The following is a 41794-nucleotide window of genomic DNA, read 5'->3' as shown; positions in this document are numbered from 1 at the left end:
ACACTCAGGCGATGATGCGCAACCTTGGTGGCCGCATCACGCGGCCCTGCGGACTTCCTTGATGGTGACGGTCCCATGGTTCGGTCCTCCTTCCCAAAAATAGCATGGAAAGAAGATTAAGAGGACAAACCGTGAAATGGTTTAATTCCGACAAGGGCTTCGGCTTCATCGCGCCTGACAACGGCGGCGGCGATGCCTTCGTCCACATCAGCGCGGTCGAGCGCTCGGGGCTCAGTGGCCTGCAGGACGGCCAGAAGGTCTCCTATGAACTCGTCGCCGATCGCAAGAGCGGCAAGATGTCGGCTGAGAACCTCACCACCATCGCCTGACGATCTTTCTCGCGGCGCGCCAGCGCCGCGAGACCCGGATCGGCTCGGCACCAACTTGGACAGGGATGTCCTTGTGAACCCTTTCCCCGATCCGACGGATGCAGCGCTGCGAATCGCTCGCTGCCTTGCACTTTGTCGTATGCAGATGCCCCCGCCGCGCCGTGTCCGACATGGCGCCGGACCGGCGCACGGAGACGAACATGTCCAAACGACAAGGCAATCGCGAAGTCCGCAAGCCGAAGGCTGAAAAGCCGAAGGCTCTGGCCGCCGAGCCGACGTTCGGGAACTTGGGGAAGGGCTCCCTGGAGCCGCTCAAGCCGATGAAGAAGAAGAAGTCCTAGCGCAGCGCCCGCCTTGGGGCCCCATTCGGCCGCTTTCGACATCGCAGGGTGAAGTTGCCTACGCCTCGCAGGAGAGCTTCGATCCGGCTTCGACGAGCCGCAGCGAACTCGCCCGGGCGTGAATTCGCTGCGGACCTTGGCGTCGACCCGGCGAGCGCGAAGGCATGGCGTGTCGATATCGATCCCTGCAACAGTCCAGCCGATGCGAGAGGACACCGCCATGATCAACTCCCGAATGACGCGCGAGCGCGCCGAGAGCAATTTCCATCCGAAGAGCGAGCGCAGCGAAAAGGGTTCGGCGGTGCGCACGATCCAGGCCAGCCGGCTTCTCGTTCAAGCCAAGTCGGCGAAACTGAAAGAGCTTCGCTTGGCGCGAGACGCGACGATCATCGTCGCGCCAGCCAAGCCTGCCAAGCCTGCCAAGAGCCGGCGTACCAAGCAGGGCGCGTGACCGCCCCTGAATGAAGGAGCCGTTCGGGCGGACCTCCACGCCCGCGACCCCGGCCCGATCTGTCTTCGACCGTCACTGACGAACCGGAGCCGCCTTCGACGGAACTTCGGCCTCGAGCCCGCATCGTGGGAAGGCCGCCGTCTTGATTCCCGAGGCATATGGCGAAACCGATCCCTTGCCGACGGGGGAGCGCTTTTGCCGCCCCGAAGCGACCCTTCTACCGCTCGGCAAGGCCCGTCTCGGCGCCGACGGCCCAGCGCCAGCCATCTATGCCGCCGCTATCGCCATGGGCGCGGCGCTCTTCCTGCGTATCCCGTGCGAAGCGACGGGTAGGCGGCGAAACGTCGGTGACGCCATTTGAGCCCTGCATGCCGACCGATGATCGACGGCGCAATTCGGCATCTGAAGCGAAAGGCGAAGCCCTCGCCAGGAAAAGACAGCGGTTCGGCTGCCCGTCAGCTCGATGCGCAGGCCGCGGCGCCGATCCGGGCCGAACCACCCACGCCCTTCAGCCGGGCCTCGACATAGCGGTCGATCGCCCGCTTGGCCTCCTCCCGAAGGCTTTCCGTCGCCATCAGGATCTCGTTGGAGCGCAGGAAGTCGAGGACACCATAGGCGGAGACGGCGGGGCGGAAGAGCAGGTCGGGCGGCGAGATCTTCACCTTGATGTCGATGATCGACTGCATCGTCAGCTGCGAGGCACCGATCATCGCCTTGATCGGGGTCGGCATGTGCTCGACATCGCCTTCCGGCCCGCCATTGACGTCCACCGCGACGGTGAAGTCGGCGACGCCCTTCAGCCGGTCGAAGGGAAGCGGGTTGTAGATCCCGCCATCCACGAGAATCCGCCCGTCGCGCCGGACCGGGCGGAAGATCGCAGGGATCGCCGCCGAGGCGGCGATGGCGCTGCGCAAATCGCCGCTGTGGAGCTCGAGCTCCGTTCGCGCGTAGAAATCCGTCGCCATGACCCCGAGCGGGATCTTCAGCTCCGCGAAAGTCAGCGGCACGTCCGGCGGCATGAAGGCCATGATCACCCGCCGGGCGTTGAGCTGGCCGATGCGAAAGCCGCCGTCGCTCAGGAACTCCTGCAAGGACACCGGCCGGGTCTGCCACAGCCGGCCGATGACGATCCGCGGCGAGGTGAAACAGTCGAGCATGTAGGCGCGGATGTCGCGGGCGGGCATGCCGCTCGCATAGCCGGCGCCGATGATCGCGCCGATCGACGAGCCGATGATGCGCACCGGCCTGATGCCGAGATCGTCGAGCGCCTGGAGAACATGGATGTGGGCGAGGCCCCTCGCCCCGCCGCCGCCGAGAGCAAGGCCGAGCCGCATGGCGGACCCGGTCAACTCGCCGCCGGGCCGACCGTGACGACGGTGGGCGAAACGTCGAGCAGCTTCTTCGCCGCCGCCTTGACGTCGTCGAGCGTGACGGCGTCGATCAGCGCCTGGCGCTCGTCGATATAGTCCTTGCCGAGATCGTCCAGTTGGATGCCGACGAGGGTCTGCGCGACGGCCAGAGACGAGTCGAGATTGCGCACCGCATAGGAGCCCTTCAGATAGGCCTTGGCCTTTTCGAGCTCCTGTTCGCTCGGGCCTTCCTCGGCCATGCGCTGCAGCTCCTCGCGGATGATCCCGACGGTCTGCGGCGCGGCATCCGCGCGGGTCGCCGTTCCGATCCCGAGGAGTGCCCCGTGATCGTAGCTGGCAAGATAGGAGTAGGCGCCATAGGCGAGACCGCGCTTCTCCCGGATCTCCTCATAGAGCCGCGACGTGAAGGAACCGCCGCCGAGGATGTGGTTCATCAGATAGGCCGCGAAGAAATCGTCGTCCGAGCGCATGACGCCGGGCATGGCAACGCGGATATTCGTCTGCGGCACGGCAAGGTCGAAGTTGACGGTCTTGCCCAGCACCGGCTCCGCCATCGGCACGGTCTTCAGGTCGGCCTTCTCGGGGAGAGACCCGAATACCTGATCGAGCCGCTTCTTCAGCGCCTCGGGCGTGATGTCGCCCACCACCCCGACGACGAGATCGTCCTTGGCGAAGACGCGGGCGCGGAACTGCTCGAGATCGTCCGCGGTGATCGCGGCGAGGCTTTCCGCCGCGCCCTCGTCCGGCCTGGAATAGGGATGACCCGCAAAGACCGTCTCGCGGAACACCTTCGAGGCGATCTTCTCGGGATCGTTGCGATCGGCAAGGATGCCGGTGACGATCTGGCCGCGGATGCGGTTCACCGGCTCTTCGTCGAAACGGGGCTCGGTGAGCGCCAGATGCAGGAGATCGAAGGCCTCGTCCTCGAAGTCGGTGATCGTGCGGAACGAGCCGGTGAGGTTGTCGTAGCCCGTCTCGAAGCTCATCGACACGCCGAGATCGTCGAGCTTGGCCTGGAAGTCGGCGCTCTTGATGTCACCGGCGCCCTCGTCGAGAAGCCCGGTGAGAAGGTTCGAAAGACCCTCCTTGCCGTCAGGATCCTGAGTGGAGCCGCCGCCCTTGAAGGCGAAGTTCACCGCGATCAGCGGATTGGAATGGTCCTCGACGAGGAGCGCCTTGATGCCGCCCGGGCTGGTGACTTCCTGGATGTCGACGGCTTCCGCCGGCCCGGCGGCAAAGCCGAGAAGGCCGAAGGAGGCCGCCGCAGCGAGGCTCTTGAAGCCGAAAGAGAGAGCTTTCATGGTCATTGGCTGTCTTTCGTGAAATCGCTTACGAGCGGGACTCGGCGGCCGCGGGCTCGGCCGCATCGGCGCCGCTTGCGGCAGGCTTCGCCCCGCCGGTCGCGGCATCGGCGGCCATCGGCGCCTTCGGCTTCAGATAGCCGGTGACCGAGCGCTCGGGCGTCAGATATTTGCGCGCGGCCGCGTTGACGTCGGCGACGGTGACCGCTTCGATCCGTTCCGGCCAGGTCTCCACGTCCTTCAGCGTACGCCCGGTCGAGAGCGCCGCGCCGACGCGGCGGGCCATGGCCGTCTGGCTGTCGCGCAGATAGATCATGTTCTTGCGCACCCGGTTCTTCGCCCGTTCGAGCTCGGCCTCGGTAACGCCGTCCTCGCGAACCTTGGCGATCTCGGCATCGATCGCCGTCTCGATGTCGGCAAGGCTCGCCTCGCCGCGCGGCATGCCATAGACGCCGAACTGGCCTTCCTTCAGCGCTGTGCCGGCATAATAGGCCCCGGTACCGGCGGCGATGCCCTTCTCGACCACCAGCGAGCGATAGAGCCGGCTCGTGGTGCCGCCGCCGAGGATGTCGGAAAGAACGTCGAGCGCCTCGGCTTCGCCGGGCTCGGCGATCGTCTCGCCCGGCACCAGATAGACCCGCTGCATCGAGGGCTGCGTCACCTTCTCGTCGACGAGGGTGACCGTGCGGGCGGCCAGCGGCTCAGGCTCCAGCGCACGATCCCGATTGCCGGGATCGGCCCGCTGCTCGACCTTGCCGAAGGTCGCTTCGGCGAGATCCTTCACCTCGGCGGCCGTCACGTCGCCGGCGACGAGCAGCGTCGCGTTGTTGGGCGTGTAGTATTTGTCGTAGAAGGCGATGGCGTCGTCGCGCGAAAGCTGCTCCATCTCCGAGCGCCAGCCGATGACCGGAATGCCGTAGGGGCTGTTCTGGAACAAGGCCGCCCCCACGGCCTCCTGGAGTTGCGCGCCGGGATCGTTGTCGACCCGCATCCGCCGCTCCTCGAGGATGACGTTGCGCTCGGGCTTCACGACCTCGTCCGTCAGGACGAGATTGGCCATGCGGTCGGCTTCGTAGCCCATCACCATCTTCAGCGCCGAAGCGGGAACCTGCTGGTAGTAGCCGGTATAGTCGTCGGTGGTGAAGGCGTTCTCCTGGCCGCCGATGTCGGCGACGGCGCGGGAGAACTCGCCCTCCGGATGGGTCTTGGTGCCCTTGAACATCAGATGTTCGAGGAAGTGGGCGATGCCGCTCTCGCCCGGCGCCTCGTCGGCGGCGCCGACGTGGTAATAGACCATCTGGGTGACGACCGGCGCCCGGTGATCGGGCAGCACCACGACCTGCATGCCGTTGTCGAGGGTGAATTCGGTGATCCGTTCTTCCACCGTCTCATGATCGGCGGGCGTCCCGGCGATCGTGTCGGATTTCCGGGTGGAAGGGGCGCCGGCCTTCGCCGCGCTCGCCGGGTCGGTCTTCGTCGCGGTCTCGGCGCCGGCTCCAAAGACCGGGCCGAAGGCGAGAATGCCGGCGAGGGCGGTGGCCGAAACGGCGCGCATGACCTTTGTCATCTGGTCGTCAATCCTCGTCTTCGTGGTGTCGATTTGCGGGCGACTATGCCGGAGCCGGCATTCGCTGACCACTTACGGTTTGGTTAGAACGTGCGCCCGATCCCCGTGAACCGTGCACTTGCCCGTGATATGAGGGGTGAGCATGGCGAGTTTATGGGCCGGCCAGCCGGAGGAAGCGGAGGATCGTCGCGCCCATCGCGCGTTCGTCCACGCGGTCGAACCCCGTCGGCGGATCGAAGGCGGCGCTCGCCGCCTCCTCGACCACCGCCAGCGCCCCCGGCTTCAGCCAGCCGCCGTCGCGCGCCGAGACGAGCGCCTTCTCGCCGAGGCCCTTGCCATAGGGCGGATCGGCGAAGACCATGTCGAAGGGTTCCATCGTCCCCGGCACGCCGAGCTTCGTCGCATCGCGGCGGAAGATCTTCGCCCGGCCGTTCAGGCCGAAGGCCTCCATGTTGGCCCTGACGATCCCCCGCGCCTCGGCGTCCTCCTCGACGAAGAGGCAGAAGCGCGCGCCCCTCGACAGAGCTTCCAGGCCGAGCGCCCCGGTGCCAGAAAAGAGATCGAGGATACGGGCATCGACGAGGTCGAACGCCTCGCCATGGGCGAGGATGTTGAACAGCGTCTCGCGGTTGCGATCGGTGGTCGGCCGGATCCCGTCGCTCTTCGGCTCGGCGAGTTTGCGGCCCTTGAACTCTCCGCCGACGATGCGCATCCGGCCCTAGTCCTTCCTGGGGCGTTTCGGACCGAAGCCGCCGGCGGAGCCACCCTTCGGCTTGGCGCCCGTCCGCCGCTTGCCCATACGCTGGGTCGGATCGACGGCACGCGGCTTGTCTGCCCGCTCGGCCTTGGCCTCTTCGCCGGCCGCCTTCTTCGGGCCCATGGGCCGCCCGCCGGGGGCGATCCAGACGTTCGAAAGCCGCCTTCCGGCCGAGACCGGCCGCATCGGGCGCTCGTCCGTCTCGCCGCCGGGCTTACCCGCGCCGAATTTCCTGTCGCCGAACTTGCGGTCGCCGAACGCCTTGTCGCCGAACCCGCCGCGGGCCGGCTTGTCGCCGTCGAAGCGCTTCGGCCCGCGGGCATCGCCGCGGCTGCCCTCCCTGGAGCGCGGCCCCGCCCCGCCGTCACGGCCATCGCCGCGCCCGCGCTGGGGCTTGTCGCCGAACGGCTTGCCGGCGGCGTCCGGCCTGGCACGGCGATCTGCACCTTCCGAACGGGCCGGACGCGGGGCACCCTGAGCCCGGGCGGGACGATCCTCGCCCCTGTCGCGGCCCGGCCTGCCGGCTCGGGTATCGAGCCGGCCGAGCGCGTCCTCGCGCTGCTCCTCGCGCTGGCGCTTCTTGTTGGGTGCGGTCTCGCTGCGGGGCCGCTTCGCCTCGCCGTCCTTGGCCCGCGGCGTCCTCGCCGCCTCGACCGGCTTGTTGGAGAAGGGATTGACGATCGGCGCGTCGAAATCGGCGCCGGCCTCCTCGATCAGGCGCGGCCCGAGCTGGTCGCGCAGCGTCTTGCCGTGGATCTCGCGCACCGCGCCTTCGGCCAGATCAGCCAGCTGGAACGGCCCGTAGGACAGGCGGATCAAGCGGTTGACGTCGAGGCCGAGATGACCGAGCACGCGCTTGACCTCGCGGTTCTTGCCCTCGCGCAGGCCGAGCGTCAGCCAGACGTTCGAACCCTGCTCGCGATCGAGCGTCGCCTCGATGGCGCCGTAGAAGACCCCGTCGATGGCGATGCCCGCGCGCAATTCGTCGAGCTTGGCCTGATCGATCGTGCCGTGGGCGCGGACCCGGTAGCGCCGCAGCCAACCGGTGGCGGGCAACTCCAGCACGCGGGCGAGGCCGCCGTCGTTGGTCAGAAGCAGGAGGCCTTCGGTGTTGATGTCGAGGCGACCGATGGTGAGAACGCGAGGCATCTCCGCCGGCAACTTGTCGAAGACGGTCTGACGCCCTTCCGGATCCTTGTTGGTGGTGACGAGGCCGGCCGGCTTGTGGAACAGCCACAGGCGCGTGCGCTCGATCGTCGGCAGCACCTCGCCGTCGATGGTGATCCTGTCCTTCGGTCCGACGTCGAGGGCCGGCGTTTCCAGCACCTTGCCGTTCACCGACACGCGGCCCTCGGCGATCATCGCCTCGGCATCGCGGCGCGAGGCGACGCCGGCGCGGGCAAGGCGCCGGGCGATCCGCATGGTGAGCGCGGCCTCGCCCGCGGCGTCCGCTGGCACGGCCGCTTCTCCGCCGTCGCGGCGCGGGCGTTTGTCGAAGCGCTCGGCCTTACCCGCGCCGGCGTGCCTTTCGGCGCCATCCGACTGGCCGGCGCGGGCGGGACGCTCCTTGCGAAAACCGCCCTTCGCGCCGTCCTTGCCGCCCGCCCACCGATCGTTGCGACGTTCGGCGCCGAGCGGGCGGGCCTTGCGCTCGCCGCCCTCGCCTTCACCGGCCGGAGCCGCATCGTGGCTGCGACGACCGTAGCTCTTCGGCCTGCCGGGCTTGCCATCCTCCGTCCTGGCGCCGCCATGGGAGACCATTCCCCGACTTTTCGGGGTGAAGGGCTTGCCGCCCTCGCCGCGCGCACGGAATGGCCGGCCCTCGCCGCCCGGCTTCGCGTCGCCGCCGGCGCCCTCGCGCTTGCCGGCGAAAGGCTTGCGCGGCTTGTCGCCAAAGGCGCGCGGCTCGCCCGATCCTGCAGGGCGGGCGGCACGCCGGGGCCTGTCGCCCCTGTCACCGCCTGCAGGTCCCCGACCCTTACCGCCGCCGGCCGGCGCTCCGGCACCCCGTTTCGGGCCGCCTTTGCCCGGCTTGCCGCCTTCGCCCGTCTTGTCGTCGTCGCTCATCGTCATGCTTTCAAATGTCACGCGCCGTCGACGGGCCTTGGCCCGGACGCTCGCTCAAATTGCCGATCCGATTGGCCGGTCGCTCGCCCGCAGGCGAAATGCGCCTGCACGCCACGGCATTCACCCGCCCTTCGAGCTTTGCTCCGCCCCTTGCCGGGGAGGCACTGCCGCGATGCGGCTTCCGTCATCCATTGCGAGTGCTATAGCAAGGCTTGCACCGCCGAGTAAGACCGATCAGCCGATGACCCGCCGCAATTTCATGGACCTTGCCCTCGAACAGGCCGATCGCGCGGCAAGGCGCGGCGAGGTGCCGGTCGGCGCGGTGATCGTCCGGGACGACGCGGTGATCGCGGCGGCGGGCAACGAGACGATCGCGCGGGCCGATCCGACCGCCCATGCCGAGATCGTCGCGATCCGCCTCGCCTGCGGCGCGCTGGGCGACCAGCGGCTGACGGGCTGCGATCTCTACGTGACTCTGGAGCCCTGCGCCATGTGCGCGGCGGCGATCTCCTTCGCGCGGATCCGCCGGCTCTATTTCGGGGCCTTTGACGAAAAAGGCGGCGCCGTCGAAAACGGGCCGCGCTTCTATTCGCAACAGACCTGCCACCATGCGCCGGAGGTCTATTCCGGCATCGGCGAGGTGGCGAGCACCGCACTTCTGCGCCGCTTCTTCGCCGAGCGACGCTGATCGCTCGACCCGTTCCTCTCGCCGGGAAGACAGGCGTCCGTCAGAACGGCAGGAGATCGCCGAGCTTGTCGAGGACCCCGGGACCGTTACCCCGCAGGCGCCGCTGCTTGACTTCCTCGTCCTCGCCGGGATCGCCGACCGGCGCCGTCGCGGCCGGCTCGCGATATTTGATGGGTGGCTCGGAAAGATAGCGCCGCTGGGTCGGGCTGCCCTGCTTCTGTTCCGCAAGCCGCTGCTTGATCAACTCGCTGCGGCCCTTCATTTCCTGGGGAGACAGAACCCCAGAACTATTGCGCTTCCCGCTGAAGTCGTAGCCGTCGCCGCTGGTCCGGTCGAGATAGCCCTGCGTCACGCCTTCCTTGCGCTTGGTGGTAAATTCGGCCGGCAGCGGGCCGTCGCCCTGATAGGCCGCGGCCTGGATGCGCGCCGAGCGCTCTTCCGGCGATTCCGGCCAGTTGGGATCGCCCGTCGTGTTGCGGGCAACTTGCGGCTGCGGCAGGACGCTCGTGTCTTCCGGCTTCACCAGTTCGGGGCGGGGCGTATAGGCGATCTTCTTCGAGCTGTCGTCCGAGCCGCCGATGCCGCCGATCGAGACGAAATTGTTCATGTCGTCGAAGAGCGTCTCGCCCTGCGACTTGCCGGTTCCGTAGGTCGGGCCGAGGCAGCCGCCGAGCGACAGGCACCCGAGCACCAATATGGCTGCGGCAACCCCCTTGCGGGCGGTGTTCGGCATCATGACGATACGTCCCCCTCATGCGGTCGGCAGGCCGTCATTGGCCATGCCGCTTCGAGCCCCTCGACGTCGACGCCGTGACAAAGGACCGGTCGCTCGACCGACATCCCTCTCTTATGTGCGGCGCTGACGCTCTTTTTGCGTTCGACGCCGACGCTCGCGCGTCACATTCGCCCGCCGCCGGACCATTCCCCCTAAGAACGTGCCCGGCTCCAGTTGCATAAGCGGAACCCGGCCAGAGGCCAAGCCCGTTTGTGCGACACTGGCCCGAATGGCACCCAAATCCGGCGAATTCCAGGCATGACCCTGGGGAATCGCCGAAAAATCGCGGCAGAAGACGCCGTCGTCCTGGCGCAGGCGCCGAAACCACGTCAGGCGGCGAGACGGCCTGCTGCCTTGAGTTCCCGCAGCGCCTCGGCGTCGCGGGCGGAGACGTCCGGATAGTCCGGATCCGAGCCGACGTCGCCGGTGATCTTCCAGGAGCGGGCGCATTTCAGCCCCTCCGCCCTGGCGAAGACGACGGCGACGCCGGGCGTATCGGCAAGGGTGAAGGCATCCGCCGGCGCCGCGTCACCCGAGATCTCGATGCCGGAGGTGATGCAGATCTCCGCGAAGTCGGAGGCGGCGACCAGCGCGCGGGTTTCGGCGTCGGCGACATGCACCGTCGGCCAGGCTTCCAGCGAAGAGCCGATCACCTTGTCGCGGCGCTTTTCCTCAAGCGCGCCCATGACGACGCGGCGCACCTTGCGGATCGTCTGCCAGCGTGCCGCCAGCGCCTCGTCGCGCCAGGCCGGATCGACGGCGCGGAACTGTTCGAGATGCACCGACTGGGCCTCGGGATAACGCTGCAGCCAGGCCTCTTCCATGGTGAAGGGCAGCATCGGAGCGAGCCAGGTGACGAGATGGTCGAACAGTGTCCGCACCACCTGCAGCGCCGCCTTGCGCTTCACCGACGAGAGCGGATCGCAATAGAGCGCGTCCTTGCGGACATCGAAGTAGAAAGCCGAAAGCTCCACGACCACGAAGTCGGTGAGCGCCCGGGCGATGCGCTTGAAGTCGAAGGCGTCGTAGCCCTTGCGCACGACGTCATCCAGTTCGGCGATCCGGTGCAGCATCAGCCGCTCGAGCTCGGGCATCTCGGAATAGGGGACCGTCCCGCCCTCGTCATGGGAGAGCGTGCCCAGCATCCAGCGGATGGTGTTCCTCAGCTTGCGATAGCTGTCGACATTGGTCTGCAGGATCGTCTTGCCGAGGCGCAGGTCCTCCGAATAGTCGGAACTGACCACCCAGAGGCGAAGAATGTCGGCGCCGGACTGCTTGATCACCTCCTGGGGCGTGACGACGTTGCCGAGCGACTTCGACATCTTGCGCCCCTCCTCGTCCATGACGAAGCCATGGGTGAGGACGGCGTCGTAGGGCGCCCGGCCGCGGGTGCCGCAGCTTTCCAGAAGCGAGGAGTGGAACCAGCCGCGATGCTGGTCGGAGCCTTCGAGATAAAGGTCGGCCGGCCATTTCAGGTCGGGACGCTTTTCCAGACAGAACGCGTGGGTCGAGCCGGAATCGAACCAAACGTCGAGAATGTCGCGGACCATGGTCCACTTCGTCCCGTCGTGCTCGTTGCCGAGGAAGCGTTCCTTGGCGCCTGCCGCGAACCAGGCGTCGGCGCCCTCCTCGCGGAAGGCCTCGAGGATGCGCTCGTTGACCGCCTCGTCCTTGAGGACGTTGCCGTTCTCGTCGGCAAAGACGCAGATCGGCACGCCCCAGGCCCGCTGGCGCGACAACACCCAGTCCGGCCGGTCGGCGATCATGCCGCGCAGGCGATTCTGGCCGGAGGCAGGCACGAAGCGGGTGTCGTCGATGGCGGCGAGGGCGCGGGAGCGGAGAGTATCTGAGTTGCTCTCGCTCACGCTGTCGCCGCTTGCGCGGCTGCGCTCCGCGGGGGCGGCCTGACCGGCCGGAGGCTGCGAGCCGCCCTCGCCCTTCGAGGCCGCCTGCGGCGGCACCTCAGGATGAGGGCTACGGGTGGCGCCCGCCGCCTGACCGTTTGCGGAGGCCGAAGCCCCAGCACCACCGTCAGAAGCTGTGACGCTGGCACCCCCAGCGAAGGCCGCAACACCAGCACGGGAAGCCGCAACGCCAGCACCCTCATCCTGAGGTGCGGAGCGGAGTGGAGCCTCGAAGGACGAGGGTGCGCCCTCCAGAGAGACACCCAGCCCGTACCCACCCAGATCCCGGTCCATATGGACGAACCACTGGGGGGTATTGCGGAAGATCACCGGCTTCTTGGAGCGCCAGGAATGGGGATAGGAGTGCTTCAGCCGGCCGCGGGCGAGGAGGTTGCCGGCGGCGATCAGGGCATCGATGACGCGTTTGTTGGCGTCGCCCTTCTTGCCCTTGTCGTCGATGACGCGGGCCGCCCCCTCGGGCGCGTCCGGCCCGAAGCCCGGCGCGTCCTTGGTGTAGAAGCCGTCGTCGTCGACGGTGAAGGGGATGGTGGTGTCGATGCCGCGTGCTTCGAGATCGCGACGCATCTCCATCCATGCGTCGAAGTCCTCGCGGCCGTGGCCGGGCGCGGTGTGGACGAAGCCTGTGCCGGCATCGTCGGTGACGTGGTCGCCGGCGATGAGGGGAACGGGGAAGGTGTAGCCTAGGTCGCGAAGGGGGTGGCCGACGACAAGTCCATCAAGAACGCCAACAGGAACGTCAACAACGCGGCGCCACCCGCCCTCCGGCACACGCGCCTTGACGAAGACGTCTGCGGCCAGCGCATCGGCGAGGATCAACCTGTCGCCCTGATTGGCCCAGCGAGGGGTGTCGGCGTCTTCGGGCGTAGTAACTTCATAGAGACCGTAGGCGATGCGCGGCGAGAAGGCGATCGCGCGGTTGCCGGGGATGGTCCAGGGGGTTGTCGTCCAGATTACAACAGAGGCGTCGATGAGGCTCGTCGGGTACTGCCCTTCAGGCGCTGCGCCACTCTCCTCACGGACCGGAAACTTCACCCACACCGTGTCCGACTCGTAGTCGTGATACTCGACCTCGGCCTCCGCCAGCGCCGTCCGCTCCACCACCGACCACATCACCGGCTTGGAGCCGCGATAGAGCTGGCCGCTCATCGCGAATTTCAACAACTCGCCGGCGATCACCGACTCGGCCGCAAAGTTCATCGTCAGATAGGGGTTCTTGAAGTCGCCCTCGACGCCGAGGCGGCGGAACTCTTCCGTCTGCACACCCACCCAGTGAGCGGCGAAGTCGCGGCATTCCTTGCGGAATTCGTTGACCTCGATCTCGTCCTTGTTCTTGCCCTTGGCCCGGTAGGCTTCCTCGATCTTCCACTCGATCGGCAGGCCGTGACAGTCCCAGCCGGGGACGTAGTTGGCGTCGTAGCCGCGCATCTGGAAGGAGCGGTTGATGACGTCCTTGAGGATCTTGTTGAGCGCATGGCCGATGTGGAGATTGCCGTTGGCATAGGGCGGGCCGTCGTGGAGGACGTATTTCGGCCGGCCTTCGGAAGCCTGGCGCAGCTTGCCGTAGAGGTCCATCTGGTCCCACTTCGTCAGCCATTCCGGCTCGGCCTTGGGCAGGCCGGCGCGCATCGGGAACTCCGTCTGCGGCAGGAAGAGGGTCTTGGCGTAGTCGACGGTCGCGGCGGTCTCGGCACCCTCGGTCGTCTTCGTCTCGTCGGTCATGATGTGGGTCAACCCTTTGGCGGCCGCGAAGGATCGAGCGGCGGCGGGAGGAAATTCGGCTGTGACAAGCGACGCTTCCCGGTCCCTCCGCGAGCCGGTCAGGCTGGCTGGAAGGCCGGGCGGCTAATTCGAGAGCCGATCGGGAATGCGCGCCGTGCAAACATGTGGCCGGCTTTAGCAACTTCGGGCGGCGATGAAAAGAATAGGGTCGGGCCAAACGAATAGCCCGGTCATGGCCCTCGGCAGGGACGATCCTTCCCCTAGCTTGATTGGCATCCCTTGTTCGGCGCGGGGAGAAACGCGGAAAACTGCGATCCTCCAGCGCCGCCTGCCGGAAAGCGAAAGTCCATGCCGGCCCTGTTTCGTTTTCTCGTTCGCCATGCCATCGTCGGCTTCTCGGGAGCGGCACTTCTCGTCGTCGCGCTGGTCGCGACCGATACGGCCGGTTTCGGCCGGGTGATCAGGGAGTCCGACAGCGGACTTCTCGCCGCCTGTCTCGTCGTCTATTTCCTTGGCCTGACCTTTTCCAGCGTCCAGATCGGCATTGCGCTGATGACCGGACAGGCGACCCCCGACGACGAGCGGCCGGTCAGAAGGCGATCGCCCGATCGAGATCGCTGAGGCTCGTGGCGCCGGAGAGCATCGCCCGGGCATTCTCCGAATCCCGATCCATCTGGGCGATCAGCGCTTCGGCGCCATCGAACTTCTCCTCGCCGCGCAGGAAGCCGAAGATCGAGACCACGATCGCTTCGCCGTAGAGATCGCCGGAGAAGTCGAACAGGAAGGTCTCGAACAGCGCCGCGCCATTGTCGAAGGTGGGGCGGCGGCCGAAGCTCGCGACGCCGTCGATCAACGTGCCGTCGGCCCGGCGCAGGCGGACGGCGTAGATGCCGAACTTCAGGATCGTCTCGGGCATCAGGAGGATGTTCGCAGTCGGATAGCCCAGCGTCCGGCCGAGGCGCTGGCCATCCTGCACCTGACCGCCGATGGTCCAGCGATAACCGAGCATCTCGGCCGCGCGGGCCGCCTCCCCGGCTTCCAGGAGCGCGCGAATGCGACTCGAGGAGATCGTCTCGCCGGCCGCATCCTGCAGCGCCGGAACGAGCGTCACGCCGAAACCTGAGCGCTCGCCGGACGAAACCAGCGTCTGCGGCGTTCCGCCCCGCTTGCGGCCGTAGTGGAAGTCGAAGCCGGCGACGACGTGCGCTGCGCCCAGACGCTCGACGATCACGGTGCGGACGAAATCCTCCGGCTCCATGCCGGCGAAGTCCTTGTCGAACTCCTGCTCGACCACCGCGTCGAAGCCGAGCGCCCCGAGCAGCCGCGCGCGGATCGGCGCCGGCGTCAGCCGCGGCACCGGATGCGCGGGGTCGAAGACGGTCCGCGGATGCGGCTCGAAGGTCAGGCAGATCAGCGGCCTTCGTTCGGCCCGGGCGATGTCGCGCGCCGTGCCGAGCACCGCCTGATGGCCGCGATGGACCCCGTCGAAATTGCCGATCGCGACCACCCCGCCGCGCAGTTCCGCCGGTAGCTGATCCCCGCCGAGCCGTGCGATGGTCGGTCCGCCGCTCATCCGAGCGCCGCCATGAAATATTCGGCCGAAAGGCCCTTCGCGGCGAGAACCTTGCCGACTTCCGCCGGATCTTCCGGGCGATCGCCGAAATCCTTGCCGTGGATGCCGCCGGTGATCAGGAGAACGTCGAGACCTGCATCGTTGGCGCCCTTGATGTCGGTCGCAAGCCCGTCGCCGATGGCGAGAATGCGGCTCTGATCGCTTGTTCCGGCGAGCCGGTGGGCCTCGACATAGATTGGCGGATAGGGCTTGCCGGCCATCGAGACGGTGCCGCCGGCCTCTTCATAGGCCTTGGCGATGGCGCCGCCGCAATAGATCAGCCTTTCGCCGCGATGGACGACGATGTCGGGATTGGCGCAGATCATCGGCAGGTCGTTCTGCCGGAAGGCGGCGATGAGGTCGCGGTAGTCGTCCGGCGTCTCGTTTTCGTCGTCGAAGAGGCCCGTGGTGATGACCGATTTCGCCGTCGCCGGATCGCTCACCCGTTCGACGTCGAGACCTTCGAAGAGGTCGACGTCGCGGGCCGGGCCGATGTGGAAGAGTGGGCCTTCGGCCCGGCCGATCAGGGCTCGGGTGACGTCGCCGGAGGTGACGATCGCATCATAGGCCTCGCGCGAAAAGCCGAAACTGTCGAGCTGGGCCATCACGCCCGGCGCCTGGCGCGGCGCGTTGGTGATGAGCACGACCCTCGCCCCGCCGGCACGGGCGGCGGTAAGGGCGCGCTCGGCCGCGACATGCTTGACGAGGCCGTCGTGCACCACCCCCCAGATGTCGCAGAAGATGGCGTCGTAGCCGCCGGCGATCTCGGACAGCTCGCCGATCCGGCGCGGTGCGGCGAGGGGTGCTTTCTGCATTAACTGTTCCCGGTGAATTGGCGCTTCGGGCTTGAAACTCGCACCGAGCCGATAGAGATGGGGGGGCACCGGGTCAAGCGGAGCCCGGCGGCTCGACGAGCCGTGTGGACCGGCTCGGCGCCCCGTCCCGCCTGCGACGGGACTGACTGCCTGCGACGGGACTGGCCCACTTCGCCGATCTCGCGGCCCTTGCAGCCGGGGCAAGGAAGAAAATTCCACCGCCGGTTCTTGACTTCCCACCTTCCAAATCGCTATCTGCCGGCTGTTAGCACTCCCCACAGGTGAGTGCTAGAATTTCTCGAGCCGGATGCCTGGAAGAGGCGCCCGGCACATCGTCCAACGAAGGGTTCAAACGAACATGGCAGCTGTGAACTTCCGTCCCCTGCACGACCGCGTCGTGGTTCGCCGGGTGGAGTCCGAAGCCAAGACCGCTGGCGGCATCATCATTCCGGACACCGCGAAGGAAAAGCCCCAGGAAGGCGAGATCGTCGCCGTCGGCTCCGGCGCACGCGACGAGTCCGGCAAGGTCGTCCCGCTCGACGTCAAGGCGGGTGATCGCGTCCTCTTCGGTAAGTGGTCCGGCACCGAGGTCAAGCTCAACGGCGAAGACCTCCTGATCATGAAAGAGTCCGACATCATGGGCGTCGTCGCCGCTTAAGGGCGCAACGACCTCTCGGTCTCTTTGATCAACGATACGATGAAACTTCAAACGGCGCCGGCCTTCAAAGGCGCGCCCGGGAGAAAATCAACATGGCAGCTAAAGACGTAAAATTCGGCCGCGACGCTCGTGAACGCATGCTGCGCGGCGTCGACATCCTCGCCGACGCGGTGAAGGTGACCCTCGGCCCGAAGGGTCGTAACGTCGTCATCGACAAGTCCTTCGGCGCTCCGCGCATCACCAAGGACGGCGTCACCGTCGCCAAGGAAATCGAACTCGAGGACAAGTTCGAGAACATGGGCGCCCAGATGGTGCGCGAAGTGGCCTCGAAGACCAACGACAAGGCCGGTGACGGCACGACCACCGCGACGGTTCTCGCCCAGGCCATCGTCCGCGAGGGTGCCAAGGCGGTTGCCGCCGGCATGAACCCGATGGACGTCAAGCGCGGCATCGACGCGGCCGTCCTCAAGGTCGTCGAAGCGCTCGGCTCGGCCGCCCGCTCGATCGACACCTCGGACGAAGTCGCCCAGGTCGGCACCATCTCCGCCAATGGCGAGAAGGAAATCGGCGACATGATCGCCGCCGCCATGCAGAAGGTCGGCAACGAGGGTGTCATCACCGTCGAGGAAGCCAAGACCGCCGAGACCGAGCTCGAAGTCGTCGAAGGCATGCAGTTCGACCGCGGCTACCTGTCGCCCTACTTCGTGACCAACGCCGAGAAGATGGTCGCCGAGCTCGAGGATTGCTACATCCTCCTGCACGAGAAGAAGCTCTCCAACCTTCAGGCACTGCTGCCGGTTCTCGAGGCTGTCGTCCAGTCGTCGAAGCCGCTGGTCATCATCGCCGAGGACGTCGAGGGCGAGGCTCTCGCCACGCTCGTCGTCAACAAGCTGCGTGGCGGCCTGAAGATCGCCGCCGTCAAGGCGCCGGGCTTCGGCGATCGCCGCAAGGCCATGCTCGAGGACATCGCGATCCTCACGGGCGGCACGGTCATCTCGGAAGACGTCGGCATCAAGCTCGAGAACGTCACCCTCGACATGCTCGGCCGCTCCAAGAAGGTCTCGATCACCAAGGAAAACACCACCATCGTCGATGGTGCCGGTGAAAGCGAGCAGATCAAGGCCCGCGTCGGTCAGATCAAGGCGCAGATCGAGGAGACCACCTCGGACTACGACAAGGAGAAGCTCCAGGAGCGTCTCGCCAAGCTCGCCGGTGGCGTCGCTGTCATCCGCGTCGGCGGTGCGACCGAGGTCGAGGTCAAGGAGAAGAAGGACCGCGTCGACGACGCCCTCAACGCGACCCGCGCGGCCGTCGAAGAAGGCATCGTCCCGGGTGGCGGCGTCGCTCTCCTGCGCGCTTCCAACGCCGTCGACCTCAAGGGTGCGAACTCCGACCAGGACGCCGGCATCGCCATCGTCCGCCGGGCGCTGCAGGCTCCGATCCGTCAGATCGTGCAGAACGCCGGTGCCGAGGGTTCGATTATCGTCGGCAAGATCCTCGAGAACTCCTCGCTCTCCTTCGGCTACAACGCCGCGACGGGCGAGTATGGCGACATGATCCAGATGGGCATCGTCGATCCGGTCAAGGTCGTCCGCTCGGCCCTGCAGGACGCGGCTTCGGTCGCTGGTCTCCTGGTCACCACCGAGGCGATGATCTCGGAGGCTCCGAAGAAGGAGTCGGCCGGCGGCGGCGGCATGCCCGGCGGCATGGGCGGCATGGGTGGAATGGGCGGCATGGACTTCTAAGAAGTCCGGCCGACGCTTCCCAAGAAGCAGTCGATCAGGGGCGGTCCTTCGGGGCCGCCCTTTTTGCGTTGTGAGGGTCTCGAAGCGCTCGACGCCGTTTCGGGCCCGCAGGGTCGGGCGGCGCCTCCGACGTTGTCGCGGCGTCGGCGAACCGGAACGGGCGCAACGGCACGGATCAGAGGGTAAGACGGTGCTTGGACCGTGACGGTGGGCAGCGACGCGAGACGCAATTCATTCATCGAACTTGCCTGAAGGCATGCGTCGAGTCGACTTTTCGCCCGTTCGTCAACGCTTCCCTCATGAGTTTCCGATCGAATGTTCCGCATCGTCAGTGGGGACAGGTCATGCAGTCTTTCTTCAGCTTCCATGGCCGGATCGGCCGGACCACCTACTGGCTGGCCGTCTTCACCGCCTTTGTCCTGTTCCTCGGCGGCGCGGCGATGATCGCCCTTGCAGGGAGCAACATGGCCGGCACGCTCTCCGCGGTCGCCGGCGTCGTCCTGGTGGCTGCGGGCGCCTGGATTTCCTGGGCGACCACCGTCACCCGGTTGCACGACACGGACCACTCGGGTTTCCTCGCTCTGGTCATCCTCGTCCCGCTCGGCAGCCTGGGGCTGATGGCGTATTGCGGCTTGGCCGCAGGGACACCGGGGATGAACGACTACGGTGCGCCGCCCCGGCTCGGAGGCTCCGGCTATCTCGACGAGGCCATGGCCGCCTTCGAGGAGCCGGACGGCGAACGTCGCAGCGCCTCCGTCATGCGCAAGGCGGCGGCACAGGCGACTGCGAGCGCCCCGGCAACCATGGACACGCCGCCTCGCGCAGCAGTCAGGCAGAACGGGCCAGTCCACCCTGGCGGAAGCGCCGGGCGCCCGAGCTTCGGACGGCGCAGCCTGTCGACGGCCTGAGCCTTTCCCGTCCCCCATCTTCGATCGGGGGCGCTGTGGAGATCGGCGGATGCCCTGCGACCGGCTCTGCCCCGACGCCGCGCGACAAATGTCTGATTTTGCAGGGAACGAGCCGAACGCTCCAGCGTTTTAGGTCCATAGCTGCCAAACAGTCCGGCAGCATGATCGGAGCAACGACGATGGTCGACAAGAACGAAATCAAGGGCGGCGCCAAGGAAGTCGGCGGCAAGATCAAGGAAGCTGCAGGCAGCGCCACCGGCAACCGCGACATGGAAGCCGAAGGCAAGGTGGATCAGGCCGAGGGCAAGACCCAGAAGAACTACGGCAAGGTCAAAGACGCCGTGAAGGATCAGACGAACTCGCACTGATCCTTCGACCCCGGGCCCGAACGGCTCGGGACACTGCCCATTGATCGAACCCCTGGCTTTCGCCGGGGGTTTTTCATTTCAGGCCATCTCTTTCTCCGGGCGAGCGTCCCGACAGATGGCACCGGCGCGTTCGCCGTGACGGCGGCAATCACGCCGCGAACGACCGTTCGGCCAGCCAAGGACATAAGAGGTCTCATCCTGAGGCCACTCCCAGGCATTCCCGCCTTGCGCCGGCATTTTCGGCGGCGTAAGCCGACCTCATGCTGTCACAACGCGCGCGTTACGCCATTCGGGCCATGTTCAACGTCGCGCCGCGGGCCGAACCGGTCTCTGCGGCACGGATTGCGGCCGAGGAGGCGATCCCGCGGAAATTCCTCGAAGCCATTCTCGCCGATTTGAAGAAGGCCGGTCTGGTCGAGAGCAGCCGCGGCGCCCTCGGCGGCTATCGCCTCGCCAGGCCTGGCGACGAGATCAGCTTCGCCGACGTGCTGCGCGTCGTCGACGGTCCTCTCGCCCTGGCGCCCTGCGCCAGCCGCACCGCCTACCGTCAGTGCGATGACTGCCGCGACGTCGAAACCTGCGAAACCCGAAGGACCCTGCTCGCGGTACGTGATGCCACCGCGGCGATTCTCGAGGGACGACATTTCGGGCCGTCGGGCGACGAACGGCCGGCCGCGTGTGCGATGCCGCCGCAGGACGCCCGCGTCGACAGCTGAACATCACGCGCCGCTCGTAAAAAAATGGAACCACGGTCTGCGGCGGACCGGCATTTTGGAATTTTAATTCCTACCGATCTGATAGGAATTCAATAAGCTTCCTCCGTCATCACGTTTCGGGAGCCCAGCATGAACGACTTCCTGCTTTTCTTTCTCGTCGGAGGGCTGGCGCAACTCGTCGACGGCGCCCTCGGCATGGCCTATGGCGTCGTCTCCTCCACGGTGCTTCTGTCCTTCGGGGTTGCGCCGGCAGCTGCCTCGGCCTCGGTCCACGCGGCCGAACTCTTCACCACCGCGGCCTCGGGCACCGCCCACGCCATTCATCGCAACATCGACTGGAAGCTGTTCTGGCGGCTCGTGCCGTTCGGGATCGTCGGCGGCGTCGCCGGCACCTATGTCCTGACGAGCTTTCCAGGCGACATCGTGAAACCCTATGTCGCCGCCTATCTGGCAATCATCGGCGTCTATCTGATGATCCGCTCCTTCCGGAAGATCCCGAGCCGCCCAGTCCCCGCCGCGATCGCCCCGCCCCTGGCGCTCACCGGTGGGTTTCTCGACTCCGTCGGCGGCGGCGGCTGGGGTCCGGTGGTGACGACGGGGCTGCTCGGAGCCGGCGGCGCGCCCCGCTACGTGATCGGCACGGTCAACACCGCCGAATTTCTCGTCACGCTGTCGGTCTCGCTCACCTTCCTCATCGCCCTCCTGACCGGCCATTGGGAGGAGGCGGGAGATCTGAGCGAACACGGCCTGGCCGTGCTCGGGCTGATCGTCGGCGGCGTCTTCGCCGCGCCGCTGGCGAGCTTCGTCGTCAAGCGCCTGGCCGAGACGACGCTACTCCGCCTCGTCGGCGGGTTGATCCTCACCCTCGCCGTGGTGCAGATTGTCCAGCTGATCCGCTGAAGCGATCGGGAGCGCCCTTGCCGGCCAAGGCTGCGGCGGTTTGGCAGCGTCGCCGCCGGCCGTCGCAATCCCGTCACTTGCGAATACCGTTCAATCGGTTAGTTTGGAGCCGGTCAAAACTTCGCGCCATGTGACACCACGCCGGCCATCGGCCGCGGCGGCCTGCGCGGCGAAGTTCGAAAAAAATCGGCGATGCGGAGGCCAATGTGGTCAACTTCACCCTGAACGGCCGGGAAACGACGTTTGACGGCGATCCGGACACGCCTCTTCTGTGGGTGATCCGCGATGCCGAACGACTCACCGGCACGAAATACGGCTGCGGCATCGCCCAGTGCGGCGCCTGCACCGTGCATGTCGACGGCATGACGGCGCGCTCCTGCATCACGCCGATTTCCGCTCTCGAAGGATCGAGCGTCACCACCATCGAGGCGATCGACGGCCCGGAGGCAAAGGCCGTCCAGGCCGCCTGGAGCGCCATCGACGTGCCGCAATGTGGCTACTGCCAGTCCGGCCAGATCATGTCGGCGGTGTCGCTCCTGCAGTTCAATCCGGCGCCGAGCGACGACGACATCGACGGGGCGATGGTCGGCAACATTTGCCGCTGTGCCACCTACAAGCGCATCCGACAGGCGATCCACGACGCCGCCAAGACGCTGGAGGGCTGAAGCCATGGGCATCGAGACCATCCGTCCCTCCCGCCGCGCCTTCCTCGCCGGAACCGGCCTCGTCATCGGCATGACGCTGGTCGGCCGGCAGGCCGGCGCCGATCTCCTTCAGGGCGTGCCGCAGGATGCCGGCGGGCAGCAGGCCGCCCTCAACGCCTTCGTGCGCGTCGCCCCCGACGGCACGGTGACCGTTCTCTCCAAACATCTCGAAATGGGCCAGGGCCCCTATACGGGCCTGACGACGATCGTCGCCGAAGAACTCGACGCCGACTGGTCGCAGATGCGCGCCGCCGCCGCCCCGGCCGACGACGACGTCTACAAGAACCTCGCCTTCGGCCTGCAGGGCACCGGCGGTTCGACCTCGATCGCCAATTCCTACGAGCAGCTGCGCAAGGCCGGCGCCACGGCCAAGGCGATGCTCGTCGCCGCCGCGGCGAAGGACTGGGGCGTCGCGGCCGGGGAGATCAGCGTCGAGAAGGGACGCATCCGTCATCAGGGCTCCGGCAAGGAAGCGGGCTTCGGCGACTTCGCCGAGAAGGCCGCGCAGATGGAGCCGCCCGCAGAGGTCCAGCTGAAGGACCCCAAGGACTTCGTGCTGATCGGCCAGGACCGGCACAAGCTCGACACCGACGAGAAGACCAACGGCAAGGCAATCTTCACCCTCGACGTCCTCGCCGACGACATGCTGATCGCCATGGTCGCCCATTCGGCCCATTTCGGCGCCACGGTGAAGAGCTTCGACGACAGCCAAGCCCGAAGCATTCCTGGCGTCGTCGACGTCAAGCAGGTGCCGCAGGGCGTCGCGGTCTATGCGGAGAATACCTTCGCAGCACTGAAGGGCCGGGCGGCGCTCAGGATCGAGTGGGACCTTTCCAAGGCCGAGACCCGCTCGAGCGAGCAGATCTACGACGACTACCGCGCGGCGATGAAGGGCGATTCCTTCGAGGCGACCAACCGCGGCGACGTCGACCAGGCCCTGACCACCGAGGGCATCACCTCGATGGACACGGAGATCGTCTTCCCCTTCCTCGCCCATGCGCCGATGGAGCCCCTCGACGCCGTCCTGATGCAGCGGGACGACGGCTCGATCGACTGCTACAACGGTTCGCAGTTTCCCGGCCAGGACAAGGCGGCGATCGCCGACGTCTGCGGCGTCGATGCGTCGAAGGTGAGGATCAACGTCCAGCTCGCCGGCGGCTCCTTCGGCCGCAGGGCGCAGTTCGGCTCGCCCTACATGCGCGAGGCCGCGGCCGTCTTCAAAGCCTCGGGCATGAAGCGCCCGGTCAAACACATGTGGACCCGCGAGGACGACATTCGCGGCGGCTTCTACCGGCCGATCTACGTCCATTCGATCCGCGGCGCCGTGGACAAGGACGGCAACATCGCCGGCTGGGACCACACCATCGTCGGCCAGTCGATCATGAACAAGGACGAGCTCGACGACACCACCGTCGAGGGCACCGCCGACATGCCCTACGCCATCTCCAATCTTCGGGTCGTCGCCCATCAGCCGAAGCTCGGCGTGCCGGTGCTGTGGTGGCGCTCGGTCGGCCACACCCACACGGCCTTCGCGGTCGAGACCTTCATCGACCGGCTGCTCGAACAGGGTGGCAAGGACCCGGTGGAGGGGCGGCTGGCGCTCCTGCAGGATTCGCCCCGCCATGTCGGCGTCCTGCAGAAGGTTGCGGAGATCGCCGACTGGGGCGCGCCGCTCGCCGACGGTCGCCAGCGGGGCGTCGCCGTCCACAAGAGCTTCGACACCTATGTCGCCGAAATCGCCGAGGTGTCGCTCGGCGAGGGCGGCCTGCCGAGAGTCCACAAGGTCTGGTGTGCGGTCGACTGCGGCGTCGCGGTCAATCCCAACATCATCCACGCCCAGATGGAGGGCGGCATCGGCTACGGCCTCGGGGCGATCCTCTTCGATTCGATCGATCTGGGGGACGGCGGCGCGGTCCGGCAGTCGAATTTCAACGACTACCGATCGCTGCGGATCAACGAGATGCCCGAGGTCGAGGTGGCGATCATCCAATCGAGCGAGGCGCCGACCGGCGTGGGCGAGCCCGGCGTGCCGCCGATCGGCCCGGCGGTCGCCAATGCCTGGCGACGACTGACCGGCCGGCCGGTGCAGCAGCTGCCGTTGACCAGCGGGCTGGTTGCCTGAGAACGAAGATTTCGGCGCGCGGCGCGGCATCGCGCGCCGCCGTCTCGGTCCTGCCGCCCGGCCGGACGGAGAAGCGGTGCACGGGGACAAGACTAGGATCACAATGAGTAACGCAACAAGGCTCGTGCGAGCGCTCGTCATCGCCTCGGGTCTCGCTCTACCGACGGCAGCCCTCGCCCAGGACCGCGCGCCCGAAGCGCCGGCGCCCTCGACGCCCGCTCTGCCGGCGTCGGACCAGAACGACCAGAAGACATTGAAGCCCGTCTCTGCGTTCGACGGCATCCAGGACGAGACGGAGCGGTCGATCGCCATTTTCCAGGAGACCGGCAAGGTCCTCCTACACCCGCGCTGCGTCAACTGCCATCCGGCAGGCGACCGGCCGCTGCAGGGCATGGACATGCATCTGCACCAGCCGCCGGTTCAGCGCGGCGAGGCCAATTTCGGCCTCCCCGGCATGATGTGCAACACCTGCCACGGCCCGAAGAACGTCCCGGTCGTCGCGCAGAGCGAGGACATCAGGTCGATTCCGGGCAATCCGAACTGGCATCTCGCCCCGATCGAGATGGCCTGGCAGGGCCGCACCCTCGGCGACATCTGCAGGCAGATCAAGGATCAGGATCGCAACGGCGGCAAGACGCTCGCCGAACTCGTCGAACACATGGCCAAGGACGACCTCGTCGGCTGGGGCTGGCATCCCGGCAAGGGCCGCGAGCCCGTGCCCGGCACCCAGAAGCAGTTCGGCGAACTCTACGAGGCCTGGGCCGCCACCGGCGCCCATTGCCCCCAGAGCTGAGAGGACGCTGACGCGTCCCCTGAGCACTCCGAGGCATGCGATGAAGAGCCGGAGGGCTGGCAAGAATTGCGATGCGGAACCAGGCATCGTCGCCGGTGACGCCCGGCACAAGCCGATCGCAGGAGCGAGCGGGCTGGCGCGCCACTCTCACGAATGCGCCATCCAACGGGTGACGGCAGACGCGCCGTCTCGGCACGGACCGGCGAAACATCCTGTCGCGCGCTCACCCGGGCGGGGTGGGACCGCAATTTAGGCTCCTCGAGCATCGAATCTTAAACTCTCGCTGCAAGGGTTTCCGCAGTGACTGCGAGATTTGCATGGGAGCGGAGCGATGCCGCTGAACAGATGGAGGGCGGCGACCCGCAAGTTTTGCATCCGGCCACTTCTCAATCGGTTTTCTTCCGCCCAGCGAGGCAATTTCGGAATCATCACGGGGCTTGCCGCGCTTCCGGTCATCCTTTGCATGGGCGGGGCCGTGGACTACTCGAACGCGCTGCGCGAGAAAGCCATGGTGCAGAGCGCGGCAGACACCGCCGTGCTGGCGGCCGCCAAGTACACGGGCGACGACGAAGTCGAACGCAAACGCCGCGCCGACATGCTGTTCAACGCCAACGTCGGCGATGACATCGACGTCACGTCGCGAAAATTGTCCCATACGGACAAGCGGTTCGTCTACACGGCCAAGCTGACCTATCCAACCGCATTTCTAGGCCTGATGCACGTCAACGAACTGAACATGGAAGTCACGGCGGTCTCGCAGTATTCCGACATCCCGCTGGACATCGCCCTCGTTCTCGACACCACCGGCTCGATGGATGACGCGAACAAGATGGTCGAGCTGAAGAAATCGGTGAAGCTCTTCCTCGATCAGTTCGACGACATGGACGAGGTGCAGGTCGGCATGGTGCCGTTCAACAATCAGGTCAAGCTCGCCAATGTCGACATGACGATGGTCGCGACGGCCGTCGACTGCAGCTATATGCCCGAGGTCGACCGTGCTTATTGCGACGCCACGAAAGCCGGCTTCATCCCCGGCACCCAGGGCGTCTTCTATCTCGGCTATGTCAACAGCGCCCGCAACTACATCGCCTATGTCTATCGGGCATCCAGCGGATGGGGCGACCAGATCGTCGTCCAGCGCGACACCTATTCCTGCAGCGACCGGTATTATCAGTGGTGCTCGAAGTCGACCGCCGTCATCTACAACCGCGCGTCCGGCAACACGAAGGTGGGCGGGGCATGGTCGGGCTGCGTGATGGACCGCGCTCAGCCCTATGACACGCGGCCAGACGCGCCCAACCCGAGCAATATCGACACGCTCTACCCGCGCGACGTCAGCTGCACCAGCAATTCTCTGCAGCCGGTGCAGCCGCTGACGTCAAACCTGGACGTCATCCGCACGGCGGTGTCGGGCATGCAGCCGATCGGCGGCACCAACGTGACCATCGGCGTCCAATGGGGCATGGAAGTGTTGACGGCAACCGCTCCGATGACCGGTGCCAACCCCGACGAAGGCGCCCACAAGATCATGATCGTCCTGACCGACGGCACCAACACGGTGAATCGCTGGAACGGCAATGGCCGTGACGAATCGCCGGAGGTCAATGCCCGCAACAAGCTGGCCTGCTCGAGTGCCAAGGCGATGAAGAACGCCGACGGATCGGCGCTCGAACTTTACACGATCCGGCTAATCGACGGCAACGAGGCGCTGCTGAAGGAATGCGCCACAGACAGCGCTCATTACTATTCGGTGACCTCCGCAAGCCAGCTCCAGAAGGTCTTCGCCGACATCGCCGAGCGCGTGAAACGCATCCGCATCGTCAGCTGAAACCGAAAGTCGCCGGGCTATCCCCGCATATGGATACTGGCCCGGCGACGTGACGGCTCGTGCGAAGCTGCCTATACGACCCCGTACACCACCGCCCCACCCCACCGCGCATGTCGAAGCAGCCCGGCAGGGTTGGCTCGATGTCGAGAGGGGCGGGCTGCCTCAGCCCGCGATCAGCCGGCGCGCCTGTTCGATCCAACGCTCCCGGCCGATCCGCCCCGGAAAGCCGAGTTCCTGTTCGAGCCAGACGATTTCCGACGGCGCCAGGCCGGCGATCTGATCGAAATGATAAAGGCCACGCTCGAAGAGCAGCCTTTCGATCGCTGTGCCGATGCCTTCGATGCAGGTGAGATCGTCGGGGTTGCCGTGCCGCGGCGCCGGCAGCCCCTGGGGCACGCTGGCTCCCACCGGCGGCCCGTCGGTGGACCAAGCCGCAGCACCGTCTTCCTGAGCGATGGTGGCTAGCGGCGCCTGCGCCCCGGCTGTGCGAAACGCCCCGGCCCCCGGCTCTGCTTCCACGACCTTCGCGGCCGGCGGCGCGTCGTCGACGAGGCTTTCCTTGTCGAGGATGCCGTCGGGTTCGATCCGCGGGCCACCCTGCGGCTTCACCACCTTCTTGCTGAGATGGCGATAGTCGAGGGTGCGGAAATCGCGGTCGAACTTTTCGGCCTTGTGCTTTTCGGCCAAGGGATCTGGCGGCAGCCGCCTTTCGTCCTTTGCCGGCGTCGGCCCGTCCGGATGGGAGAAGGCGAGCTTTGCCCGGCGTTCGGCGTGGATCGTCCGTGGCTTCTCGGGCGCCGCCGGCGCCGTTTCGGTGCCGGGCGCGAGCGTCGGCATCATGTCGGGAACGCGTTCGTCGCTGCGCCCGTGCACCACCTCCGCCGAAACCATGCTGCCGCCGAAGGTCGCGAATTGCGCCTGCTGCATCGGTGCCGGCGCATGACGCCGTCCCGTGTCGGACACCGGGTGCCAGGACGAATGCTCGCGCTGCCGGCGCTGCCGCTCGCGTTCACGGGCGGCCTCGTCGCTCGAGAGCTTCGAATAGTCGAGGGTACGAAAGTCGCGGTCGAAGGCGCTCGCCTTGTGCTTTTCCTCAAGCGGATCGGCGATCCGGCGCGACGGCGTCGCCTCCTGCCGGCCCTTCAGCCGGTCGCTACACTCCCTCGACGCGGCCAGCGGATGGTCCGTATCGAGTTCGGCCCCGCTCGCGGCGGTCTTGGCATCGTCTGCTCTCATGGTTGCTGTCCCGTCGTCGCTGCTTTGTGTCCCGGAAGCGAGTCCGTCATGAGAAGGAGGCTCCTCGACTGCGGCGGATTTCCGGGCCCGCCCGGCGACTCGCGCGATTCGCTCCGCCAATATGTCGGCATCCGCCTGATCGCGCAGCCGGTTCTTCGCCACCGCATCCGAATTCGGCCGGCTCTCCGAGTGGTCGTCGGCCATCGGCCGCTTGCGCCGAAACGCAAGGGCCATCGCAGTGCCCGCGATCAGTAGAAACAGCCGTCCAGTCTTGGACCACACACGTGACCTCCCGAGGAGCGAAACCTCTGACACTGAAGCTAGTTTGCTGCGGCCATGCAGACAACCGGTGAGGCGCGGAAAAGCGACCGCTGGCCGATATGCCCGCCGCCCACGCATGTGGCATTGCGCCACGCGTTCGAATGGGCGTCACGAGCGAGCATCGGTCCGGTTTGGCCCGTGGCGTCGGCCTCAGGCGAATTCGTTCGCAACCCGGTGCAGGATGCTGTGGCGCCGGGCCAGCGCCTCGATGTCGCGCGAGTAGCCGCCGCCGATCACCGCCGCGACGGCGACGCCGCGCTCGCGGAAGTAGCCGACGACCCGGCGGTCGCGCTCGGCAAGGCCGGCGTCGGTCAGGGCCAGCCGCCCCAGCCGGTCGTCGCGATGGGGATCGACGCCGGCATTGTAGAAGACGAGGTCCGGCCGCGACCGTGCGCTTGCGGCATCGAGCGCTTCGCTCAGCGCCGAGAGATAGGCCTCGTCCCCGAGCCCGTCGGCGAGGCCGACGTCGAGATCCGACCGGGCCTTGTCGGCGGGATAGTTTCGCTCGGCATGGATCGACAGGGTGAAGACGCGGGGCTCCGCGGCAAAGATCCTCGCCGTCCCATCGCCTTGATGGACGTCGCAATCGACGACGAGAATCCGGGAAGCGTCGCCGTCGGCGAGGAGGACGCAAGCGGCGACGGCGACGTCGTTGAAGACGGAAAAGCCCGCCCCGCCGTCGCGGCCGGCGTGGTGGCTGCCGCCGGCCGTGTTGCAGGCGAGCCCCTCGGCAAGGGCAAGTCGCGCGGCAAGCACCGTGCCGCCTGTCGCACAGCGCGAGCGCATCGCCACCTTCTCGTCGACCGAAAAGCCGATCGCCTTTTCGATCGCCGGCGGCACGGCGGAAAACAGCACCTGATCGACATAGCGCGGATCGTGGGCAAGCCGCAGCCACCCCGGCAGCGCCGGGGCCGGAACGTGATAGCCGGCAGGGCCGACCACGCCGTCCTCGACCAGAATTTCGGCGAGCCGGCTGAATTTCGACATCGGGAACCGGTGGCGTGGGTCGAAATTCGCGTCGAAGGCGGGGTGATGGATGAACGGAACGGCCATGGCGCCCCATAGATAGGAAAGCAAGACGCCAGCCGAAGAGCGGCAATTCGCCCGATGCCGAGCTTGTGCCGAATCGGCCGGGCTGCCACTCACCTCCGGCACGAATATCGAGCGCAGCAGACGAGAGTCGCCACCGGCACGGCCAGGGGTTCGGGGCGAAGACAGATGGGAACGAGGGTGACGAGATTGCAGCCCGATCCGGAAGACGACGTGGGGCGGGAGACACTCGAGGTGAGCCACCGCCGGGTTCTCGCCATCACCCTGCCGATGACCCTCGCCTTTCTGACGACGCCGATCCTCGGCATGACCGACATCGCGGTGATCGGCCGGGTCGGCGACGCCGAGATGCTCGGCGGCCTCGTCGTCGGCGCGCTGATCTTCGACTTCGTCTTCGCCGTCTGCAATTTTTTGCGGGCAGGAACCACCGGCCTCACGGCCCAGGCCGAGGGCGCGGGGCGCCCGCGCGAGACGGAAGCCGTCTTCCTGCGGGCGGCGGTCCTCTCGGTCGGCATCGGCGCCGCGCTCATCCTCGCCGAGCCGCTGGTCATGGCGGCCGGGCTCCTCGCCATCGATCCCGGCCCGGCCGTCGCCGAAGCCGCCTCGACCTACGTCTTCGTGCGCATGTTCTCGGCGCCCTTCGCGTTCCTGAACTATGCCATTCTCGGCTCGGTTCTCGGCCGCGGCAGGAGCGGCCTCGCCTTGATGCTGCAGATCATCCTCAACGGCACCAACATCGCGCTGTCCATCCTCTTCGGACTGGTCTTCGGCTGGGGCATTCCGGGCGTAGCCTTTGGCACGGTCTGCGGCGAAGCCGCCGGGTGCGCGGCAGGGCTTGCCGTGATCGCCAGCCTTCGATCCGGCCGCCTGCCCCGCCCCGCGGAGATCTTCGAACGGACCGGCTTTCGCCAGATGCTCGGCGTCAACCGCGACATCATGATCCGCTCCTTCTGCCTGCTGGCCGGCTTCCTCCTGTTCACCCGGCTGAGCGCCACCTTCGGCCCGGTGACGCTGGCCGCGAACGGACTTTTAATGAACGTCTTCGCGACGGGATCGCATTTCCTAGACGGTGTCGCGACGGCCAGCGAACAACTCGCCGGAATGGCCGTCGGGGCACGGCAGCGGCTGGCCTTCGACCGAACGGTCCGCCTGACCTGCCTCTGGGGCGTCGGCGTCGGCCTCGGCCTCGCCGCGATCGTCTTCTTCTGCGGCGAAGCGCTGATCGACTTCCTGACGACCGACCCGCAGGTGCGGGCCGCCGCGCGGGCGTTCCTCGCCTTCGCGGCGTTGACGCCGCTGGTCGGCGCCCTCGCCTTCGTCATGGACGGGATCTTCATCGGCGCGACATGGTCGCGGGCGATGCGCGACATGATGGTGATCTCCCTGGCCATCTTCGTCGCGCTCGGCTACGGCCTGACGCCGTATTTCGGCAATTCCGGGCTGTGGCTGGCCTTCGAGATCCTGCTCGGCCTCAGAGGCTTCACGCTGCTGGCGATCCTGCCCTCGCAGCGGCGGCGGACCTTTGCGGCCTCGGCGGCCTGAACCGCCCTGCACGTCCCATCGCACGGTGTTAGGCAGGAGCCGAAAGACGTCTGGAACTCCTTTCGTCACGCCGTGGCCGGACACTCACCGGCCGCGGCGATGAGGTGGCGGGACGCCGACGCGGCGCCTGCCGCTGTCGGCAAAGCGAGGGCCCGAGCTTGCACCGCTCGGCGGGGTTACGCTCGCCGTCCTTGCCATCCCCCCTCGCCCCCCATAATTTGCGCTGAATCCTTCCCCACCCAAGGCAGCTGCAAAACGATGACCCTGCGCCTCAACTCCGTTCTCGACGCCATCGGCAACACGCCGCTGATCCGGCTCGCCCGGGCCTCGGAGGAGACCGGCTGCGAGATCTACGGCAAGGCCGAATTCCTCAATCCCGGACAGTCGGTGAAGGATCGCGCCGGCCTGTTCATCATCCGCGACGCCGAGGAGAAGGGACTGCTGGAGCCCGGCGGGCTGATCGTCGAGGGCACGGCGGGCAATACCGGCATCGGCCTGTCCCTCGTTGCCAAGGCGCTCGGTTATCAGACGGTCATCGTCATCCCCGAGACCCAGAGCCAGGAGAAGAAGGACGCGCTGCGGCTGATGGGCGCCGAGCTGGTCGAGGTGCCGGCGGTTCCCTACAAGAACCCCAACAACTACGTGAAGCTCTCCGGCCGCCTCGCCGCGCAGCTGGCCAAGAGCCATCCGGCCGGGGCGATCTGGGCCAACCAGTTCGACAACGTCGCCAATCGCGAAGGCCACGTCGTCACCACCGCTGAGGAGATCTGGCACCAGACCGGCGGCGAGATCGACGGCTTCATCTGCGCCGTCGGCACCGGCGGGACGTTGGCCGGCACGGCGATGGGCCTGAAGCGCCATTCCGGCCGCATCAAGATCGGCCTCGCCGACCCGATGGGCGCGGCGCTCTACGAATATTACACGAACGGGGAACTGAAGTCGGAAGGCTCGTCGATCACCGAAGGCATCGGCCAGGGCCGCATCACCGCCAATCTCGAAGGGCTGACGCCGGACTTCGCCTATCAGATCCCCGACGACGAGGCGCTGAAGATCGTCTTCGCCCTCGTCGAGGAAGAGGGCCTCTGCCTCGGCGGCTCGTCGGGCATCAACATCGCGGGGGCGATCCGCATGGCGAGAGATCTCGGCCCCGGCCACACCATCGTGACGGTCCTTTGCGACTACGGCAACCGCTACCAGTCGAAGATGTTCAACCCGGCCTTCCTGCGTGAAAAGGGCCTGCCGGTGCCGGGCTGGATCGAGAGGACGACCGCATTCGACATCCCGTTCGTGACTGCCTAGTGTGGTCGCACTCTATCGAGGTTTACGTCGAAGATGGACCTGTCGCTCTCCTTGGGCCGCTTCCTCACAGGCGCACTGATTTCCGCGCTGCTGGCGATCGGCGGGGTATGGTTCGTCGTCGACGTCGCGCTTCGCGGGGTTGAGGGAAACATCGTCACGACGAACAAGCGCATCGACGACGTTCAGTCGCAGATCGACCGACGCTTCGACGAGTTGAACCGGCGCCTCGATCGAGACTTTTCTGCCACCAACGAGATTTTGCGCAAGCGCGCGTCTCTCGATTCGATCACCGATGACACGCAACTGGTCGGGACGCCGTTTCTTTCGAAGGATGGCAAGGTCATCGGCACCGTGGCATCCGTCAGCGCGGACAAATCGGAACTCTCGGTGTCGCCATCACAAGCGTCGGGATTACCCCAAACCAACGACATCATCGTTCCCGCCGGTTTGATCGATGCGGTCGAATTCTCGCCTTTTACCCACGTGGTCTCCGATCTCACGCTCAGTGGCTTTGTCGCGACAGCGTCATCGGCGGCCTCCGCCGGCGCCGAACGATGACCATCCCGCTCTTCCGCGACGACGCCTATCTGTCGACCGTCGAGGCGAAGGTCGCAGATCTGCGCGCCGATGGCGGCATCCTCCTCGACCGCACGATCTTCTACGCCACCTCCGGCGGCCAGCCGGGCGACACCGGGCATCTCGAACGGGCCGACGGCTCGCTCATCAAGATCGCCGGGACGATCACCGGCGAGACCAAGGACGACATTGTCCACCTGACTGGCGAGGGCGAGCCGCTACCCGAGATCGGCGAGGAGGTCGTCCTCCATATCGACTGGAAGCGCCGCTATCGGCTGATGCGCATGCACACCGCCTGCCACATACTCTCGGTGGTCTTGCCCCATCCGATCACCGGCGCCTCGGTCGGCGAGGAGGAGAGCCGGGTGGATTTCGACCTCGCTGACGCCTCCGCCGACAAGGCCGAGGTGACCGCGAAGATGATGGCGATCGTCGATGCCAATCATCCGGTGTTCACCCGCTGGATCACCGACGCGGTACTCGACGCCAATCCGGGCCTGGTCAAATCCGCCAACGTCCGGCCGCCGCGCGGGTCGGGCCACATCCGGCTCGTCTCAATCGGCGAGGACGGCGCCGTCGACACCCAGCCCTGCGGCGGCACGCACGTCTCGGAGACCCAGGAGGTCGGCAAGATTCACATCGGCAAGATCGAAAAGAAGGGTCGGGAGAACCGCCGGTTCCGGATCCGATTCGGTGAGATGCCGGGGTAGGCTCGCCAACGTGAGGAATCGCCTGCCCGTCTGCCACCGTTCCGCAGGTTACGCGCGAGCAATCCGCGGCCGAAGCCCTATGGCCTTGCCCCATCCCGTCCCCCATATTGCAGCACCATGACACAGAACCCCTTCCTCATCTCAGCCGAAGATCTCGCCGCCGTCGTCGGCCGCGACGGCGTCTCGATCGTCGACGCGTCCTGGTATCTGCCGGCGCAAAAGCGCTTCGCCAGGGCCGAATACGAGGCCGGCCACGTGCCGGGCGCGGTGTTCTTCGACCAGGACGCGATCGTCGATCCGGCCTCGTCCCTGCCGCACACCCTTCCCTCGCCCGAGGTCTTCGCCGAGAAAGTCGGCGCGCTCGGCATCGCCGATACCGACACCATCGTCGTCTATGACGGCATGGGCCTGTTCTCCGCCCCCCGCGTCTGGTGGATGTTCCGGGTCTTCGGGGCGAAGGACGTGCGGGTGCTCGACGGCGGCTTCCCGGCCTGGCAGTCGGCGGGGCTTGCGATCGAGACGGAGACGCCGACGCCCGCTCCGGCATCCTTCGAGCCGCGCTTCGACGCCACCGCGGCGGTGTTCCTGCCGCAGATGAAGGAGATCGTCGCGGCCGGCGCGTTCCAGATCGCCGACGCGCGGCCGGCCGAGCGCTTTGCCGGCGAGGCGCCGGAGCCGCGCGAAGGCGTACGCGCCGGGCACATGCCGGGCGCCCGAAGCCTGCCCTTCCTGCAGTTGACGGAGAACGGCCGGCTGAAGTCGCAGGATGGCCTGCGCCAAGCCTTCGCCGACGCAGGAATCGATCCAGAGCGCCCGGTGGTGACGAGTTGCGGCTCCGGCGTCACGGCGGCGGTAATCAACCTCGCTCTCGAAAGCCTCGGCAACCACGATTCACGTCTCTATGACGGATCCTGGACCGAATGGGGCTCTTCCACCGACACCCCGGTCGAGACCGGCCGCCCGGCAAAGTCCTGATTGCCATGCGCCTCATTCGAACCCGCGTGACCAGCCTGGAGATGAAGTCGCGCCCGGACGCCGTCGTTCCCGTCCCTCCGGGAGCCGGGACCGTCGCGGTCTTCGAGGCGAAGACGATGGCGCTCGCCGAGTATCGGGCGCTCTATCGTCGCGTCGGCGAGGCCCATCACTGGACGTCGCGGCTGATGTCGGACGAGCGGCTGCGTCGCGAGATCCACGATCGCGACACCAGGATCTTCGTGATGAGCGTCGAGGGCCGCCGGGCCGGCTGGTTCGAGCTCGACATCCGCCGGCAGGTCGACGAGGTGCGCATCGTCCACTTCGGCATCCTTCCGGAGTTCCGCGGCCTCGGGCTCGCCCATGTGATGCTGTCGCGGGCGATCTTCGCCGCCTTCTCCACCCGGCCGAAACGGGTGACGATCGAAACCAACACCCTCGACCATCCGGCGGCGCTGGCGCTCTACCAGAAGCACGGCTTCCGGCCCTATGCCGTCCGCGACGTCGAGACGCCGGCGATCGAGACAGTCCTCGAACCTCTGCGGGCCCTGTCATGAAGATCATCGGCTTCGACGAGGCCGACCGGCTGTTGACCTGGCACGACGTCGTCGAGGCCATCCAGGCCGGGCACCGCCTGCCGGCGCCGCAGATCGGCGACCTCCTCGTCTCCAACGGCGAAAACAAGCTGTTGAACCGGGCCGCCTGGATCGACGGACTGGGCATCGCCGTAAAATCCGTCACCATCTTTCCGGACAATCCGCGCGCCGAGCCGCCGAGCCCCTCGGTTCAGGGCAGCGTCCTCCTCTTCGACCCCAAGACCGGCGCGCCGACCGCGGTCGTCGACGGCGGCCTCGTCACCAAATGGAAGACCGTCGCGGATTCGCTTCTCGGCGCGAAGCTCCTCGCCAAGGCCGAGCCGACGACGCTGCTCGTCTGCGGCGCCGGAACGGTGGCGGCCAATCTCGTCGAGGGCTATGCGGCGCTGTTTCCCTCGCTCGAAACGGTGCTGGTCTGGAACCGGACGACCGCGCGAGCCGAAAAGCTCGTGACCTCCCTCGCCCATCCGGGCGTCAAGGTCTTCGTCGCCGTCGACCTCGAAGCGGCCGCTGGCGAGGCCGACATCGTTTCGACCGCAACCATGGCGAGCGAGCCGTTTCTGGCCGGCGAATGGCTGAAGCCCGGCGCTCACGTCGACCTCATCGGCGCCTATACGCTGCAGATGCGCGAGGCCGACGACGCGGTTCTGACTCGCGGCGAACTCTTCGTCGATTCGCGAAAGACGACGATCGGCCATATCGGCGAGATCCAGAACCCGCTCGATCGCGGCGTCATCACCGAGGCGGACATCCGCGGCGACTTTTATGATCTCGTCGCGGGACGCGCGGGGCGCAGCGGCCGGGAGGCCGTCACCGTCTGCAAGAATGGCGGCGGCGCCCATCTCGATCTGATGGTGGCGGGCCTGATCGAGCGGGTCGTTTCGCCATCGCCGTGATCCTGCGGCCATTTCGCGTCGCGCCGAAGGGGTTGGCGTCGCCGGGATGCCGCGGGTGGTTTCGCCTCCCCTTCAGACGCGCTATGGCTTGCCCCTCGGCATGCCAAGTGGACTGAACTCTTGATCCTTCGTATCGTCCTCGCCCTCGTTCTCCTGATCGCGATCGTGCTTGCCGGGCTCTGGCTTTTCGGGCCGCGCGAGCCGGCGGATCTGACCGTCCGTTTCGATCCGGCGGCGATCGGCAGCGATCCCGACGCCTATCTCGCCAAACAGGAAGCCGACATTCCCAATCTTCGGCCGCAGTCGCGGAAGGAGATCGTCTGGGCCTATCCCGCCTCGCGGGCGAAGACCGCGCTCTCGATCGTCTACATCCATGGCTTTTCGGCCGACAAGGCGGAGACGCGGCCGCTCGCCGACGAGGTGGCAAAGGCGCTGCATGCCAATCTCTTCTACACCCGGCTCACCGGGCACGGCCGCGATGGCGCGGCGATGGACCAGGCGAGCGTCGCCGACTGGGTGAACGATCTCGCCGAAGCCATGGCGATCGGCCGCGACATCGGCTCAAAGATCGTCGTCGTTGCCTCCTCGACCGGCGGCACGCTGGCGGCGCTCGGCACGACGATCCCCGGCCTGATGGACGATGCCGCGGGCATCGTGCTGCTGTCGCCGAACTTTGCCGTCAACGATCGCTGGGCGTTCCTTCTCGACCTGCCGTTCGCCCGGGACATCCTGCCGGTTCTCGGCGGCGAGACCTACAGTTTCGAACCCGTCAACGAAGAGCAGGCACGCCACTGGACGACGCGCTACCCGATCGGTGCGCTGGCGCCGATGGCGGCTCTCGTGCGGGCGGTGCGGAGGACCGATTTCACCACCGCCGATGCGCTGCCGCTGCTGGTGTTCTACTCGCAGGCCGACAATGTCGTCGCCCCGGAGGCGACGGAGCGCTTCGCCGCGAACTGGCCGGGCCCCCATCAGGTGGTGGACGTGCCGGTGACGAGCGATGCGTCCAACCACACGCTCGCCGGCGACATCCTCTCGCCGAAGACGACGGACGAACTCGCCGAGCGCATCGTCGCCTGGATCAAGGCGCTGCCGGCCGGCTCGGGGTCAGATACGGCTGGCCCGCGCGAAAACTGAGCGGCCGCGAAGCGTTTCGCCACTGCCGACGCGCCGCATGATGGTTCTCCCATGAAAGCAGCGTTGGGACAGCGACGGCTTCGACGGACCCGGGCCACGGGGACCCGCCGCCCCGCTCATCTCTCGTTGCCGGTGGCCGGCACGTCTGCCGCGGCTGGGCGCAGAAGCGCGGCAAGCTGCCGGGACAGCTTCATACCGACCTCGCGGCCGAGACTTCCTGCCGCCTCGGCGACAAAATCCTGCACACAGGCCATGTCGGGTGGCACGCCGCAGTCCTTCATCGCCAGCAGCTTGCGGGTCGGCGGCGGGCCCAACGGCCGGCCGCTGGCGACGTCGCGCATCGACACGTCGACCCGGAGATGCAGGTCGAACTCCTCTGGCTTTCCACCCTCGCGCGGCGCGACGAAGGCCTGAAGGCTCGGACGCACCAACACATCCACCTTCTCGGAGCGGCTCGCGTTCTCCTGGCGCAGAACCGCGATGATCTTGCCGTCCTCGGCGGCCGGATCACGCAGGGCCTCCGCGGTAAAGAAGTCGGGATCGAGGACTGCGATGGCTCCGCCAGACGAACTGGCAAGCCCATCGTCGCCGGCATTCGACACCAGCGACGCGGCCATCTCGGAAAGCAGGGATCGGGCCGGCCGACCATCGGCGGGCAGAACCTCCGGCCCGGACCGCTCGTAAAGAAACACCACCGCGATGGGTTCGGCCGCCGGTGCCGTCTGGGCGGAGAGGAAAAGGGCGCCGATGCAGACGAGCGTCCGCACGGCACCGTTCGAGGCGGCCATGAACGGCTTGGCGACGGCGCACGGGGTCATGGCAGTTTCGCCTTGTCCGAGGGTTCCGCTTCGTTCTGTCCCGCATCGCCGAGGGTCTTCAGCGCCGCCGCCGCGTCCTTCTGGCCCTGTGCCGCCGCCTTGCGATACCATTCGGCGGCCTTTTCGGGATCCGCCGGGTGGCCGCCGATCCCCTCCTCGTGGAAGAGGCCGAGCATGTATTGCGCGTCGGGCTGGCCCTGCTCCGCCGCCCGCTGCAGCCATTCGCTTCCCTCGTCGAACTGCCGCTCCTGCGTCAGAGCGAGGCCGAGATAGAACTGCGCCGAGGCGTGTCCCTTCGTCGCCGCGATACGGTACCAGCGCCGAGCCTCCGCGGCGTCGCTCCCGACGCCGTTGCCGGTCCGATAGGCGTTGCCGAGGTCGAAGGCGGCGGGTGGATATCCGCCCTCGGCAGCATTGCGAAGGCTGGCAAAGCCGCGCGGCGGGTCGGCCTTGGTCCCGAGACCTTCGGCATAGATCCGCGACAAGCGGTAATCGGCCCGCGCCATGCCGTGTTCGGAGGCCTTTTCGTACCATCGGATCGCCGTCGGCCAATCCTGCCCGACACCTTCTCCAAACGCATAGGCTTCGGCGAGGTTGTATTCGCCCTGAGCATCGCCCGCCTCGGCCGCCTTGCGGAACCAAGTCGCGGCCGTTTCCAGATCCTTCGGCACGCCGATCCCGGCGGCATGAATGCTGCCGAGATTGTTTGCGGCATCGGCGACGCCCTGATCGGCCGCCTTCTCCATCCAGGCGATGCCGGCGGCAGCGTCCGGCGGGGCGCCCCGGCCGTTGACGAGGGCGATGCCGAGAGCGTTCTGCGCCGCGGCATGGCCATCGCCCGCCGCCTTGCGGAACTGCAGAACCGCGAGTTCGTCGAAGACCATCGCGTCGGAGAGGATCTGCCCGTAGCGATAGACGAGATCGCTGTCCTCAGGCCCGGCGCGCGCCGCGTCCTGGCACTTCAGCACCGCGTCGCCGATCTTGCGGCGGTCGGCCCGCGCCTCGTCGATCATTGCGAGACACGTCGTCTTCAGTGCCGCGGCATCCTCCGGCACAGGCTTTCCGCCCTCCTTCGAGGGACCCGCACCGTCGGGCGATGTCGCCTGCGCCTCCGGCCGTGGCGCCGCCGTGCCGGTCGCCTGCGCGGCCGCCGCGCCCGTCATGCTTGCCGCCACGACGAGCCCCGTCGCGATGATCCGTATCGCACTGGCGGTCGCTCGCGCCCAGGAGCTGCCAAGGCTGGCAAGATCGCGTGTGCATGAAGGCATGGCGCAGATTTCCCTTACGGAATATCTCGGCCATCATGGTGGTTTTTGCGCTGCTGTCCAGCAAGAGTGCCGGCGGGCGGCATCACATCGACGGGAGAGCGGCGCTCGGCCGCTCCCCCTCCAGGTCAGCCGCCTTCGTTGGCGACCGCCAGCTGATAGGTCTCCGGCACGAAGCGATAGCCCCCGTCCGGCAGCTTCTCGGCATAGCCGATCGCCGGGAACGGCATGTGATAGCCGATGAACGGGATGCGTTCCGCGGCGATCCTGTCGAAGATGCGCTTGCGCGTTTCGATCGCCATCGCCGGGTCCATGTCGAAGCCGACCTTCCAGTCGGGCTTCTGCAGCGAGGCGACGAAATGGTTCGCGGTATCGGCCGTCAGCATCAGCCTCTGGCCCTGCGAGTTCAGCTCGAACACCATGTGGCCCGGCGTATGGCCCGGTGCGTCGAGGGCGGTGATGCCGGAAACGACGCTGTCGCCGCCCTTCAGGAAGGTCATTTTGTCCTTCAGCGGGACGACGAAGTTCTCGACCGTCTTCGCCATCCCGGCCTTCTCGCCGTTCTTTGCCTCGTCGGAGGTCCACCATTCGAACTCGCGCGCGCCGGTGGCATAGCGGGCGTTGGGAAAGGTCGGCCTGCCGCCGGTCATCAGACCGAGGACATGGTCGGGGTGGAGATGGGTGAGGACGACGATGGTGACCGCCTCGGGGCCGTATCCGGCCGCCGCCATGCGCTCGACCAGCTTGCCGTAGCCGCTCTCCTTGCCGCTTTCGCCGAAACCGGTGTCGAACAGGATCAGATTGTCGTCGAGCTCGACGAGGACCGGCGTGAAGCCGTTGACGTAACGGGTTTGCGGCAGGAAATTTGCCCGCAACAACGCTGCCATCTCTTCCTGGCTGCGGTCGGCGCCGAAAGTCGGGTGGGGTCCGTCGCCGTGGCGGGCGCCGTCGAGGATCGTGGTGATGCGCGCTTCGCCGAGGGCGAAGCGTTGCCAGCCTGGTGTCATGACGTTGGCCTTTTCGATGGAAGTTTCGACGGCGGCATCGCGGTGCGTCTCGTCTGCCCTGGCCGAACGGGGCCCGGCGCCGCGCAGTGCCGCGAGGATGCCGCCTGCGGTCAGGAAAAGTTTTAGGGCGCGGCGCCGGCTGGGGCCAGGCGTGGCTTCGGGGATGCGGGTCATCTCGGGTCTCCTTGCGATCGTCCGCGCTTCGTCCGGCTGCGGCACGTCGGTTTCTCGGCAGGTGGAGCCGATCCGAAACATCAGCCCCTCACGCGATCCGCATCTCACGGGGACCGACCTGAGCGCACGATCGGAGCTGACCTGATCCCTGATGCCGCGAAAGCGGGATCCGATGCCCGGCCTCACCGCGTCTCGGTCAGATGCTTCAGCCGCTCGAAGATGAAGTCGACGAACAGCCGCACCGCCGGCAGCATCGCCCGCCGGGAGGTGAAGGCGATGTGGAAGACCGCGTCCGGGCCACGCCAACTGGGCAGCAGCCTCGACAGCCGCCCATCCCGTTCATAGGGCTTGACGACCGCATCCGGCAGGAAGGCGACCCCGATCCCGCCCACCGCCGCCGTTAGGAGGGCGGCGACGCTGTTCGAGGCAAGCCGCGGCTCGATCCTGAGGCGGCGTTCCTCGCCGTTCGGCCCGACCACCGCGAGAACCTCTTCGGGATGGCTCTCGTCGCGGCCGAGAAACGGCAGTCGGCGCAGATCCTCCGGTTCCGAGAGAGGCTGCGCCGACAGGGCGAGCGACGGGTTCGCGACGAAGACGTTCCGAACCGATCCGAGCCGCTTGACGACGTAATCGCTCTCGCCGGAAAAGTCCGAGCGCGATCTCACGGCGATGTCGATCCGATCCTCGATCAGGTCGTAGCGCCGATTGCTGACGATCAGCTGCACCCTGACCTTCGGATGTTGCGTCAGGAAGAACGGCAGATCCTCGGAGATGGTGTTGGCCGGCCCGCCGGGCGGCACGGCCACCCGAATCAGCCCGCGCGGCTCGCCGGCAAGGCGCGCGGCCGCCCGCTCGGCTTCATCGAGTTCGTGTCTTGCGGAATGTGCGTGGCTATAGACGTCGCGGCCGATCTCCGTGAGTTCGAAGCGGCTCGAGCTGCGCTCGATCAGCCGCACGTCCAGGCGCTGTTCCAGGCGGCGCAGCCTTCGGCTGAGCACAGACTTGGCGACGCCCATCTCGCGGGCGGCGGCGCTGAGGCCGCGGTTTTGCACCACCGCCTCATAGAAATAAAGATCGTCGAAGGAACCCGGCATGGCGTTCTCATTGTGGAACGAGGCGTCGCGTCAACGGCGCTGGCGGGGACGGCGTTCCAACTTACGTCTCGTGCATCAGCCGACACGGACGAGAAGCCTTCCCGCTCCGCGCGAAAATCGGCCCACCATCGAGACGATCCCGTCTCGAGCGCAATTCGAGAAGTTCGAAAGGCAACAGCCATGAAAACCGTCTCCATACTCTCCGCCGCAGTGCTTTCCACCGGCCTGATCGCCGGCCCGGGCCTTGCCTCGGCCGCGCCCCTTCACGTCACGGGTGCTCCCTACAACGACAAGGTCGATCCGCAGAACCTCGCGCCGATCGAGAACCAGCCGACGCCCCGCGACGTGATGATCCCAGGCTCCAGCGCCTCGCAGCGCCTCTATGCTGCGCAGGTCCGCGAGACCGTCGAAGCTTCGCCGGGCAAGGGCTTCCACCGCGCCGAACGCGAGGATGCGACGTCCTCCGCGTACGTCCCGGGATCGGAAGCCACCTTCTGAACCTCCAAGAAGCACAACCGACATCCGCGGCGTGAATCCCGCGGGAGAAAACAAGCGCGGCCGTCATCGGCCGCGCCTTTTTTCGCAGTTGACGATCGCCAGGCCCGGGGTCCATGAAAAGCGCGCTTCTTCGACTTCGATCCG

General features: G+C 67.0%; 40 protein-coding genes. 24 read left to right on the top strand and 16 right to left on the bottom strand.

Translation table 11 applies throughout. From position 1 onward, the window contains the following. Positions 1–104 precede the first annotated feature (104 nt). From GTK09_RS06210 to GTK09_RS06205, 3 genes are all read left to right on the top strand, one after another. Complete coding sequence (locus GTK09_RS06210; protein WP_163461941.1) at positions 105–329, top strand: cold-shock protein; 225 nt, start codon at positions 105–107, stop codon at positions 327–329. 200 nt (positions 330–529) lie between these two features. Beyond that, a complete protein-coding gene (locus GTK09_RS27145) occupies positions 530–670 on the top strand; it encodes a hypothetical protein (protein ID WP_203560899.1) in 141 nt (46 codons plus the stop codon). A 220-nt stretch (positions 671–890) separates the two neighbouring features. Continuing rightward, positions 891–1121, top strand: coding sequence for a hypothetical protein (locus tag GTK09_RS06205; RefSeq protein ID WP_163461939.1), 231 nt, complete (start codon positions 891–893; stop codon positions 1119–1121). Positions 1122–1338: 217 nt separating this feature from the next. Here the strand turns inward: GTK09_RS06205 and GTK09_RS06200 are convergent, their stop codons facing one another. The 6 genes from GTK09_RS06200 to GTK09_RS06175 all read right to left on the bottom strand — a co-directional run bounded on the left by GTK09_RS06200 (position 1339) and on the right by GTK09_RS06175 (position 8183). After that, positions 1339–1491, bottom strand: a complete 153-nt coding sequence (locus tag GTK09_RS06200; protein ID WP_163461938.1) for a hypothetical protein — start codon at positions 1489–1491, stop codon at positions 1339–1341. An 85-nt stretch (positions 1492–1576) separates the two neighbouring features. Beyond that, positions 1577–2470, bottom strand: coding sequence for a patatin-like phospholipase family protein (locus GTK09_RS06195; protein ID WP_312869669.1), 894 nt, complete (start codon positions 2468–2470; stop codon positions 1577–1579). Next, positions 2467–3798 carry a M16 family metallopeptidase gene (locus GTK09_RS06190; RefSeq protein ID WP_163461936.1) on the bottom strand — a complete coding sequence of 444 codons (1332 nt, stop codon included), beginning with the start codon at positions 3796–3798 and terminating at the stop codon, positions 2467–2469. The genes GTK09_RS06195 and GTK09_RS06190 overlap by 4 nt, the downstream gene beginning before the upstream one ends. 22 nt (positions 3799–3820) lie before the next feature. Beyond that, positions 3821–5359 (bottom strand): M16 family metallopeptidase, encoded by a 1539-nt coding sequence (locus tag GTK09_RS06185; RefSeq protein ID WP_163461934.1) that lies wholly within the window; start codon positions 5357–5359, stop codon positions 3821–3823. A 151-nt stretch (positions 5360–5510) separates the two neighbouring features. Further along, positions 5511–6071, bottom strand: a complete 561-nt coding sequence (rsmD, locus tag GTK09_RS06180; RefSeq protein ID WP_163461932.1) for a 16S rRNA (guanine(966)-N(2))-methyltransferase RsmD — start codon at positions 6069–6071, stop codon at positions 5511–5513. Between the two features lie 6 nt (positions 6072–6077). Then, complete coding sequence (locus tag GTK09_RS06175; RefSeq protein WP_163461930.1) at positions 6078–8183, bottom strand: pseudouridine synthase; 2106 nt, start codon at positions 8181–8183, stop codon at positions 6078–6080. 241 nt (positions 8184–8424) lie between these two features. On the opposite strand from GTK09_RS06175, the gene GTK09_RS06170 reads away from it, so the two are divergent. Beyond that, positions 8425–8871, top strand: a complete 447-nt coding sequence (locus GTK09_RS06170) for a nucleoside deaminase (protein ID WP_163461928.1) — start codon at positions 8425–8427, stop codon at positions 8869–8871. A gap of 40 nt (positions 8872–8911) precedes the next feature. Here the strand turns inward: GTK09_RS06170 and GTK09_RS06165 are convergent, their stop codons facing one another. Continuing rightward, positions 8912–9607, bottom strand: a complete 696-nt coding sequence (locus tag GTK09_RS06165; RefSeq protein WP_163461927.1) for a hypothetical protein — start codon at positions 9605–9607, stop codon at positions 8912–8914. Between the two features lie 368 nt (positions 9608–9975). Continuing rightward, on the bottom strand, positions 9976–13290 hold the full coding sequence (locus tag GTK09_RS06160; RefSeq protein ID WP_163461925.1) for an isoleucine--tRNA ligase: 3315 nt from the start codon (positions 13288–13290) through the stop codon (positions 9976–9978). A gap of 348 nt (positions 13291–13638) precedes the next feature. On the opposite strand from GTK09_RS06160, the gene GTK09_RS06155 reads away from it, so the two are divergent. Next, positions 13639–13911 carry a hypothetical protein gene (locus GTK09_RS06155; protein WP_163461923.1) on the top strand — a complete coding sequence of 91 codons (273 nt, stop codon included), beginning with the start codon at positions 13639–13641 and terminating at the stop codon, positions 13909–13911. Here GTK09_RS06155 and GTK09_RS06150 read toward each other — a convergent pair. After that, positions 13880–14863, bottom strand: a complete 984-nt coding sequence (locus tag GTK09_RS06150) for a bifunctional riboflavin kinase/FAD synthetase (RefSeq protein WP_163461921.1) — start codon at positions 14861–14863, stop codon at positions 13880–13882. The genes GTK09_RS06155 and GTK09_RS06150 overlap by 32 nt on opposite strands. After that, positions 14860–15717 carry a TIGR01459 family HAD-type hydrolase gene (locus tag GTK09_RS06145; RefSeq protein ID WP_163461919.1) on the bottom strand — a complete coding sequence of 286 codons (858 nt, stop codon included), beginning with the start codon at positions 15715–15717 and terminating at the stop codon, positions 14860–14862. Before GTK09_RS06145 ends, GTK09_RS06150 begins: the two co-directional genes overlap by 4 nt. A gap of 358 nt (positions 15718–16075) precedes the next feature. Here GTK09_RS06145 and groES point away from each other — a divergent pair, with 358 nt between their 5' ends. From groES to GTK09_RS06095, 10 genes are all read left to right on the top strand, one after another. Next, complete coding sequence (groES, locus tag GTK09_RS06140; protein ID WP_083592059.1) at positions 16076–16375, top strand: co-chaperone GroES; 300 nt, start codon at positions 16076–16078, stop codon at positions 16373–16375. 92 nt (positions 16376–16467) lie between these two features. Beyond that, positions 16468–18120, top strand: a complete 1653-nt coding sequence (gene groL, locus GTK09_RS06135; RefSeq protein ID WP_163461917.1) for a chaperonin GroEL — start codon at positions 16468–16470, stop codon at positions 18118–18120. A 344-nt stretch (positions 18121–18464) separates the two neighbouring features. After that, positions 18465–19028: a DUF805 domain-containing protein gene (locus GTK09_RS06130; RefSeq protein ID WP_163461915.1), complete on the top strand. Its 564-nt coding sequence runs from the start codon at positions 18465–18467 to the stop codon at positions 19026–19028. Between the two features lie 179 nt (positions 19029–19207). Next, a complete protein-coding gene (locus tag GTK09_RS06125; RefSeq protein ID WP_163461914.1) occupies positions 19208–19396 on the top strand; it encodes a CsbD family protein in 189 nt (62 codons plus the stop codon). 260 nt (positions 19397–19656) lie between these two features. Beyond that, on the top strand, positions 19657–20112 hold the full coding sequence (locus GTK09_RS06120; protein ID WP_163461911.1) for an RrF2 family transcriptional regulator: 456 nt from the start codon (positions 19657–19659) through the stop codon (positions 20110–20112). 129 nt (positions 20113–20241) lie between these two features. Beyond that, positions 20242–21012: a sulfite exporter TauE/SafE family protein gene (locus GTK09_RS06115; RefSeq protein ID WP_163461909.1), complete on the top strand. Its 771-nt coding sequence runs from the start codon at positions 20242–20244 to the stop codon at positions 21010–21012. A gap of 206 nt (positions 21013–21218) precedes the next feature. Continuing rightward, complete coding sequence (locus GTK09_RS06110; protein WP_163461907.1) at positions 21219–21677, top strand: (2Fe-2S)-binding protein; 459 nt, start codon at positions 21219–21221, stop codon at positions 21675–21677. Between the two features lie 4 nt (positions 21678–21681). Beyond that, positions 21682–23838: a xanthine dehydrogenase family protein molybdopterin-binding subunit gene (locus GTK09_RS06105; RefSeq protein WP_163461905.1), complete on the top strand. Its 2157-nt coding sequence runs from the start codon at positions 21682–21684 to the stop codon at positions 23836–23838. 103 nt (positions 23839–23941) lie between these two features. After that, a complete protein-coding gene (locus tag GTK09_RS06100) occupies positions 23942–24631 on the top strand; it encodes an Isoquinoline 1-oxidoreductase subunit (protein WP_163461903.1) in 690 nt (229 codons plus the stop codon). A gap of 331 nt (positions 24632–24962) precedes the next feature. Beyond that, positions 24963–26459, top strand: coding sequence for a vWA domain-containing protein (locus tag GTK09_RS06095; protein ID WP_163461901.1), 1497 nt, complete (start codon positions 24963–24965; stop codon positions 26457–26459). A 162-nt stretch (positions 26460–26621) separates the two neighbouring features. Here GTK09_RS06095 and GTK09_RS06090 read toward each other — a convergent pair whose 3' ends face one another. Both GTK09_RS06090 and GTK09_RS06085 read right to left on the bottom strand, forming a co-directional pair. Further along, positions 26622–27695 (bottom strand): helix-hairpin-helix domain-containing protein, encoded by a 1074-nt coding sequence (locus GTK09_RS06090; protein ID WP_163461899.1) that lies wholly within the window; start codon positions 27693–27695, stop codon positions 26622–26624. Between the two features lie 471 nt (positions 27696–28166). Beyond that, positions 28167–29069 carry a histone deacetylase family protein gene (locus GTK09_RS06085; RefSeq protein ID WP_163461987.1) on the bottom strand — a complete coding sequence of 301 codons (903 nt, stop codon included), beginning with the start codon at positions 29067–29069 and terminating at the stop codon, positions 28167–28169. 177 nt (positions 29070–29246) lie between these two features. On the opposite strand from GTK09_RS06085, the gene GTK09_RS06080 reads away from it, so the two are divergent. From GTK09_RS06080 to GTK09_RS06045, 8 genes are all read left to right on the top strand, one after another. Beyond that, positions 29247–30608 (top strand): MATE family efflux transporter, encoded by a 1362-nt coding sequence (locus GTK09_RS06080; RefSeq protein ID WP_446685266.1) that lies wholly within the window; start codon positions 29247–29249, stop codon positions 30606–30608. 258 nt (positions 30609–30866) lie between these two features. After that, positions 30867–31907, top strand: a complete 1041-nt coding sequence (locus GTK09_RS06075; RefSeq protein WP_163461896.1) for a cysteine synthase A — start codon at positions 30867–30869, stop codon at positions 31905–31907. A 33-nt stretch (positions 31908–31940) separates the two neighbouring features. Then, on the top strand, positions 31941–32465 hold the full coding sequence (locus tag GTK09_RS06070) for a hypothetical protein (protein WP_163461894.1): 525 nt from the start codon (positions 31941–31943) through the stop codon (positions 32463–32465). Continuing rightward, a complete protein-coding gene (locus GTK09_RS06065) occupies positions 32462–33193 on the top strand; it encodes an alanyl-tRNA editing protein (protein WP_163461892.1) in 732 nt (243 codons plus the stop codon). Before GTK09_RS06070 ends, GTK09_RS06065 begins: the two co-directional genes overlap by 4 nt. 117 nt (positions 33194–33310) lie before the next feature. Then, on the top strand, positions 33311–34168 hold the full coding sequence (gene sseA / locus GTK09_RS06060) for a 3-mercaptopyruvate sulfurtransferase (protein ID WP_163461890.1): 858 nt from the start codon (positions 33311–33313) through the stop codon (positions 34166–34168). A gap of 5 nt (positions 34169–34173) precedes the next feature. Continuing rightward, positions 34174–34722 (top strand): GNAT family N-acetyltransferase, encoded by a 549-nt coding sequence (locus tag GTK09_RS06055; RefSeq protein WP_163461888.1) that lies wholly within the window; start codon positions 34174–34176, stop codon positions 34720–34722. After that, on the top strand, positions 34719–35657 hold the full coding sequence (locus GTK09_RS06050) for an ornithine cyclodeaminase family protein (RefSeq protein WP_163461886.1): 939 nt from the start codon (positions 34719–34721) through the stop codon (positions 35655–35657). Before GTK09_RS06055 ends, GTK09_RS06050 begins: the two co-directional genes overlap by 4 nt. A gap of 120 nt (positions 35658–35777) precedes the next feature. After that, the gene (locus tag GTK09_RS06045) at positions 35778–36794 is read left to right on the top strand and encodes an alpha/beta hydrolase (RefSeq protein WP_163461884.1); all 1017 of its coding nucleotides are present in this window, start codon (positions 35778–35780) and stop codon (positions 36792–36794) included. Positions 36795–36910: 116 nt separating this feature from the next. On the opposite strand, the gene GTK09_RS06040 is transcribed toward GTK09_RS06045, so the two are convergent. The 4 genes from GTK09_RS06040 to GTK09_RS06025 all read right to left on the bottom strand — a co-directional run bounded on the left by GTK09_RS06040 (position 36911) and on the right by GTK09_RS06025 (position 41152). Continuing rightward, positions 36911–37612: a hypothetical protein gene (locus GTK09_RS06040; RefSeq protein WP_163461882.1), complete on the bottom strand. Its 702-nt coding sequence runs from the start codon at positions 37610–37612 to the stop codon at positions 36911–36913. Then, positions 37609–38880, bottom strand: a complete 1272-nt coding sequence (locus GTK09_RS06035) for an SEL1-like repeat protein (protein WP_163461880.1) — start codon at positions 38878–38880, stop codon at positions 37609–37611. The genes GTK09_RS06040 and GTK09_RS06035 overlap by 4 nt, the downstream gene beginning before the upstream one ends. A gap of 125 nt (positions 38881–39005) precedes the next feature. Then, entirely contained in the window at positions 39006–40058 is a 1053-nt protein-coding gene (locus GTK09_RS06030) for an MBL fold metallo-hydrolase (RefSeq protein WP_163461878.1), read from the bottom strand. 182 nt (positions 40059–40240) lie between these two features. Then, positions 40241–41152, bottom strand: coding sequence for a LysR family transcriptional regulator (locus GTK09_RS06025; RefSeq protein ID WP_163461876.1), 912 nt, complete (start codon positions 41150–41152; stop codon positions 40241–40243). A gap of 180 nt (positions 41153–41332) precedes the next feature. On the opposite strand from GTK09_RS06025, the gene GTK09_RS06020 reads away from it, so the two are divergent. Beyond that, positions 41333–41650, top strand: coding sequence for a hypothetical protein (locus GTK09_RS06020; protein WP_163461875.1), 318 nt, complete (start codon positions 41333–41335; stop codon positions 41648–41650). Positions 41651–41794 lie beyond the last annotated feature (144 nt).

This window comes from Jiella pacifica (genome assembly GCF_010500815.1).
Classification (GTDB): Bacteria; Pseudomonadota; Alphaproteobacteria; order Rhizobiales; family Rhizobiaceae; genus Jiella; species Jiella pacifica.
The sequence above is the reverse complement of the archived record's forward strand: the minus strand, read 5'-3'. Positions and strand labels throughout refer to the sequence as shown.

What these genes read in the sequence shown, in the direction of transcription:
- GTK09_RS06210 (WP_163461941.1), top strand. Translation starts at nt 105, where the DNA reads ATGGAAAGAAGATTAAGAGGACAAACCGTGAAATGGTTTAATTCCGAC.
- GTK09_RS27145 (WP_203560899.1), top strand. Translation starts at nt 530, where the DNA reads ATGTCCAAACGACAAGGCAATCGCGAAGTCCGCAAGCCGAAGGCTGAA.
- GTK09_RS06205 (WP_163461939.1), top strand. Translation starts at nt 891, where the DNA reads ATGATCAACTCCCGAATGACGCGCGAGCGCGCCGAGAGCAATTTCCAT.
- GTK09_RS06200 (WP_163461938.1), bottom strand. Translation starts at nt 1,491, where the DNA reads ATGCAGGGCTCAAATGGCGTCACCGACGTTTCGCCGCCTACCCGTCGC.
- GTK09_RS06190 (WP_163461936.1), bottom strand. Translation starts at nt 3,798, where the DNA reads ATGACCATGAAAGCTCTCTCTTTCGGCTTCAAGAGCCTCGCTGCGGCG.
- GTK09_RS06185 (WP_163461934.1), bottom strand. Translation starts at nt 5,359, where the DNA reads ATGACAAAGGTCATGCGCGCCGTTTCGGCCACCGCCCTCGCCGGCATT.
- rsmD (WP_163461932.1), bottom strand. Translation starts at nt 6,071, where the DNA reads ATGCGCATCGTCGGCGGAGAGTTCAAGGGCCGCAAACTCGCCGAGCCG.
- GTK09_RS06175 (WP_163461930.1), bottom strand. Translation starts at nt 8,183, where the DNA reads ATGAGCGACGACGACAAGACGGGCGAAGGCGGCAAGCCGGGCAAAGGC.
- GTK09_RS06170 (WP_163461928.1), top strand. Translation starts at nt 8,425, where the DNA reads ATGACCCGCCGCAATTTCATGGACCTTGCCCTCGAACAGGCCGATCGC.
- GTK09_RS06165 (WP_163461927.1), bottom strand. Translation starts at nt 9,607, where the DNA reads ATGATGCCGAACACCGCCCGCAAGGGGGTTGCCGCAGCCATATTGGTG.
- GTK09_RS06160 (WP_163461925.1), bottom strand. Translation starts at nt 13,290, where the DNA reads ATGACCGACGAGACGAAGACGACCGAGGGTGCCGAGACCGCCGCGACC.
- GTK09_RS06155 (WP_163461923.1), top strand. Translation starts at nt 13,639, where the DNA reads ATGCCGGCCCTGTTTCGTTTTCTCGTTCGCCATGCCATCGTCGGCTTC.
- GTK09_RS06150 (WP_163461921.1), bottom strand. Translation starts at nt 14,863, where the DNA reads ATGAGCGGCGGACCGACCATCGCACGGCTCGGCGGGGATCAGCTACCG.
- GTK09_RS06145 (WP_163461919.1), bottom strand. Translation starts at nt 15,717, where the DNA reads ATGCAGAAAGCACCCCTCGCCGCACCGCGCCGGATCGGCGAGCTGTCC.
- groES (WP_083592059.1), top strand. Translation starts at nt 16,076, where the DNA reads ATGGCAGCTGTGAACTTCCGTCCCCTGCACGACCGCGTCGTGGTTCGC.
- groL (WP_163461917.1), top strand. Translation starts at nt 16,468, where the DNA reads ATGGCAGCTAAAGACGTAAAATTCGGCCGCGACGCTCGTGAACGCATG.
- GTK09_RS06130 (WP_163461915.1), top strand. Translation starts at nt 18,465, where the DNA reads ATGCAGTCTTTCTTCAGCTTCCATGGCCGGATCGGCCGGACCACCTAC.
- GTK09_RS06125 (WP_163461914.1), top strand. Translation starts at nt 19,208, where the DNA reads ATGGTCGACAAGAACGAAATCAAGGGCGGCGCCAAGGAAGTCGGCGGC.
- GTK09_RS06120 (WP_163461911.1), top strand. Translation starts at nt 19,657, where the DNA reads ATGCTGTCACAACGCGCGCGTTACGCCATTCGGGCCATGTTCAACGTC.
- GTK09_RS06115 (WP_163461909.1), top strand. Translation starts at nt 20,242, where the DNA reads ATGAACGACTTCCTGCTTTTCTTTCTCGTCGGAGGGCTGGCGCAACTC.
- GTK09_RS06105 (WP_163461905.1), top strand. Translation starts at nt 21,682, where the DNA reads ATGGGCATCGAGACCATCCGTCCCTCCCGCCGCGCCTTCCTCGCCGGA.
- GTK09_RS06100 (WP_163461903.1), top strand. Translation starts at nt 23,942, where the DNA reads ATGAGTAACGCAACAAGGCTCGTGCGAGCGCTCGTCATCGCCTCGGGT.
- GTK09_RS06095 (WP_163461901.1), top strand. Translation starts at nt 24,963, where the DNA reads ATGCCGCTGAACAGATGGAGGGCGGCGACCCGCAAGTTTTGCATCCGG.
- GTK09_RS06090 (WP_163461899.1), bottom strand. Translation starts at nt 27,695, where the DNA reads ATGAGAGCAGACGATGCCAAGACCGCCGCGAGCGGGGCCGAACTCGAT.
- GTK09_RS06085 (WP_163461987.1), bottom strand. Translation starts at nt 29,069, where the DNA reads ATGGCCGTTCCGTTCATCCATCACCCCGCCTTCGACGCGAATTTCGAC.
- GTK09_RS06075 (WP_163461896.1), top strand. Translation starts at nt 30,867, where the DNA reads ATGACCCTGCGCCTCAACTCCGTTCTCGACGCCATCGGCAACACGCCG.
- GTK09_RS06070 (WP_163461894.1), top strand. Translation starts at nt 31,941, where the DNA reads ATGGACCTGTCGCTCTCCTTGGGCCGCTTCCTCACAGGCGCACTGATT.
- GTK09_RS06065 (WP_163461892.1), top strand. Translation starts at nt 32,462, where the DNA reads ATGACCATCCCGCTCTTCCGCGACGACGCCTATCTGTCGACCGTCGAG.
- sseA (WP_163461890.1), top strand. Translation starts at nt 33,311, where the DNA reads ATGACACAGAACCCCTTCCTCATCTCAGCCGAAGATCTCGCCGCCGTC.
- GTK09_RS06055 (WP_163461888.1), top strand. Translation starts at nt 34,174, where the DNA reads ATGCGCCTCATTCGAACCCGCGTGACCAGCCTGGAGATGAAGTCGCGC.
- GTK09_RS06050 (WP_163461886.1), top strand. Translation starts at nt 34,719, where the DNA reads ATGAAGATCATCGGCTTCGACGAGGCCGACCGGCTGTTGACCTGGCAC.
- GTK09_RS06040 (WP_163461882.1), bottom strand. Translation starts at nt 37,612, where the DNA reads ATGACCCCGTGCGCCGTCGCCAAGCCGTTCATGGCCGCCTCGAACGGT.
- GTK09_RS06035 (WP_163461880.1), bottom strand. Translation starts at nt 38,880, where the DNA reads ATGCCTTCATGCACACGCGATCTTGCCAGCCTTGGCAGCTCCTGGGCG.
- GTK09_RS06030 (WP_163461878.1), bottom strand. Translation starts at nt 40,058, where the DNA reads ATGACCCGCATCCCCGAAGCCACGCCTGGCCCCAGCCGGCGCCGCGCC.
- GTK09_RS06025 (WP_163461876.1), bottom strand. Translation starts at nt 41,152, where the DNA reads ATGCCGGGTTCCTTCGACGATCTTTATTTCTATGAGGCGGTGGTGCAA.
- GTK09_RS06020 (WP_163461875.1), top strand. Translation starts at nt 41,333, where the DNA reads ATGAAAACCGTCTCCATACTCTCCGCCGCAGTGCTTTCCACCGGCCTG.